The sequence below is a fragment of the Mobiluncus mulieris ATCC 35243 genome, assembly GCF_000160615.1.
GTDB lineage: Bacteria > Actinomycetota > Actinomycetes > Actinomycetales > Actinomycetaceae > Mobiluncus > Mobiluncus mulieris.
Map to the genome: position 1 here is coordinate 464,826 of NZ_GG668519.1, position 56,849 is coordinate 521,674.

Here is a 56,849-nt window from a genome sequence, read left to right on the forward strand (position 1 = left end):
CGCAGCACCTAGAGGTCGCGCCTTCGGTGATTTATCACTATTTCGCCAGCCGGGATGCCATTGTCAACGCCATCATCGGGCAACTGGTCGGCGCGGTGCCCCTGCCCGATGAAAACTTGGAGTGGAAAGCCTGGTTTATGGCGCTGGCGCAAAACCTCCGCCCGGTGTTGCTGGAACATCCAGGAGTGACCGAAAGAATGATGTACGGCAATCTGAGTGCCGAAATGCTGCCGATACTCGAAGAATCTTTCCGAAAATTACACGAAGCAGGTTTCCGCCACTACGCCCCCCAGGCCTACACCATGATTCTCAACACGATTCTGTGGATTATCACGGCGCGTAATCTGCGCAGCCCCACGCGGGGTAAACAGCGCCATGACCTGAACCAGATGGTAGCACAAATGCAAGTTTTGGCCGCCAAATCGCCGACACTGGCGGAAATGGTGCAAAACTATTTCGTCCCCCTGGCCGACCCGCAAAACGAAGATCAAATGAGCCAAGAATACTTCGACCTCATGATGGAGAGCATGTTGGCCGGCCTAGAAATCACGGTCTTGCCCCGGGAAACCGATGCCTAATATTTTAGCGTCCTCAGCGTTACTAAATCGTGTACGAACATGAGCGATTTAGGATATCTGAGATATGCAAATAACTATACAGTTTTCACCTTAACATTAAGATATTTTTCGGCTGCTCTTACGGGAGTAAAAGCATCGCGTGCTGAATTATCATAAAGTAAGGCTCTTGAATGTATGCCATAGGCATAAGTGCTTGAAAACCAGGGGCCTCCACTGTCTCCCCGACGAGCCAGTCTCGAATTCATAACTGTCAATCCACAAACTCGAGGTTTCTCTGTGTAATCGCAATACCCGTTAGCAACTACTCTCTGCCCACATTCCTGCCCTGTTGTCATTCCGTTACGACACAGGGCTTGTCCTACAGCAGGATTCCTTGTTGCGGTTACATTCACTAAATGACCTGGCTTACTATAATATTGTGGTGCCGTGTAGGCGGTAGTGGAGTACACGGCGAAATCCCCGCGTTCTCCCACATAATTACCTTCATAAGTAAGCGGAATTGATTGGTAAGATTGAGACGTGTTGCAGTGTCCCGCCGTAAGAAGGGCATTGCCAAAATTGAAATATTCTGATTCAACTGAAAACGCAGAAGTGCATTTGTTCATAAAACCTCCCCCATAGAGAGCGTCGAGAGTAGATTTTGATTTGATAGCGTATTTAATATTTAGTTTCAGCTTGCCGTAATGTTTGTTAGCGATTTCTGCAATACTATTACTCATTCGTTCCTGTGCCTGGCTAGAGTCTAATTCAATCTCGACAGTGCGTTTCTTAAAATCAACAAATGACCCGAATTTTAAATCAGGGTTCTCTTGATGAATCTTATCGGCGATTTCGTGGTGAATATCTTGCGCCTCAAGGTTCGATATTCCAGTATCACCCACTAGCTCTAGATAGGGAAGTCGCGCAGCTTTTTTGGCAATTTCACGGGGAATCTCGGCTTTAAAATAGACCGCACCTTTAACCTTGTCCGTGTCGATGGTGCTAGTGGTGAAGTCCTGGGGATATTGCTCCTCGGCAAGGGTAGCTATACCGGCAATCTCATCTTGCCAATTTTCAGGAACCTCACTACCTGTCGTCTCGGCACGTGCCATAAAACTCGCTCCCAGCGAAAAAATTGCCACCGCTACCATGGGGAACAGTTTCTTCGTCATCTCGCATTCCCCCTGTAAAATAGAGTATTTTAATCCAAATTTACACTATATCTTGCGGTGTGTAAATAGCTCGCTCCACTTTTTTCAAGATAGACCGGAATAGGGTCATGAGGTGCCATCCCGGATGGCACCTCATGAACAATAACGAACTATTAGAAACAGGAAAACGCGACCGGGACGAAAAGCCCAAAGCCGCAAACCCGCGGCTAGAACCCGAGGTCGCGGGCGACCTGGCGCAGGCGCTCGGCCGAAGCAGTCATCCCGTCGCGTTCCTTCAAAGTCAGCGGGGGGCACAACACCTTACCCGCCCCCGTCCGCGAGGTAACCGTCGGCACCGCCAGACACACATCGCTAATCCCGTGCCAATCCTCCAGCAAGGTCGAAATCGACTGGACGCGGTGCTGGTCACGCATAATCGCGCGCAAAATTGAGGTCACCGCCAAGCCAATAGCGTAGTTCGTGGAACCTTTACCCTCAATAATCGTGTAAGCCGAACGCACCACCTTGTGGGCGATTTCATCCATAAGCTCGCTGTCGAAATGCCCCCCGTCAACAGTCTTGTCCCACTGCGTCAAGGGCACGTTACCAATGGTGGCCGACGACCACAAGGGAATCTCGGAATCCCCGTGCTCCCCGGCGATATAAGCATGAATGGACTGCGGGGCAACCCCGGTAGCCTGGCTGACCAGCAAGCGCAACCGGGAGGTGTCCAGAACCGTGCCGGAACCGAACATTTGGGAACGCCCCAACCCAGAAATCTTCAAAGAACAATACGTCACCACGTCCACCGGATTAGTCACCATAATATAAATCGCGTCCGGGGCGACCTTGAGCAGGCTCGGCACCAGGTTTTTCATTAAATTCACAGTGGATTCCGCCAATTCCAGGCGAGTTTGCCCGGGCTTCTGAGCCGCACCGGCGGTAACCACCACTACATCGGCGTTACGACAGATTTCAATATCATCCGAACCACTAACGGCCTTAGTGGGGGTGAACTGGATGCCCTGGGCGATATCCAAGGCCTCGGCCTCTACCCGCTCCTTGTTGATGTCGTAAAGCACGATATCGGCGGCAATTCCTTCGACGGTAGCGGCATAAGCCAAGGTGGAACCCACCGCTCCGGCACCAATCACGGCAAGTTTCGTGGTCGGGGCGGCCCAGGCGGGATACGAACTGTTAACATTTACGGCACTCAACTTTATCTCCCTTTTAATCGTCTCGAGCATGTTGACGGCTTAATTTTAGGCAGGTCAACCGGCACTTGGCAATGATTTTCCGAAAAAATCCCGGCTGCGGCACCGTTGCGCCGCATCCCGGGTTCAAAAAAGCTAAATTGGAAGCTATGAGTAAACGCATTGAAAAGGACTCGATGGGTACCATCGAGGTTCCATCCGAACACTACTGGGGGGCGCAAACGGAGCGCTCCGTGCATAATTTCCCGATTGGACGCGATACCTTCGTGTGGAATCGCCCCATGATTCACGCCCTGGGCGTGCTAAAGAAATCCGCAGCTTTGGCTAACAAGGAACTGGGTGAACTGCCCGGCGACGTGGCCGACCTGATTACCGCCGCCGCTGACGAGGTAATCGCCGGAAAACGCGATACCGAATTCCCGCTGGTGGTTTTCCAAACCGGTTCCGGCACCCAGTCAAATATGAATGCCAACGAGGTCATCGCCAATCTAGCCATCGAAAAGGCCGGCGGTGAGCTCGGGTCTAAAACCCCGGTTCATCCCAATGACCATGTCAACCGTGGCCAGTCCTCTAACGACACCTTCCCCACCGCCATGCACATCGCGGTGGTCAGCGAACTGAACCAGATTCTGTTCCCGGCGGTCGAGGAACTGCGCGACGTCCTAAAGGAAAAGGCGGCGGCCTTTATGGACGTGGTAAAGGTCGGGCGCACCCACCTGCAAGACGCCACCCCGATTACCGTGGGTCAGGAAATGTCCGGTTGGGCCGCGCAACTCGACTTCGCCCTGGAGGGTATCCATTTCGCCGACCAGCAGGCTCGTGGCCTGGCTATCGGTGGTACTGCGGTGGGCACCGGTTTGAACGCCCACCCCGAATTCGGCAAACTGTGTGCTAAGAAGATTTCGGAAGAAACCGGCTTGGAGTTCAAGCAGGCCGACAACTTGTTTGCCTCGCTGTCCGCCCACGATGCCCTGGTGCAAGTTTCCGGGTCGTTGCGGGTGTTGGCCGACGCCTTGATGAAGATTGCCAACGACGTGCGCTGGGAGGCTTCCGGGCCGCGCAACGGCATCGGCGAACTCTTGATTCCCGAAAACGAGCCAGGGTCGTCCATCATGCCAGGCAAGGTCAACCCCACCCAGTGCGAGGCCATGACCATGGTGTGTGTCAAGGTCTTTGGCAACGACGCAACTGTCGGCTTCGCCGGTTCCCAGGGCAACTTCCAGTTGAACGTGTTCAAACCAGTGATGGCCTGGTGCGTTTTGGAATCCATCCGGCTGCTTTCTGACACCTGCCGAGCCTTCACCGAGCATTGCGCTCGCGGCTTGGAGCCGAATTACCAAAAGATTGAGGCCAATTTGAACTCGAATCTGATGCAGGTCACCGCTTTGAACCGCCACATTGGCTATGACAAGGCCGCCAAGATTGCCAAGAACGCGCATCACCAGGGCATTTCCCTGCGCGAATCTGCCTTGGAATCCGGTTTCCTGACTGCCGAAGAATTCGACAAGTGGGTCGTGCCCCTCGACATGACCCATCCGTCGGCCGGCTAATCTGTTACTTCCACCCGCCAGCTATTCACCACAGGTGCGTAGCTGGCGGGTTTCTTTTTGCCGGGCGGCCAGTTCATGAGGCGCTTGCGGATAATCCACCCGCACCAAGGTCAGCCCCTGGGCTGGAGCCAAGGGGATTTCCGGAATCCGCACCGCACTGTGTAATGCTTGTTCCAGCCAATCCGCATCCCGTTTTCCGCGCCCCACTTCGGTTAGCGCCCCCACCAGGGATCGCACCATCGAGTGGCAAAACGCGTCAGCTGCCACGTCAAACCGAATCTCTCCCGGTGCCAACCGGCTTACACCGAGCTGCTTGAGCGTGCGAATCGTGGTGGCGCCTTCCCGGGGTTTACAAAAAGCCGCGAAATCGTGTGTGCCCAGTAATCCGGCACTCGCCTCATGCATCCGTGCCACATTGAGGGGCGCACCGTACCACCAACAGGTGTTTCGCGTCAGTGGATTACGCGCCGTGGGCTCGTCGATGACCAGGTACTCGTAGTGCCTGGCGAGGGCTGAAAACCGGGCGTCGAAAGCGTCGGGAACCGGGCGCGCCGCTGTCACTACAATGGCGCCGTTGGCCTCGGGCGGGTATATCGGTTGGTCGTCCAGGTTTAGTCCGGGGATGGTTGGGGTGTTCCCAGAGGTCACGAGGCGCAAAACGGATTCTAAGCGTCGGTGTAATCCCGTTGACAGTTGGAAGTTCGCGATCCCCGGCGGATTGCTCGCCGCCACGATGGCACCTAATGAAGCCGCGAACTCCGTGTCGTGAGCATCCCGCAACCAGTCGCCAGAAAACTGATCAGGTAAATCAAAATGCGCGACCTGTCCCGTGGCGTGAACCCCCGCATCAGTGCGTCCCGCCACCGTCAGGGTCACGGGCTGGCGAAACAACACCGTCAGCGCGGTTTCCAGGGCACCTTGCACCGTGGGTAAACCGGGTTGTCGCGCCCAACCGTGAAAGGGACGGCCGTCGTAGCGGATGTCGAAGCGAATTCGGGTCATTTAATAATTATAGATTTGCGGGTTGCGGTCGATGTTCATACTCTAAAGCATTGGGCTGGTTGGATAAAATATCCAACCAGCCCAACTCGAAACTAGCTGAGACTACTCAGCCTTCTCTTCTGTAGTCTCTTCTTTGGAGCCTTCAGCCGGAGCTTCTTCGGACTTGGGCTCTTCCTTCTTGGGAGCTTCAGCCTTCGGAGCCGGGGCACTGGCCTTCTTTTTCTTCTCTACGGCCTCGAGCACCAAGGAGATCTCGACCAGCGGGGCATTGTCGCCGCGACGGTTCCCTACTTTAACGAGGCGGGTGTAGCCGCCTTCACGCTGCGAATCAATAGCGGGGGCAATCTCTTCAAACAGCTGTGCGACCACACTCTTGTTGCGCAGCCGAGCCAGCACCTGACGGCGGGCGTGCAAATCACCGCGACGCGCTTTGGTAACCAGGCGCTCTGCTAGGGGCTGGAGGCGCTTAGCGCGAGCCTCGGTGGTAGTAATAGCCTTGTTTTCGAACAGCGCACAGGCTAGGTTCGACAGCATCAGGCGTTCATGAGCCGGGCTGCCACCAAGACGCGGTCCTTTCGTGGGCTTTGGCATTATTCTTTCTCCTTCAATATTTTCTAGTAAAGAATGGATTTAAAATTCATCGCTGAACTGCGGTACGCCGCTGTCAGTTTCGGGGTTTTGGGAATCCTTCAAGCTCATCCCCATAGTGGCCAGTTTTTCCTTGATTTCATCAATGGACTTGTGTCCAAAGTTACGAATATCAAGCAAATCGGCCTGAGAGCGAGCCACCAGGTCACCAACCGTCTTGATACCTTCACGGTTCAAACAGTTCAAGGCGCGGGAAGTCAGCTCAAGATCCTCGACGGACATAGCCAAATCCTCGGCTAAAGCCGAGTCAGTGTTAGACGACCCCAGCTCGATGCCTTCGGCATCTGCATTGAGCGCCCGAGCCAAACCGAACAGCTCCACCAGGGTTTTACCGGCCGAGGCCATCGCGTCGCGTGGGGAAATCGCTTTCTTGGTTTCCACATCCACAATCAGCCGATCGAAGTCGGTGCGCTGTTCGACACGGGTGGCTTCCACATGGTACGAAACCTTGAGCACTGGCGAGTAGATAGAGTCTACCGGAATCCGAGATATTTCAGCTTCCGGATCCTTGTTTTGCGCGGCCGAAACATAGCCTCGACCACGTTCCACAGTCAGTTCAATCTCGAGTTTGCCATCTTTGTTGAGGGTGGCTATGTGATGCTCGGGATTATGAATGACAACCCCGGCAGGAGGCATGATGTCACCTACTGTGACCTCACCTTCACCGGTTTTACGCAGGTACATCACCACAGGTTCGTCATTATCCGAAGATAAGACAATCTCCTTGATATTTAGAACTACCTGAGTGACATCCTCTTTCACTCCAGGCAGAGTGGTGAACTCGTGGAGAGCACCTTCAATCTTTATCGACGTCACCGCCGAACCTGGAATCGAGGACAGCAGCGTACGCCGCAAAGAGTTCCCCAAAGTGTACCCAAACCCGGGTTCTAGGGGTTCAATCGTAAAGCGTGAACGCTGGTTATTGATAACTTCTTCAGTCAGCTGCGGTTGCGCTTGAATAAGCACTGTTTATTTCCTTTCCGGCATCCGCCACCACACCGGTTTAGGCTTCAAATCCGTGGCGAAGGGATTTGAGTTTCCTATTTAGTAAATCTTCAATACAATCCCGAGTATTTCCCTGTATACAAGCGGAATAACCCGGGATGGGAGCCTTAATCAGACGCGACGACGCTTCGGGGGACGGCAGCCGTTGTGTGCCTGGGGGGTAACATCCTGGATGGAACCCACTTCCAGCCCAGCGGCTTGCAGGGAGCGAATCGCGGTTTCCCGACCGGAACCCGGTCCCTTTACATAAACGTCAACCTTCTTCATCCCGTGTTCCTGGGCGCGGCGTGCCGCTGCTTCGGCGGCCAACTGCGCCGCGAAGGGAGTAGACTTACGCGACCCTTTGAAACCAACCTGACCCGAAGATGCCGAAGCGATAACTGCCCCAGTCGGATCCGTGATGGAAACAATGGTGTTGTTGAACGTGGACTTAATATAGGCATTGCCTTCGGCAACGTTCTTGCGTTCCTTACGACGTGGCTTACTAGCTGTTTTTGCTGCCATAACTGTTGATGCCCCCTCTACTTAGCTTTCTTCTTACCGGCAACGGTACGCTTGGGTCCCTTGCGGGTACGGGCGTTGGTCTTGGTGCGCTGGCCATGAACCGGAAGCCCGGCGCGGTGGCGGCGACCTTGGTAGCAGTTAATCTCAATCTTACGGCGAATATCCGCTGCTACCTCACGACGCAAATCACCCTCGACCTTGTAGTTAGCCTGGATGAAGTCACGCAGTTTAATCAGTTCGTCTTCCGTCAAATCCTTGACGCGAGTATCGGGGCTGACCCCGGTTGATTCTAGGGTTTCCTTGGCGCGAGTACGTCCAATCCCATAAATGTATGTTAACGCGATTTCCATGCGCTTCTCGCGCGGTAAATCCACACCGACAAGGCGTGCCATTTATTTTTCTCCTACTGTTTTCGAAGGCCGTCATTCAACCCCCGCTTTCACGGCCCCGGCCTTCGATACCGAGGGTTGCTACCGGTTTTACCCGGCGGCTGGTCGAATGCTTGACCCGGTTTGGGTCACATCCCGAGGCCACAGGCTCGGGCTTTGCGTCTCGCTGCGGGACTAGCCCTGGCGTTGTTTGTGACGCGGGTTCTCGCAAATCACCATCACGCGACCGTGGCGGCGAATCACCTTACACTTGTCGCAGATGGGTTTGACGCTAGGATAAACCTTCATCATTCCTCCGAGTTGTCTCTTACTTGTAACGATAAACAATACGGCCGCGATCCAGGTCGTACGGGCTCAACTCCACAACCACACGATCCTCAGGCAGGATGCGAATGTAATGTTGACGCATTTTCCCAGAGATATGTGCCAAAACGAGGTGTTCATTGGCAAGCTGGACGCGAAACATCGCATTAGGCAAGGCTTCCACTACGGTTCCTTCAACCTCAATGACTCCGTCCTTTTTCCCCATTAGTCCTCGTCTCCAATAAATCTCTACGGCTTAAAACCATCCACTGGCTGTCAGACAGTCCAAGAGTCAATCTTAATGAATTTTCGTTATGATTTCCAATTGAGCCTAATTAGCGCAGCCCCTGGCGGCGCAAACGTTGACGAGTGGTCTCGAGGTTACCGGCCAAAGCTGCCGTCCGCAACCGCGCTGCCCGGGCTTGACGTTGTGGGTCACGAGCATTAATCATCGAAGTACCAATCTGCCAACCGGCATAAATCAACAGCAGCTGTGAAACCATAATCAGCATAAAAGACTTGGCGGCAGACGGCCACAGTCTAAAGGTGGCACCGAAAATCGGAACCTTGTACATTAGCTGGCCACGCATCTCGTCCAAGGTCACCCCTTGGGCAGCCGGCGCATTATCGAAGGCTACGTCAAACTGCATACTTTCGGCGCTACCGGTAATGCTTTCCACACGCCCCACCCGATATACTTCCTTACCACTGTCGGGTTGGAAAGCCACGATATCGCCGGGATTAAGGCTCTGTGCCCCAGTTTGTCGTATCTTTTGGAACACCAGTAAATCACTACCGGCAAAAGTCTTATTCATCGAGTCATCACTACAGGTATAGGTGACATATCCCTGAATCCGAGGTACCACAATTATCACCATCAAGATTGCACCTACAAAAATCAAGAAGAACCAACCAAAGGCAAACAGGATAGAGTTACGCACCGGATGTTCGGACTGCTTGGATAGCAGTGAAATAATCCTATCTGGCTGCGTTGTCATCTGCAGGTTCACCTCCTCGGGCTACTCTATTGGTATTCTAGCGGTTCTCAATGCAATTTCACTATTCAGTGGTTTAGCGCCCGAAAAGCCGGCGGAAAAATCCCTTCTTGGCGGGAGGCTCTACGGCTTCGACTTCTGCCAGGGTTTCGTCGTCTTCAGCGTTTTCCTCGAATAACTCCGTGTCGGCTCCACCGGTATCGTCTAGGTCTCCCCCGGTTTCGTCGCTTGCGTAGTCTTCCGACGGGTCTGTGGCGGCGTCGCCGCTGTCTGGCGTGCTCTCGAAAGGTATCTCGTCGCTGGTGGTTTCCGGTGCGTCGTCGGTTTGTTCTCCCATCGCGTCGTTAGTTATGTTTTCTTCGAGGCTTTCGTTGTCTTCGACTTCATGAGGTGCCAGCTCGAACTCTGTCGCCTCTTCGCTGGTGTCCTCGTCTTCGCCCGTAACGGTGTCAAACTCAAATTCCCCTAGGTCAACCTCAGTCGGTTCAAAGCCTGAATCCGTGTCCACCGGTTCCGAGGCTTCCAGCCCGATTGCCGCGCTACCCGGCAGTTCATTGACAACTGAAGTGTCCAGTGTTGACTCGATATTATCCTCGGGTTCTATGGCCAAAACCTCTGCGTCAGCATCTGATTCTACAGTCCCAGTTTCTGTGGCTTGTCCGTCGGGGGGCAGTGCTTCGTCCAAAGCGGTGATTTCCTCGTTGAGGCTGTCCTCCAATGGGGTTTCGTCTAGCTCGTCCAAGTCCAAACCGTCAAGGTCGAAATCTGCCAGTTCTGTTTCTGCTTCAGGGGTGAGCATCTCTTCTGGTCTGATTTCTTCGCTCGGCGCGGCCAAATCTTCTTCCGGCTCGACTATCGCAACGTCGTCTCCGGCTTCGGTTTCTTCCGCCTGTCCAGGGATCGCAGTCGGAAGGTCGTCCCACAACGTGGGGGTCGGAGTCTCGCCGGATTCCTCTGCCAAAGCGTCAACATCGGGTTCTTCGGTTGGCAGTGTCGGTGGCAAATCCTCTGCCAAAGCGTCGACATCGGGTTCTTCGGTTGGCAGTGTCGGTGGCAAATCCTCAGCCATAATGTCAGCCGGAATCTCTCCCGGCAGTTCTTCCAGCGAATCGCCATCATCTAGCTGTGCCTCGTCCACAGAATCCGCAGTTTCTGTGGACGTCTCTTCGGTGGCGTCTGGCAAAGGCGCTTCCGCTAGTTGCGAAATTTCCTCGGGCAAAGCATCTTCTGCCTCCGGAGCCTCCTCGGGCAAAGCATCTTCTGCCTCCGGAGCCTCCTCGGGCAGGCCTTCTTCCACCGCCGAAATTTCCTCGGGCAAGACTTCTTCCACCGCCAAGGCCTCCTCGGGCTCGGCCGGTTGGGGCGAAATTTCTTCAGGTAATTCGTCTACCTGGTTTGGCTCTATCTCTGGCTGGGGCTCAATGTCACCCACAAAAAGCTCATCATCATTACCAGCCGGCTCCAAAACCTCGCCATCATAAACCCGGGCAGCCGTCAAATCTTCCGACCTCGACTCGCTCGCCACTGTCGCCTCGGTTTCCATTTCATGAGGCGCCTCGTGAACCCCAGCCATATCCTCGAAAGCCGCGCCGCTCACCTCGGCCGGGGTTTCCGCCAAAGGCATTTCCTCGACTAAAGCACTCTCAACCGGGGTCTCTTCATCTAAGTCGGCGGTGAGGCTCTCCGCAGCTAGAGTCTGTGCAGCCGGGATTGGCTCTATCTCTGGCTGGGGCTCAATGTCACCCACAAAAAGCTCATCATCATTACCAGCCGGCTCCAAAACCTCGCCATCATAAACTCGAGCTGCCGTCAAATCTTCCGACATTGACTCGCTCGCCACTGTCGCCTCGGTTTCCATTTCATGAGGCGCCTCGTGAACCCCAGCCGTATCCTCGAAAGCCGCGCCGTTCCCTTCCCCAGGAACCTGAACCGCCGCAGTTTCCATCAAGTCTGGAGCCGCGAGCGTGTCTACTACCGGTTCCTCGGGCAATACTACAGATTCCTCCGGCGTGTCGGATTCTCCCGGTTCCAAGGGTTGCACGAATGCTTCCACCTCGGGGGTGGCTGTTGGTTCAGGCTCCACAATCGCCCCGGTGTCTATCGACGCGTCCACCGGTTCTTCGGGCAAGACTTCCGTAGCCGGTGGAACTACCTCGGGTTGCGCGGTTACCGCTACCGGTTCTTCTGACTCCACGGAAACGTTGCCCGCAGCCGGAGTTGGTTCAGTCGACTCCGAGGGACTGGGTTCCGGTGTTGTCCCCCTAGCCGCAGCAATCACGCTTAAACCTGGAATAGCGGCAGCCTCTGGGTCATTAGCCAACGGCAAAGGTCGGTGCGACCCTTGTTCCAACGCGACTATTGCCCGATCCGCGATGGCTCGCCAATCAAAACCCGCTTTAGCGAGCTCCGAAGGCTCCACCTCCGGCAGCGGACGGGCAGGCAACTCGCTGCGCCCTTTCGCTCCGGCCACATTCCGAGCCAGTTCGTCGAGCAGTTCCGGCACGCTGGGCAGTTGGGAAGGCAAGGAAACCCCGTTGGCATAGATATACCCGGGGTTATGGGCACGCACTTTCGCGCGAAGCCTCTCCACATCCTCGCGACCCTGTGCCGTCAGCACCGGGGGACGAACTGGCGAAGCGTCGGCGAAACCCTCCACATAGCGGCCAGACGCACGATAACGGGACGGAAAAGAAGGGTTGCTGCTTTGAGCCACTTTTACTTTCTCCTTGCCTAAACCTGTGCCGGTTGGCACACCTCTAAACATTCTATATTAGTGAAGCACACTCCCGTCACGAAAACCACAAAATTTCATCCTCTTGGTGCGATTGCTCGGGGTGAAAGCCCGAAAGGAGCCAGTCCACTGCGGCCACCATCGGGTTCGGTCAAAACCCACACTCCCCCTGGTAGTACCGCCACGGTGTGTTCAAAATGTGCCGCGCGAGAACCATCCACGGTTACCACCGTCCAACCATCCGCCAGTTCCTTGGTAACAGCTCCGCCCCGAGTCAGCATCGGTTCTATAGCCAGTACCATTCCAGTTTTGATTTTCGGTCCCCTGGAACGGGTGGAAAAATTGAGCACATCGGGAGCTTGATGCAGACTGGTACCGATACCGTGGCCTACGTATTCCTCGACGATTCCAGCCTCCCAACCGAAACGTAAGGAATCCTCATAGACGACTTCCTCGACAGCATCCCCGATTTCCCCCAGATGCTGCGCTTTGGCCAGTGCCGCGATACCAGACCACAGGGCACGTTGGGTCGTGGTCATGAGTTGCAGGTCTTCGGGGCGAGCGTGTTCTTCTCCGCCGCAAACCATAGTGAAGGCCGCATCTGCGTGCCACTGGCGGTTATTACAATCCAGAACATAAGCCCCGCAATCAAAACTGACCAAATCGCCGAACTGTAACACCCGGTTCCCGGGAATCCCGTGTATGACTTCCTCATTAACCGAAATGCAAACTGTGGCGGGGAAACCATCGTAGCCCAAGAAATTGGATTTAGCTCCCATTCGGGCTATTACCGCTGCGCTAACCTGGTCTAGCTCCCCGGTAGTAGTCCCGGGTTCACAAGCCGTTTTAAGCGCTTGGTGAATCTGGGCGACCACCATTCCGGCACGGCGCATCCGCAGAATCTGATCTGTGTTTTTAATTTCGATGCGCCGATCCTCGCTAGCCACGCTACCGCTTACTTTCGATCTCGTCGAGAACAGCGCTTATGCGCGCCGCTATTTCGGGAATCTCTCCAACGCCGTCTATTTGACGTAAAGAACCTTCCTGGGCGTAGAAATCAAGTAAAGGCTTGGTGGAGTTAAAGAACACCTCGAGCCGATGGGTAATAACTTCCTCGGTGTCATCGGCACGCCCCTGTACTACGGCGCGATGCAAAAGCCGCTGTTTGACTTCTTCGGGTGGCACCTCGAGATAGAGCGCTGCGTCCAAGCAAGTGCTTTTATCCGACAGGAACTTACGCAACACCTCGGCTTGAGATAAATTTCGGGGATAACCGTCGAGCAGGAATCCTTGCCTCGCATCAGCTTGTTCCAAGCGGTCGCATACGATGCGGTCGGTTACCTCGTCGGGAACAAACTCGCCTTTGTCGATATAGGAGGCGATTAGTTTACCGAAGTCGGTCTGGGCGGCTTTGTGGTGGCGAAAAATATCGCCGGTAGATATCCACGGCACCCCCAAACGCTGAGAGATATTGGTGGCGTGGGTACCTTTTCCTGCCCCGGGGGGGCCCATGATAATCAGCTTCATGCCATAAACCCTTCATAGTGATGCTGATGCAGTTGCGCATTAATGTCCTTAACAGTTTGCAACCCCACACCGACGATAATTAGGATCGTAGTACCACCGAAGGGCAGCTGCGGCACATTCATCGCCGCCATCGCAATCTGTGGTACCAAAGCCACGATGGTCAAGTAAATCGCCCCAGCAGTGGTGATGCGGTTCATCACGTAACGCAGGTAGTCAGCGGTGGGTCTGCCGGCACGCAACCCCGGCACAAAACCGCCGTATTTCTTCATATTATCCGCTACTTCTTCGGGATTGAAAGTAACCGAGGTATAGAAGAAGGTAAAGCCGAGAGTCAACAGGGCATAGAGCGTTAGGTGGAAGGGATGCGTGGAATGAAAGTACGTAGACATCCACCGTACCCACGGCGCTGTCTGGTCGCCAAACTGGATAATCATCATGGGCAAAGCCAAGAGAGAGGAAGCGAAAATGACCGGAATAACATTGGCCATGTTAATCTTCAAAGGAATATAGGTGGTGGTACCACCGTACATGCGCCGCCCCACCATGCGTTTGGCGTACTGTACCGGGATGCGGCGCATAGCCTGTTCCACATAAACAACTACCAGGGTAACCAACAGAATCAAGCCAACAATGGCAAAGAACTTTTGAACCCCACCGTTACCACCGGCAATAGAGACTAGCTTATTAGGCAGATTCGCAATGATAGACGTGAAAATCAGGATAGACATCCCGTTGCCTACGCCCTTTTCGGTTACTAACTCGCCCATCCACATAATCAGACCAGTTGCGGCGGTCATCACCAGGATTTGTAACACAAAAAGCCACACCGAGTTGGAGGGGATAATCTTTTTGTCAGAGACATTTCCAAACAATGCCCCGGTGCGAGCCGCCGTAATAATCGAGGTGGATTGCAACACCCCCAAGGCAATCGTCAGATAACGCGTGTACTGGGTCAGTTTGGCTTGCCCCGTCTGGCCTTCCTTGTGTAAGTCCTCGAAACGAGGAATCACCACCCGCAACAGCTGGACAATGATGGAAGCCGTGATGTAGGGCATGATACCCAAGGCAAAAATCGAAAGCTGTAACAGTGCCCCGCCGGAAAACATATTTACCAAATCCAACAGGGAACCATTGTTTTGGACGTCAGCCATAATGGCTTTAAGGGATCCATAGTCAACCCCAGGCAACGGTATAAAAGAACCCCAACGGAACAAAGCCATGATGAACAGGGTAAACAACAGCTTCTTGCGAAGATCCGGCGTCTTGAAGGCCTGGATGAAAGCGGTAAACAAGTGTCCTCCAATGTGTTTCTTGCATTATTCTGTCGGTAAACACGTTACACCATGTTTATCCCAGAATTAAAGCGAGGGGCGGGGTACAAGCGTGCTGTACCCCGCCAAATCCTCTAACGTGCTGTCAGGCTCCCGCCTTTAGCCTCTACCTTGGTCTTAGCGGACTGTGACCAGGCATCTACTGTCAAATCGAACTTGGCACCGGCTTCGCCACTGCCAAGCACCTTAACGAGTTCTCCCTTACGAACCAGACCTTTCGCAACCAAGTCCGCTACGGTCAAGGTGCCACCTTCCGGGAAAGTCTCGCTGAGGCGATCCAGGTTTACCACCTGATACTCCACATGGAAGGGGTTCTTGAAACCGCGTAGCTTCGGAAGGCGCATATGCAAAGGCATCTGGCCACCTTCGAAGCGAGCCGGCACCTGGTAACGAGCCTTGGTGCCCTTGGTGCCACGCCCCGAGGTTTTACCTTTGGAACCTTCGCCACGACCCACGCGCATTTTAGGCTTGTTGGAACCCGGGGCAGGACGCAAATCGTGCAGGTAGGTAACCCGCGCCGCTGAATCCTGTGCAGCCACGGATTTCTTCGCGGCGGGTTTCTTTGCCGCCGGGGTCTTCTTTTCTGAAGTTTCTGCTGCAGCCATGATTAGTCAATCTCCTCTACGGTGACCAGGTGGCGCACCTTGTGAACCTGGCCGCGCACAGCCGGGTTGTCCGGGTGCACCACGGACTGACGGATTTTCTTCAGGCCCAAAGAACTCATGGTGTCCCGCTGAGTTTGCGGGCTGCCAATCACGCTCTTGACCTGGGTGATTTTCAAATTCTTTGCCATTACGCACTCACTCCAGACGCCGCAGCCTCGGCTTCGGCCTTCTCTACATCCTTACGTACCTCGGCTTCACCCTCAGCGCGCGCCCGCAGCATCCCGGCCGGAGCCACCTTTTCCAGAGGCAAACCGCGACGTGCCGCCACCGCTTCGGGTTGTTCAAGCTGCCTGAGAGCAGCCACGGCTCCGCGCACAATGTTGATAGCGTTCGAGGATCCCAGGGACTTCGACAAGACATCGTGAACCCCAGCGCACTCCATCAAAGCACGAACCGGGCCACCGGCGATTACCCCAGTACCAGGGGAAGCCGGGCGAAGCAACACGACCCCGGCCGCATCTTCGCCTAGCACCTCGTGAACGATGGTACGACGAATCATCGGCACCTTGAAGAAGCTCTTCTTGGCTTCCTCAACGCCCTTAGCAATAGCAGCGGGAACTTCCTTAGCCTTACCGTAGCCGACACCGACCGTGCCTTCACCATCGCCAACAACCACCAGAGCGCAGAAGGAGAAGTTACGACCACCCTTCACTACCTTGGCGACACGGTTGATAGCCACTACGCGCTCTATGTACTTGTCATCAGTATTGCCGCGACGGTTGTCACGACGATCTTCACGCTCACGGCGATTCCCGCGACGCTCCCGACGCTCTTCGCCGGAGTCGTCTGCAGCGGTTTCGCCTGTAACTTGCTGTTCTTGTTCAGCCATTCTCTCTACTTTCTCTACAGACTCAGTCCGCCCTCGCGGGCGCCTTCAGCAACGGCCGCGACACGACCATGATACTTGTTACCACCACGGTCAAAAACAACCGCTGCAATACCCGCCGCTTTAGCGCGTTGAGCAATTAGCTTGCCAACCTCGCGAGCCTTGTCAACCTTTTTATCCGAAGATGCCCGCAAAGTGTCTTCCATAGTGGAGGCACTGACCAGGGTCTTACCGACATAGTCGTCGACCAGCTGAGCAATCATGTGGCGGTTGGAACGGGTGACTACCAAACGGGGTTTCTCGGCGGAACCGAAGATATGCTTGCGCACCCGCTGGTGACGGCGCATCCGAGAGATACGCTTACCTTTGCCTTTAACGGAATAAGCCATAACTACTTACCTGCCTTTCCGACCTTACGGCGAACATTCTCGCCGAGGTAACGCACGCCTTTGCCCTTATACGGCTCGGGAGGACGAATCTTGCGGATATTTGCCGCTACCTCTCCAACTTGTTCCTTAGAGATACCTTCGACGGTGACACGGTTACCTTCTACCTTGAATGTGATACCCTCCGGGGGTTCCACATTCACCGGATGCGAGAATCCGAGGGCGAATTCCAGGGCGGCACCCTTTTGAGTAACGCGGTAACCAGTACCTTGGATTTCCAGTACCTTGGCATACCCCTTAGTGACACCCTCAATCATGTTGGCCACCAGGGTACGGGTCAAGCCGTGCAAGGAACGGGATTCCCGTTCGTCATTAGCACGGGTTACCACGACCTCGTTGCCTTCCACCTTCGCGGTGATGGGAGTGGCGATAGCCAGGCTCAGTGTCCCCTTGGGGCCTTTCACCGAGATATCTTGGCCATTGACGTTTACTTCCACACCCGAGGGAATCTCCACTGGTATCTTACCGATACGTGACATAGTCATTCCCTCCTTACCAGATGTAGGCGATTACTTCTCCGCCTACACCCTTGTCAGCTGCCTCGCGATCGGTGAGTAACCCGGAAGACGAAGAAATAATCGCCACCCCGAGTCCGCCCATAACCTTAGGCAGTTTGTTGGACTTTGCATATACCCGCAAACCGGGCTTAGAAACGCGCTTCACACCGGAAATCGCGCGTTCACGTTTGGTACCGTACTTCAAATTCAGTACCAAGGTCTTGCCGACCCGCGCCTCCTCGACCTGATAGTCCTTGATGTAACCTTCGGTCTGGAGGATATTCGCAATGGCGGCCTTCATTTTCGAGTACGGCATACTTACCGACTCGTGATACGCCGATGAGGCGTTGCGCAGACGTGTCAGCATGTCTGCGATGGGATCAGTCATTGTCATTGGGCTTTGGCCCTTTCTGAGGCGGTTTCGCTATCGACCTGCCCCGATTGTGTTTACCAGGAAGACTTCTTTACGCCAGGGAGTTCACCCGCATGGGCCATCTCGCGCAGGCAGATACGGCACAGGCCGAACTTGCGATACACCGAGTGAGGGCGTCCGCAACGCTGGCACCGAGTGTAAGCGCGCACCTTAAACTTAGGTTTACGTGCGGCCTTGTTCTTCAAAGCGGTTTTTGCCATTCTTTAATCCTCCTTGAACGGGAAACCGAGGTACTTGAGCAGCGCACGGCCTTCGTCATCAGTAGCCGCCGTAGTCACAACCGTGATGTCCATACCACGCACGTGGTCGATGGTATCTTGGTCGATTTCGTGGAACACGGACTGTTCGGTCAAACCGAAGGTGTAATTGCCGTGCCCGTCGAACTGCTTGGCAGAGAGACCACGGAAGTCACGGATTCGCGGCAAAGCGGTAGCGAGCAAGCGGTCAAGGAATTCCCACATCCGGTCACCACGCAGAGTCACGTGAGCCCCAATCGGGTTCCCTTCACGCAGCTTGAACTGGGCGATAGACTTGCGCGCCTTGTCGATAACTGGTTTCTGGCCGGTGATGGTCGCCAGGTCTCGCACCGCACCTTCAATGAGCTTATGGTCGTGTGCTGCGGCACCGACGCCCATGTTGACGACGATTTTTTCCAATCCGCCAACCTGGTGAACATTTTGGTGTTTGAACTCGGCCAGTAGCTTGGGTTTAATCTCGTCGCGGTACTTGGTCTTCAAGCGGGGAACATATGTTGTTGTCTCAGCCATTACAGATCCTTCCCGGTTGCCTTGGACACGCGCACGCGCACGGTTTTTTCCTTACCGTCGCGGTCAACGACCTCTTCACGAATCCCCACGCGAGTGCCGGGTATCTTTTTGGTCGTGTTACCCAATTTGGCCTTAGCCGCTGCGGGTTCATAGTACATGACATTGGAAATGTGAATGGCGGCTTCCTTGCTTTCGATACCGCCGGTGGGGCCGCCCTGCTGGGAGCGCCCCGCCTTGTTGTGGTGCTTCATCATCATGACGCCTTCAACCACCACACGCTCACGCTTCCGGTCGATGCTCAAGATGCGGCCATGCTGACCCTTGTCACGGCCAGAAATGACGACGACCTCATCGCCGACTTTCAGTTTGGCTGCCATTAAATCACCTCCGGTGCGAGCGAAATAATCCGCATGAACTTCTTTTCCCGAAGTTCACGTCCGACGGGTCCAAAAATACGGGTGCCGCGTGGCTCCTCATCATTCTTGAGGATGACAGCGGCATTTTCGTCGAAACGAATATAGGATCCGTCTTTGCGGCGGGTTTCCTTCTTAGCGCGAACTACCACGGCCTTGACGACCTCACCTTTTTTGACGTTACCGCCGGGGATTGCATCCTTGACAGTAGCGACAATGGTGTCGCCGATGCCGGCATAGCGTCGCTTCGAACCGCCCATCACGCGGATGCACAAGATTTCCTTGGCTCCGGTGTTGTCGGCGACTTTGAGTCGCGACTCCTGCTGAATCATCTTTTCTCCTTCGTCTGGCTGGTTCTCTCGCGAGCCTAGCCGAACGCTCTTTACTTTACGGTTGCAGGGTGCACAAATTTCACCTAGGTTCTAGACAAATACTGAGACCCCTGGCAGACACAGACACATTTGTGAAAGGTCTCTGCCAAAAGCAACCCTCCAAGTCTAGTTGAATCAAGCGGCTCATGCAAAATATTGGGTTTCATGAGTCGCTGCGTGTTATTACCCTGCACGCCACTCATGGTCAGCGCGTAGGTGACTTTACCCTCCCCAAATAAATTTTTCCACGCCTAGGGCGTGGAAAAATCCTTGAAATTATTGATGAATCGCTAGAAAACCGTTATTCCCCGAGAGCGGAAAATGGCACGCACGGCTTCAACAGCTTCTTTAGAGGGTGGTTCGACATCTTCCAAAAGGTACTCCATCCCCAAATCCTCCCATTTGTCCCGTGCCATCTGGTGGAAAGGCAGCACTTCGAGGCGTTGCACATTTTTCCACGGCGCCACGATATCGGCTACTCGCGACACATTGTCCGGGTCGTCGGTCCAACCGGGCACCGCCACGAAACGAATCCACACTGGGATACCCGCCTCAAACAGGCGTTGCCCAAAATCGATGGTGGGTTGCAGGGGGCGGGAGGTGATTTTCCGGTAAGTGTCGGGATTGCCGGATTTCACATCCAACATCACCATATCCAACAGCTCTAAATCCTGGTCAGAAAAATTCGCGCCCAAGAAACCAGAGGTGTCAATATTGGTGTGAACCCCGTTGGCTTTAGCCCCGCGCAGCAACCGCTTCAAAAACATCGGTTGCATCATCGGCTCGCCTCCGGAAAAGGTCACCCCCCCTCCGGTGGCCTGATAGACCGCCTTGTAACGCAAAATTTTGTCCAGCAAATCATCGGCCAAAACCGGGGTGCCTTCACGCATCTGGAGGGTGTCGGGGTTGTGGCAATAGACACAACGCAGCGGGCATCCCGCCAAGAACACCGTCAATCGGGTACCCGGTCCATCTACGGCAGTGACCAGTTCCCAGGAATGGACTGAGCCTAGCTTCCCTTCTCGTACCAGTTGGAAGTGGGTTTTGCGATCCATCTCGGGGGCATCGGCGATGCCGTCCAAACCCGCGCCTTGAACGCGAGGTACTTCAATTTCTAAGGGTTCGGGTCGATACTCTCCCGTTGAACCTTCGGTTCCGAAGATGGTATCGACCCGAGCCCTTTCTAAAGTTGGAGTCACTCGAACCGAGCTACTTCTGGTTGTGGAAGGTACGAGAAATCACGTCCAGTTGCTGCTCACGAGTCAAACGCACGAAGTTCACGGCGTAGCCGGAAACACGCACGGTCAACTGGGGGTACTTCTCGGGGTGTTCCATTGCGTCTTCCAGGGTGTCGCGGTTCAACACGTTGATATTCGCGTGGTACAGCCCCTTAATCCCACCAGCAGAGTTGCGATTCGCTTTCATAGATTTCAAGCGCTCGTCATAGGTTAGTACTGTCATTTTCGTTTCCTTTCGTAGTGATTTGTTGTTATATAAAAGTTTGTGATTAGCCTTTGGCGATGAACCCAGCATCCATGATGCCAACTAGGCTCTTGATTTGTTCGTCTAGGTTACGTCCCAAAGACGAAGGCACAATCGTGTTGGTCAGCGAGATTCCATCCAAAGCATCATCGTAGTCCAGTTTCCCAACCGAAAGCATGGAAGCGAGCATCCCGTGAGTGTCAATCCCGTTTTCGGGGTTAGCACCTGGAGCAAAAGGAGTTCCAGCCACGTGACCCGAAGGGAACGCCCCCGTATTCTTGCCATAAACCACATTGGAAGTAATGGTCAGAACCGACTGGGTGGGAATAGCGTCACGGTACATCGGAATGGCTTTAATCTTGGACATGATGGTGTGAACCACCGTGGCGGCAATATCGTCAGCACGGTCATCGTCATTACCGTAAGTCGGGAATTCACCTTCGGTACGGTAGTCGATTACCAAGCCAGTTTCGTCGCGTACCGGGTAAACCTTGGCGTAACGAATTGCTGACAAAGAGTCCGCCACGATGGACAAGCCCGCGATACCACAGCCCATGGTGCGTATAATATCGGAGTCGTGCAAGGCCATCTCAATGGCTTCGTAAGCATAACGATCGTGGCAGTAGTGAATAATATTCAAGGCCTCGACGTAGGTTTCGATAACCCAGTCGAGCATGGATTCGTACTTGGCCCACACTTCGTCAAAGTCCAACGGCCCGTCATCGGCAATGCCTTCGTGGTCAGGCACAATCTGTTTGCCAGACATTTCATCGCGGCCGCCGTTAATCGCGTAGAGCAAGGCCTTGGCCGCGTTGACGCGAGCCCCAAAGAACTGCATCTGCTTGCCGATACGCATCGGGGAAACACAGCAGGCAATCGCCGCGTCGTCGCCCCAGTGGTCGCGAATCTGGGAGTCAGCTTCGTATTGGATAGAGGAGGTTTCGATGGATACCTTCGCGCAGAATTCCTTGTATCCGGTCGGCAACTTTTCGTTCCAGAAAATGGTGATATTCGGTTCCGGAGCCGGTCCTAGGTTCACTAGAGTCTGGAGTAGACGGAAGGAAGTCTTGGTCACCAAGGTACGCCCGTCATTACCGAAACCAGCGTCTGACCAGGTTGCCCAGTAGGGATCGCCAGAGAAAATCTGGTCATAGGCTTCGGTGCGCAAGAAACGCACGATACGCAGCTTAATCACCAGAGCATCGATAATCTCTTGAGCATCAGATTCGTTGAGAATCCCGCGCTTGAAATCACGCTCAAAGTAGATATCGAAGAAACCTGAGAGACGCCCGATGGACATGGCAGCTCCGTCTTGAGACTTGATAGAAGCCAAGTACCCGAAGTAAGTCCACTGCACAGCTTCCTTGGCGGTTTTGGCTGGACCAGAAATGTCGAAACCATAAGCCGCCGCCATGGCCTTGAGCTTCTTCAAGGCCTTAATCTGTTCGGAGTGCTCCTCGCGGTAGCGCGCCCAGTGTTCCGAGAAATTCTCGTCGGCCACCTTGTCTTTGGCGGCAGTTTTTTCCTCGATGAGCTTATCCACTCCGTAGAGCGCCACCCGGCGGTAATCGCCAATAATCCGGCCACGTCCGTAAGCATCAGGTAAACCAGTGATGATGTGGCTGGAACGTGCCGCGCGAATCCGGGGGGTGTAAATATCGAATACCGCGTCATTGTGAGTCTTACGGTAGTGGGTGAAAATGTGTTTAATCTCGGGGTTTACTTCCTTGCCAGCTTCCTTGATGGCGGTTTCCACCATACGCCACCCACCGTTGGGCATCATGGCGCGCTTCAAGGGCACATCAGTTTGCAGCCCCACAATAACATTGTCATCATCGCTGATGTATCCCGGGCCGAAAGCATCCACATCCGCCGGGGTGTCAGTATCCACGTCGTAGACACGCTTTTGGCGTTCCACGGACAGATACTTTTTATCCAAATGGTCATACAAACGCTTGGTCTTCTCCGTGGGACCAGCCAGGAAAGAAGCATCGCCCTCGTAGGGCTGGTAGTTCTTTTGGATGAAATCACGAACATCAATGGTTTCGCACCAGTTTCCTGGGGTGAAACCTTCCCAGGCCGAAGTGTCGGTTTGATTGTCAGTACATGAACAGGTTTGCGACATTGAAAACAGGACTCCTTTTTATTCACTCGTTCCTTCAGGCCTTCAGTCTACAACTTGTCAGACAAATTTTCCAGGTCTGTTGCCAATTATTGTAGCTCGAATTCCTCCAAGGTTCAACGCATTGGCAGCTGTTGCAATAAGGTTAGACTTGCAACATTGACTGGCTACAATTAAGGGTCTTTACCCCGGGCGCATCCCGGAACTACGCCCCCGCCAGAACTAGCACCTCATGAAAGGAAAATCCGGTGGAACTCCTGACCAATTCCCCCCTGCTAACCCTGTTTTTAGTGGTAGCACTCGGGGCCGTCCTCGGCGCCATCCCCTTCGGCCCGCTGCGCCTAGGAGCGGCCGGCGCCCTGTTTGTGGGCATAATCGTCGGCTTTTACGTCCCCAAACACGGTTCACAGATGGCCTTAGTCCAACAGCTCGGCCTAGCACTCTTCGTCTACGGCGTAGGGCTGAGCGCGGGGCAAACTTTCTTCCGTGACCTGCGCAAACAGTACAAGCTAATCCTTGCAGCCGCCCTGTCTTTGGTGGCGGCAGTGGCGGTTACGGTGCTTGGCGGACTCGGCTTAGGTATGAAAACCGAGTTGAGTGTCGGTGTCTTCGCCGGAGCCCTCACCACCACCCCCGCCCTAGCGGCTGCCACCGACCTGACTGGTTCACAAAACCCAGCGGTGGGCTATTCCTTGGCCTATCCGGCCGGGGTAATTATCGGGATTATCATGGTCGGTTTTTTCGTCACACGCCGCTGGCCAGGCCAGCGCGACACCCCCGCCTTGGCAGGCCAGAAACTGCAAGCCGTTACTGCCGTGGTATCCAAGGAAATCAGTATGCGCGATGTTCCCGGTTGGCTCGACCAAAGCATTCGCATGTCCTATCTCCGCAGCGGGGATTCCATCCGGGTGATTGCCCCCGGCCAGATTTTGAACAAATCCGACCAGGTAGTCGTGGTGGGGCTGCCCGCCGATGTGGACAAGGCGGTGGCAGCCATTGGCTACGCTCTGCCCGAGCACCTGGCCAATGACCGTTCCGTGGTGGAATTCCAGTCTTTTATTGTCTCGCGCTCGCGGATTGCGGGTTCCACCGTGGCGGATTTGAACCTGGCGGCACGCTTCGGGGCGGTAGTGACGCGCATCAAGCGCGGCGATATCGAAACTTTGGCGGCCGACGATAAAACCGTGGAGCTTGGCGACCGGTTATTTGTGGCTTATCCACGCGAGGAAGAGCGCAATCTAGCGGCTTTCTTTGGGGATTCACGCAACAGCGTAGCTCAGGTGGACGCGATTGCTCTGGGACTTGGGATTGCTTGCGGGGTTTTGCTGGGCATGGTCAAGATTTCCTTGCCGGGTGGGAGTTCTTTCCAGTTGGGTTCCGCCGCAGGACCCTTGGTGGTGGGTTTGATTCTGGGGTATTTGCAACGTACCGGCCCGATTGTCTGGCAGCTGCCGCAGGGCGCGAATCTGACGGTGCGTCAACTCGGTTTAATGCTGTTCTTGGCGGCGGTGGGGATTAGTTCCGGGCCGGCCTTCGTCAAGATGGCGTTCACCGAGTTGGGGGTGCGCGCGGGATTCCTCGGGGTGCTGGTGGCAACGGTAACTTTGGTGGTAATGGGCTTGGCGGGGCGCGTTTTGGGGCTCTCGGCGGCGCGCACGGCCGGCTCGATGGCGGGGAGTCTGGGTCAGCCGGCGTTGTTGGCCTATGCCCAGTCGCGTACGAATGATGAGCGCATCGAGGCTGGTTACGCCACGATTTTTGCTTTTGGGATTGTGCTGAAAATTATTTTGGTTTCGGTGGTTTTACTGTTTTAGTTACGGGTTCATGAGGCGCTAGCGGGGTTCGGGCGTAGATTTTCTATCTGATAGCTCAAGCTAACTTGCTGTTGAGAATCGTTCTTATTATCATAGAAGGTGGGTAGCCTCGTGGGGCTTCTGGTTCATGAGGTGCCACCCCGATTCCCCGTCAAGCTAGAAAAGAGACGCCAATGTCAACCCCCAATCCGCGCCGAAGCATTTCCCTGCGACGGTTGAAAACCGGTGTTATAGCCATTGCCACCGCCCTGCCCCTCACGATTTTAGGGATTCCCGCCGCTTCAGCCGCTAGCAATTCCCACGAAATGGCACCTAATGAACACACCCACGTAAACTGGCTGTTCACCAAGGCCGGTAACTACCAAGCCACTTTCGCCATCACCGTGCCCTACCAGAACCCCACTGGGAAAACCAGCAGCAGTGTCACCACCGAGGCCACCCTAAACTTCCAAGTGGGAGCCGAGGGCACCGTCAGTTCCGGACACTATGATTTCGGACCGCACCTCGAGGGCGACAACCAGGTCAGCGCGAAAGTAAAGAACCCCAGTGGACAATGGCAAGACCCCGGCGAAATTTGGTTCGGACTGACCGAGGCCGCCCATCGCGATTTACCCGCAGAGATTTGTACCGGCCTGAATCTGAGTGCAGGCTGCGCGGGCTGGGTAATTCCACAAAGCCAGGAAAGCGCCATCCCCTGGTTGGGATTCAATACCCAAGACGACGGGGTGGCAAAACTGCTGCAAGGTAAGGCGACTTTCACCCTGACCAGCCTCTCTGGGCCAGGAGACCTCCACGTGTGGCAAAGCGGTTTCGACACGGCCATCTCGCAAGTCTGGTTCGCGGCTGGGGGCGACTCCACCGGAGCCTTCGAACCATCTGCCACAGACTCCGACACCCCAAACCGGGACACAAAAGACGCGAAGCTCCCGGCTGGCGCGAAAGCCCCTCGTGAAAAGGAAAACACCCCCACCGCAAGCCCCACACCCACCCCTAACACCCCCGGCAAAACCCCCGAAGGAGGCCAAAAACCCTCCCCGCAGCCCGACCCGGCCAAAACCACCGCCCCACCCGAAACCGCCGGGATTCCCGCCGCTATCGGCTCACAGCTCCCCGCCGGCAATCACCCTGGGAGCGAGCCGTGCTATCCGATTCCCAGCTCCCAAAAATTCACCCTGCCCCTGCAAACCCACGTCCACCCCAACTGGATTTTCACCCAACCCGGCAACTACCAGGTAGGAATCCGCCAAAACGCGCGGATTAACGGCACCTGGCAAAGCGCGGACACGATTTTGAACTTCACCGTAGGCGGCGCCGGTAACGCCAACGAAGGCCACTTCGACCTGGGAGCCAAAGTGGAAAACGGTCGGCTCGTGGCCGCCCTGAAGGACGACCGCACTCCGGGCGGCACCTGGGTCGACCCCCGCAGTCTTACCTTCGGGCTGGGCACTGGTTCACAGGCCAAACTGCCGGCCGGGCTGGAGTTTCTGGCTCCCGCCGGAACCCCAGTGTGGATGATTGGCTCCACCCAAACCTCTGGCGTACCGTGGCTGGGCGCGAACACGCAGCATCCCAGCTTGGTAGAAGCGACTAATGAACCCGTCACCTGGGAGCTGCTGAGTTTCCGCGGCCCGGTGGGGGGACGTCTGGCCGCGTTTACCTCCGGTAACTTCGGGAAAATCGTGGGACAAAAGTGGTTTACCGCGCCCACGTCTGCAGCCAATGTGGGGCGTACCGCCAGCGGCAAGTACTGTCGTTTGGGAGTGGGGAGCCAAGCACAAAACGCCAATATTTCGCGAGTAACCGGCGGTTTGGCTGCCACGGGAATCGGGAATCTGACCCTGGCGCTGGCCGTGTTAGCCGGAGGAATTATCCTGCTGGGATTGGGGATGTTTTTCCAGGCCGCCGACCGGAAGAACGCGGTTGCCGACTAGCAACTCATGAAACTAGAAAGACTAACTATGCCAAAATTCTTGCTAAAAACTGCGATTATTGCGGGAATCACGCTGGGGTTGCTCAGCTACGGAGTACCGCTGGGGGCTACGGCACCTGCGGCGGCACTGCCCGTTGGGGCGGGTGCCTCACCCGATTCATTAGATGCCAACCGGGATTTAACCGATGTTTCCGAGGACACGACGTTGCACCTAGAAGTAGGTAACCAAACCGACGACCCGGTATTGACTAGCGACCCGGTATTGACTAGCAACTCGCAAACGACACCGATTTCCGCAGCCGCTTTAAGCTTCCGAGCTATTAATCAGGACACCGGTGTGGTTCCCCAAGCGAAGCTAAAAGCCGAATTTGCAGCTAAGCATCCGGAATTAGAGTACGAAAAATTGCCCCAGTGGGGTTTTGCTAATCTGCGGATAAGTGTTAAAGCTAGCGGGAATCAAGCCTATAATCTTCCAGCTCGGTTCTCGATTCATCAAACCGGGGGCAACGCATATCTAGCCGCCTACCGTTTACGCGATAACACTGCCGAACCAATTTTGGATAACGGCAGTGGTATTGCGAAATACTTCGTCACCAGTCAAAACGCTAACTATAACTTCAGTGGGAAAGACGGGGACATCATTCAGCTGCTGGCCATAGGCAAAGGGTTAGTCACCTGTGAAGTTGACCCCATATATAACCCCACCGACGAGAATAACGCCAGTTTCGGCAAAACATTCACTCTTACTGTCAACGCTACCGGCAAGTCTTTTGCTGATTTACAGCCCGAAGATTTGGTGCCACCCGGGGAACAACCGCAAACCGTACCCAATAAACCCGGGGTGACGCAACTGCGCCACGGACATATGGATGTTTTCCACGTCGAACCCGACGAAAACAACAATCTGCGCCTGCTGATTAAAGAAGACATTACCGGCTCCGGGGTGCGACGCGCGGCGGAATCCGCCGAAATGATAATGGGCACGAACTGGTATGAAACCGGACTGAATTGGAACCTGCCGGGATGCGAAAACGCCGGTTTTACTACTGCTAGCCTGCATTCGGGGGATATGCTTTTCCCTGGGTTGTCTTCTTCCGATTTGGGTAGCGCGGGTTTTAGTGATGTCAAGGTCGAGTTTACTTCCGTGAATGCCCCGACAGGGGGACGGATTGCCCTAGTGTTGACCTCTAGCCTGCAGGGAGGCCCCCAGCCAATACTGGAAGACAACCACTACTATATTGAACCGGGCACCCGACTGAGAATTACCACGCACCAGCATTTCCACTGGTTGTTCACCAAACCGGGCACCTACCAGTTCCGAGCTAAGGCTATTGGCCAACTCCACGGTCAAACGGTGGAATCCCCCGAAGTAACCTATACCTGGAAAACCGAAGGTCAGCCCGACAATTACGACCCGGTGGGAATCGATGAAAACTGCACGCCGCACATTCCAAACAGCGGTGCCACTCCCGGAGCGCCTCATGAAAGCCCCCAGAAACCTCACGCGGACGAAACGCCAGGCTCCCGCCCGGTTTTCGACCACGGACATATGGATGTGTTCAATGTCAGCGCGCGCAACGGCAAACTGGTACTAGAAACTAAAGAGGATATCAGCGGTTCAGGGGTAATCCGCACCCCCGAAAGCTACTTACTGCGACTGCGCGATAACACCAAATACGATATTCCTGCGGATATGCAAGGTGATTTGGTGCCCAGTGGCTACCTGTTGCAAGAAAATGGCTCCAACCAAGCCGAGGCGCTGTTTCCCGGTTGGGACACTTTCGGGGTAGCGCCCGACTTCACTTCGATTGACTTGACTTTCCAGGAAGTCAGCGGACCGGGTACGGCCTTCCTGTTTGTTCCAGGACAGTTCAATGTGGGTATCAACTCGACGCTGGTTTCTGGTGGCTATGAACTGCGTGCCGGTGAAGTAATCAAACAGTCTTATCCTGCCCACAAGCACGTATACTGGCTGTTTGCCAAGCCCGGGGTGTATACCATGAAGGTGCAAGCCTCGGGTGAAAACCAGTCCGGGGAACTGGTGAAATCGAATATCGGTACCTACACCTGGGTGGTGGGCAGCGAAACTTCCGTACCTGCCGTACCGCCAAAACCAGGTAATCCTAAAACGGACAAGCCCGAGAAGACTGCGGAGCCAGACAAACCAGGTCGCGACCAAAAACCCCAGAAACCCGAAAAACCTGAAAAACCCGAAAACCAGACTCCGCCAGTGACGCTGGAAGGGAAATCGGGGCAAAGTGCGGTTCCCGCCCCGACGGTTCCCAATTCGAAGCGAAAAACCCCCGCTAATAACCAGCGGCACGGCGCGTGGAAGAGCGCAAAGAAATCTTCTGCGGTTCCCGCCCCGAGTTCGCTTCGAAATCCCCAGCCGCCCCGGGACGGCAGTAACGCCCCCCAGGTCACCGCTAAAGGGAATAATTCCGGGGGAAGCCCCGCCGCGTCCGCTGGATCCGCTGGGTTTAATTTAGGTACTGGATTCCTCAGCCCTGAGGATTCCCTCGGCACCGGGGTAACGGGGTTCACGAGTTTCAGCCCCAGTTCCCCCGACACGAACCAGACTGCGGGAATCCTGGGTTGGCCTGGGGGTACTGTCCCAGATGCGGCTTCGAGCCTCCCGGCGTTTCCTGGGGCTAATCCCTCCGGCTTTCCCGCTGGCCTCGGGCTCCCCACCGCCCCCGTGCCACTCCCAGACCAGCCCCCCACCCAAAGTCCTCGCTTGGAATCCCCGGTGGCACCTCATGAACAGTTAAGCGCCACCGGCGAAAGCCCCTACGGTTCAGCAGTGGTGCGCAACCAGGCTGGCCTCGACCCCACCGCTACTTTCCTGGTTGGCACGGGCATCGCCTCCGGCTTGCTCGGCTTCGCGCTGCTTGCCTCGCGAATTCCGCGACGCTTCCCCGTTCTACGCCGCCATTAGTCCCGCTTGCTATATACCCCTAGACATTTAGCAAGCGACTCGCACCGCCGAGGCTTTGGGTTCTTGGAAGTCAAAGCCTCGGCGATACTTGGCACTACCCATAGCGGCCTGGGCGTTATCAAAGTCAATTTCACCCAGTTTCTTGACAATTTGTCCGCAGGTATTGGTGCCTCGCGCCAATCCTTCGGGCCCCCCTTCCACCCGTGACAATCGTCATGTAAAAGTCGTGACGGGGCGGACTGTTGCCAAAACCGGCCGCACGTGATACTAGAAACATGACACAAACATTTGCGCTGCAGGTAAGCGACCTGCACAAACATTTTGGTTCTGTTCATGCGGTTGACGGGGTGAACCTCACGGTGCCAACCGGCTGCGTCATGGCATTGCTTGGCCCCAACGGGGCGGGAAAAACCACCACCTTGGATATGGCGTTAAATCTGTCGCGCCCCACCTCTGGCACGGTACGGGTTTTGGGCACCACGCCCGGAGAAGCGATTAATGCGGGGCGAATTTCGGCGGTGCTGCAAACCGGCGGATTGCTGGGCGACATGCGGGTTCATGAGGCGCTAGCCTGGATTGCGGCCACCTACGGAGGTGACGTGGACAGCCGGGAAAATCTGGAGCGCGTCATGGAGCAAGCGGGGATTACCGAAATCGCTAAACGCAAAATCCGCAAATGCTCCGGCGGGGAACAACAGCGCGTGAAATTCGCGCTCGCCCTGCTGCCGAACCCGGATTTGTTGATTCTAGACGAACCGACCGCCGGAATGGATGCCCAAGCCCGCCACGAGTTTTGGCAGACCATGCACGCCCAGGCCGCCTCCGGTAAAACCATTATTTTCGCCACCCACTACCTGCAGGAAGCCCAGGATTACGCCGAACGCATAGTGTTGATGAACCACGGAAAAATTGTGGCCGACGGCAGCCCCGCCGAGATTACTTCCCGCCAGCAGCGCGTGGTGTCTTTTGCGGCCAGCGACGCGGCGGTGGCGCGTATTCGCGACCACTACCCCGAGGTTGGCCTGGTGGCGACCGCTGGACGCTTCCAGGTGTCGCTGGTGCAAACCGATGATTTTGTCCGCTTCGCCCTCGCGGTTCCGGGAGTGGAGAACCTCGAAGTCACCCAGCCTTCCCTGGAGCAAGTCTTCTTTGATTTGACCGAGCCTGATAGCAGCCCCAACGCGGATGCCCGGCTGGCACCTCATGAAATCGAAACCACAACCACGCAAACGGCTCAACCGTCCCAACCGGCTCACACCACCAACCAAGCACCCACCAGCAAGGAGAACTAGCCATGAAAACAACCATTATTGCCCTGGAACTCAAACGCACCCTGCGCACCCCGGAAGTCCCACTGTTCATTGTGGGGCTGCCGACCCTGATGTTCGTGATTTTCGGAGTGGCCTCGCCCTGGGGGAAATTCGACCTGGGAAATAACGGTGCGAACTGGGCATTTGCGATTATGGTGAATCTTGCGGCCTACGGAGCCATCATCGCCAATACCTCGATGTCCGCCTCGGCCGCCTTGGAACGCCTGCAGGGCTGGGGGCGCCAAATCGCGATCACCCCACTGCGTGACACCAGCTATGTCGCGATGAAAGCCCTGGTGGGAATGGCGGTGACGGTGCTGCCGGTGGCGGTTATTTTCGCTATCGGGGCTGCCACCAAGGCAGTGGCGAAACCGGAAGCCTGGGTGGCAGCGGTCGTGGTGCTGCTGTTAGGCTCGCTGACCTTTACCTTTTACGGCATGGGGTTGGCGCTGCTGTTGCGCTCAGACATGGCGGTTTCGATTGCCTCGAGTTCCACCGTGCTGTTTGGTTTTGGTGCCACCATGTTTATGCAGCTAAGCGGCTGGATGCTAAAGGTGGCGCCCTTTGTGCCCGGTTATGGTTACGTCGTGTTGGCCAGGTATGCGGCCACCGGGGGCGCCTACATGGATGCCAACGGCCGGGATTACACTGATAGTCTGGGGGTAGCAGTGGCGAACCTGGTGGGATGGGCGGTACTGTTTGCCGTGTTCGCGCTGCTGGTACTGCGAACCTCTAGGGGAAGACGATGAAAACACAACTGGCCATGGCGACCCACTCCCAGCGACGCGGGGTTGTCGTCGGGATGCTGTTTAGCTCGGTATGGCTGTTGTTCCTGGCTTTCCCGGTGCTGGCAGCATTAGCGTTGCCGTGGCGGGCACGAGCGGTTTCTCTGCTTTTGACCTTGGCGTTTGCGGTCAGCTACACGGCGGGGATTTGGCGGTCCTTTTTCCCGGCTCCCACCCAAACCCGCCAGTGGCGCTACTTCGATGGCAGGTATGGTTTCCGGTGGGATACTTTCCTGATTTTTGTCCTGAATTTTTGCCTGGCCTTGTCACAAATTCCCTGGCTGGGGGTGGATTCACCCCTCATGTTCGCGCCTTTCTTGGTGGCGATAAGCAGTTTCACCATGCCGCTACTGTGGGGTCAGGTTTTCGGGGCGGCTGTTTGTATGACTGGTATTGTCGGGTCTTTCACCCTGGCACGTCCCCAAGACTATATTGGAATTACCATTGCGACTTGTGCGGTGTTTTTTGGGATGCTGGGCATGACGTTTTTCATCAATAATTCGATTGCCCAGGGCAAGGAAGCCACTATCCAAGCCATTGCGCAGGAACGCGAGCGCGTGGCTCGTGATGTCCACGATGTTTTGGGGCACAGCCTGACGGTAATCGCTTTGAAATCCGAGTTGGCTGGGAAACTGGTGGATCGCGACCCCACTCGCGCCCAAGCGGAGATTGCCGCCATCACCAAGTTGGCGCGTGATTCCATCGGGGAACTGCGTTCCACCGTGGGTGGCTTGCGGGTACAGGATTTGGCCACCGAGTTGGCCAATGCCCGCCAGGCTTGCCTGGCCGCCGAGATTGACCTGCGGGTCACGGGTGAGGTGGCTGACATTCCGCCCCAAGCGCAGGCGGTTTTTGCTTGGGGTTCACGAGAGGCCATCACCAATGTGATTCGCCACTCGGGGGCGAGCCGGGTCGAAATCACCATGACCCCGCACAGTTTGGTTGTTACGGACAACGGCCGGGGTATCCCGGATGGTGCCTGCGGTAACGGGCTGCGGGGGTTGCGCGAGCGCGTCGCCAATCTTGGCGGTAGCCTAAAGCTTACTAATTTGGCCGAATCCAATTCCCCGGCTGCGGGTACCAAACTGGAGGTGTTATTGTGATTAGCGTGGTATTGGCCGATGACCAAGCCCTGGTGCGCGGGGCTTTGAAGGCTTTGCTAGAGCTGGAAGGCGACCTCGAGGTGGCGGGCGAGGCTGGCACCGGCGAGGAGCTGCTGGCGACAGTGGCGAAGGTAACACCTGCGGTCGCCGTGGTGGATATTGAAATGCCGGATTTGGACGGGATTGGTGCCACCGCCAAGATTCGCGCCGCACACCCACAAACCCGCGTGTTGATTTTGACAACTTTCGGGCGTCCGGGTTACTTGCGTCGCGCCCTAGAGGCCGGAGCCAGCGGTTTCATGGTCAAAGACACGCCTTCACAGGAACTCGCCCGGGCAGTACGCGAAATTGCGGCGGGCGGTCGGGTCGTAGATCCGAAACTGGCCGCCGAATCCCTCTTTGAGGGGGAAAATCCGCTGACCCCTCGTGAACAAGAAGTCCTGCGCGAAGTGGAGGCCGGCCACCACACCGCCACAATCGCTAAAACCATCTATCTCTCCCCCGGTACGGTACGCAACTACCTGTCCTCGGCCATCAGCAAAACCCACGCGGATACCTCCGCTGGGGCGGCTCGCTACGCTCGCGACCAGGGCTGGCTGTAACCTGAAGCCGTCTGGGTTTGCTTCCGGGGCGGGTACCTTGTTTTCTGTTATTTCGTGCTTTCTGACGCGTTGCCAGTATTGGTCTTTGATTTCTTGGGGTGTTTGGTAGCCCAGGTTTTCGCGTAGCTGACAGTAGCAAATCCGGGGCAAGAGTAGCCCCTGCCGCCGTAATCAGCAGCCAGAACAGTTTCGGGCGCGAGTCAAAATGCACTTCATCTCGCAAGCCTAGGCTTAGAGGGGTTGGCTCAAAGACCAGCTCAGTTTCGCTGGAACCCCATTTGGGCTCTCTTTTTCGCCGGCCTTGTGGGAAAATATTCTGCGTGACTTTCTTCAGGGACTTCTGGGGACAGATTAATTTGCTCGATCCCCCAGCTTTCTATTTAGCTTGGGGGTTGCTTATCCTTACTTTCGTTCTGGGACTCGTTGCAGCGTTGCGACGTAAACGAATCCGCACTTTTTTGGCGCTATTAGCAGCACTGATTGTCGATGCTTGCGTTGCTTTTGCCCTGTTGATATGGCCAAATCCCTACCCCGGTGAAATTCCCCCGCACCTTTTTTTGGCGGCCTTTCCGGTGCTGTTTTTGGCAACCGGAACGGTAATCATCAGTAAACGTCGCTTATTACTAGCTGGGCTGTTGGTGCTTTCACTGCCAGGAGCTGCTTTAGTGGTTAATCTAAACTACCGACAGTACTCCACTCTGGCTTCGATACTGCCCGCCACTAATGTCAAAAAAATGAGCTATGACCAGTTCCGTCACCAAAAAACCGCCCCTCAGATAAACAGACGCCCGATAGGTGCCCTGGTGACAGTGCCTTTAACGGGAACATCCTCGGGCTTCCAGGCTCGCGATGCCCTGGCCTACGTACCCCCCGCGTACTGGAGCCAACCAAAGCGACAACTGCCAGTTATGGTGCTGCTGGCGGGCAGTCCCGGCAAGCCGAGCGCGTGGTTTGACTCCGGGAAAGCCAATGATGTGGCTGATGACTATCAACGCCGCCACAACGGGAGGGCACCACTGGTGATTTCGGTGGATGCGACCGGTTCGCTGTGGGGACAACCGGGCTGCGTGGACGGACCGAAACTAAAGATACAAAGCTATCTGGCTAAAGACGTACCCGAACTCATCAAGCAACGCTTCCGCGTCAACCCTAACCAAAAGAAATGGACTATCGGGGGCTTAAGTTACGGGGGAACCTGTGCCCTGCAGATTATAGCTAACTCGCCGTCTTCCTACGGGACTTTCTTGGATTTTTCCGGCGAACCCCATCCCACCGTCAAAGATTTAGAAACTACGGTAAAGGAACTATTCAACGGGGATATCAAGGCTTTTCACCAGGTCAACGCCGCCGATGTGCTCCGGCGTGCCGCCACCGATAAATCCCGTCAATACCGAGGGGTTACCGGTAAATTCATCTGCGGACAGCGCGACGCTCCCGCCCGCCGGGCACAAAATATGCTGGCACCCCTAGCGCGGCGTGCCGGCATGAAGGTCAACGCCACCACCATTCCCGGGGGACACAACTACGATGTGTGGCGCAAGGCATTAAGACAAACTTTTGATTATGCTGCCGCCCGAGGGGGGCTAACATGAAACGCTTTTTCACCAGGATTTACGTTTGTTGGCAGCGCGTCCCCATCACGAGCATTTTGGTGGCCATGATTTGGCTAGCCTTCCTTGCCGGGGGTGCCAATCGCGCGTCTTTGCACCGCATTTTTGGTCTCTCTACCAGGGGGGATGCGAATTTTCTGCACCTGTTTTCCAGTGGTATCACCAGCCCCACCCTGATGGGCGCCTTGGGATCTAGTTTGTTTATCGCGGTTTTGGGCGTGGTCACAGAGCGTTCTTTGGGCTGGGCGCGGTATCTGTTGATTGTTTTAGCTTCCCAGGCGGTGACGGTTCCGGTGGGTTTGGGGCTGTGCCATGCTTTCTTGGGTGGCTCGCCTTTGTGGCATCACGAGTTGACAGCGGGAAATTACCTCTCCCCTTCAGCCTGGATTTTCACCGCTTCTATGGTGGCGTCCGCCCGGATGCCAACCTTGTGGCGGCGCCGGGTACGACTAATTGCTTTTGGTTATGTCACTACGGCGCTGTTGTTCACCGGCACTATTGCCACCCTGGTGGCTTTCACCGGGTGTGTGCTCGGCTTCATTGCCGGAGAGTTGGCTTTTCAGGGGGGCAACCGCCTGTTTAGATTCAGGGCAACAATTTCTTTGCGTGAACAGCGGTTTTTGGTGGCTTTCCTGATTGCTTGCGTAACTTTCGTACCTTTAATCGTATCTTTTCATGCTGAAACCCAAGATCCTTTCTTGCGTACCAGCCAACTGCTGTGGGAGTCAACCGAGGTAAGAATCACTAACTATCAGGCCTGTCAAACCCCCGATTCGCTGCGGTGTTTCGAGGCGGTGAAACTCGCCAATCAACATGGTGTGGGCAGTGCGATTGCCAGTTTACTGCCGGGGCTTTTGCAGCTGCTGTTCACTTATGGGCTGTTGCGCGGGCGGCGCGGCGCCTGGGTGGCTTCACTCCTGGCGCAGTTGGCCAACCTTGTCCTGGTGGCCACACAGTTTATCAGTGTTGACATTAGCCAGGCTCGTTTGGAATTCAATATCCTTTCCACCACTTTTGCGGCTATTCCCTGGCTGATTTGTTTCTTTAGTTTACTTTTCACGAGGCGCTTGTTCCGGGTGCGAGCTAAACGCAAAAATGCTCGCCTGTGCCTGCTGGTGATTCTGATGGGTTTGGTGAGTGCCTGCCTGTTTTGGTTTATTGGCACCTTGGCCATGCCCAACGCTTTCACACCCCGCGCCACTTTAGCGCTGGCTTTGCAACAGTTGCCTTCACAATTACTGCCACCGGTCTTGTCGATATTGTTGCCTTTCTATCTGGTGCCGGTGTCTGCGGCGGGCTGGTTTATCTCCAGTTGGACGGTGGTGATTATGTGGGTCGCCTTGACGCTGGCTTTTAGTTTCCTGCTTTTCGGGACGGATTCCAGCGTTTCCGATGCGGATTGGCAGCGGGCTCGAGAGATTCTCGTTTCCGGCAGCGGCGATCACTTGTCTTTTATGACCCTATGGGAGGGAAATTCCTATTTCTTTAGTGATGATGGCTATGTGGCCTATCGGCATCACGGCGGTGTCGCGGTTACTCTGGGCGAGCCGGTGGTGGCCTCCGGGGGTGATAAACAGCGTTTAGCCAGTACTTTTGAAGCCTTTGTGCTTAAGCAGGGTTGGCACTGTGCCTGGTATTCCGTGTCCGCCGAATTTGAGCGCCCCGAATTTCACAAGTTGCACGTGGCAGAGGAGTCGATTTTGCATGCCACGCAGGTGGGTTTCACTGGCAAAAAATTCCAAAATATCCGCACTGCCCGCAATAACGCGGCCAAAGAGGGCATCACCGCACTGTGGACCACCTGGGAAGAACTGGATCTCGAGATGCGCGAAAAAATCGCGGCACTCTCTGAAGAATGGGTGGCGCAAAAAGCGCTGCCAGAGATGGGTTTCACCTTGGGTACCCTGGAAGAACTGCAGGTTCCCGGCACAAAGCTGTTATTGGCGGTGGATCAGCAGGAAAATCTACACGGGGTCACCTCCTGGCTGCCGGTCTACCAACAAGGGCAACTCGCGGGCTACACCTTGGACTTCATGCGGCGTGACCGCGAGGGTTTCCGCGCGGTGATAGAATTCCTCTTGGCGCAAGCCTTGGTGCAGGCCGTCTCCGAGGGGCTGGAGTGGATTTCTCTCTCGGGGGCTCCCCTAGCCAAGGGCAGCACCATCCAAAACCCCGGTTTGCTCGATGCCGTGTTGAATAAAGCCGGGCAAAGCATTGAACCGCTCTACGGGTTTCAGTCTTTGGCGAATTCCAAATACAAATTCCACCCGGAACACCGGGGCTGGTATTTGGCCTATAACGATGAACTTGCCCTGGGCTCAATCGCCCTGGCAGTTGTCTCGTGCTACCTGCCCTCGCTGCGCGCCACTGATACCCTTAACACCGTAAGACTGTGGCTAGAAGCCCAACGCGAAAAACGGCTCCCCGCTAAGCCAATATCTCAGCGGTAGCCCAGTTTCTCAGCGGTGCTGCCCAATCGCGTCGCAATCCGGTCTTGTTCCGCTGCTGTGGCGTGGTAAGCCACCCACGAGACATAGGTGGGAGTGTCTCCGTAAACTTCCATGGTGGCGGGGTTACGCTTCGTCCGAACAATCTTGGATACGTGATATACGACCAAAATCGCATTGGCGACTAATGAAGCCAAAGACACTAAAAACAAAGCCACCGGATTGTGCGCGGAGCGGTGCTCGAAAATCCCGCTGGCCACGAAGCCGGGCACAGTCAACATGAAACCCGACCAAAGCGTCAAAGTATAGGCGCGGTAATGAATCCACGCGCCGCGCCCCCATTTGAAACAGGCCGGGATTGTGCACGAGGCCAGCAGGGCAAAACCGGCGTACCATGACCGGTCGGACAGGCAGTTATAGCAATAGGCAAAATTCCACAAGTCATAACCGACAATCCACAAAACCGTCAGGTCGCCCCAGATAATCGCGTGATCGCGACGTTTGGACACGAAAATTCCCACCCAACCCGAGATTGCTAAAATATTCAAAATCCCAGCAACGGCGTTCATAATGTTCCACGGTCCGCCCCACAGTACCGACCCGTTGGTATCCGACCCATGAATGTAATAACATTGCAGGTCACGCGCTACCGCCTCGACAATATTCACAGCCAGCAGAATCGGCGGAATCAACAGATACCAGCGGTTGCGCCGCAGTTTCGGGAATATCTGCAGCGCCGCCAGCGATAGTGAACCAATCAAGGCGGAATACTGTTTCACTATCAAAAACCATCCCGACACCGTAGTTCCCTCGGTAGAATGTGGCCACCAAAAGATCGTCAGCCCCACCGGTGCCGCGATAAAGCACACCGCTACTGCCCAGCGGTAGCGGATTGTCAGCCACGCTGTCCCGGCCAGCGTCACAATCACCACCAGCAGCATCGCATAGTCCCACCATTCGCCCACTTCGAAGAAAAACAGCGTGGGATAGTCTGCCAGGGATTGGCTCGAGACCAGATTTAGCCAGGTGCTAGGCATCGTCAGTCCTCCTTTTGCTTGGGTTGGGCGGGTTGCTTGGGTTGGGCGGGTTCACGAGGTGCCAGCCCGGAATCCGACGGAAGCGGAGCCGGCGCCACCTCCCATTTCGGATCGGACACAATTCCTTTGGCGGCCAAAACCGGGTCGGCGCCTAGTGGAGTCCGTAATTTGGGGTATCGATGATCGCGGCGCCACCACGGCATCCACGCCACCCAACCAACGGCGGGCGGCTCCGGGGTATCCGGTTCAAACCCCAGTTCTGTCGGGGTTTCTTTCATCCGGTCACAGATATAGTATTTGTCTTTGTTATCCAAGTGAGTCTGGGCAATCCGGCGGAATTCGGCCAGTTCGGGATAGAGCACCCCGGTAATCGGATTGCGCCGATGCTTGATAATCTGGTACAACCAGTAGCCAAACAAGGCCAGGTTCCCCGCCACAGCCGCCCCGGAGCAAAGCATGTTCGCCACCGGGTTCATGGTTGCAAAGTTGAACATCTTCGAGGGTTTCACCAAAACATATGGCAGCAGGTTATTCGCTGCTATCCAAAACATCAGGGTATAGCACCTAAACCAAATCCACTGTCCCTTCGCCCAGGTGAAGGCGGGAATCGTACATGCCAGCAACAGCGCAAAAGAACAATACCAGGTGTAGTCCGCCAAAGCATTGTACAAAAACGCGTGATTCCACAGGTCATAGCCAATTACCCACGGCCAGACTTGGTCAATCCAAATCAAGCCACGCACCCGACGCTTCGGATTGGAAGTCACCACAATTTTCCCAATACCGGTGATACAGATAATGTTTAGCATCCCCGCCGCTGCACTCCACAGGTTCCACACCCCACCGATGGTGCGAAAACCGGTTTCCGGGTCGATACCCACATGCGCCGCCGCAAAGTTAGCGGCGAGCGCCTGATAGAATTGAGGGGTGTCAGCAGCGGCGGTAATGCCACGCGCCTCGGGTAGCCCCACCAGCATATCGGCTCCGTGAGTAGCATTGATGTTTTGCAGACATTGCCAGTTTGCGGCGCATTGATAATAACCATCGGCATTAAAATAAATCGCCACGTCACGAATATTAGCCTCCATAATGTTAGAGGCCAACAATAACCAGCAAATCACCCCAATCCAAATGGCATAGCGACGCGCCAGCAGCGGGCGACGTTTCATAAATACGATTAGCACGCCATTGAGAGTCGCAGCGGTTATCATCAACACGAATTTGCCAAAGGGAAACCATCCCACGACAGGGATAGCGTTTTCAATTGCCCACGGCATCACCGCTAGACCTCCTACCGTCCAGATTGCGAAAATCGTCCAGTTCCAACGCCGGTGGATTTCCGCCACCGCCATTTGCATCGCAAAAATCACGAACCACATCAAATACACAAATGGAGTGCCGAGCTCCCACATGAATAAATCTTTCATTTACTCACCCCTCGAGTAGGGAAACCACTTTGTTTCCATCCAAGCATCTTTGCATTTCAGTTTATCGCGCTTTGACTGTTTATATCGCGATTTCATGAGGGGATATTTCTGAAAATAAGCTGAAACTGGAACTAGCGCCTCATGAATTAAACTAAATCTAACCAGGCAAACCCTTACGATAAAAGAAAAACCCAGCGGCATTAACCCAAAACCCGCGCCCGGAACAACTATCCCCTAACGTCGCAAAACCCCGCGAGAAACCGGAATTTACGGTATCCTGAAACCAAGTGTTAAATTAGTCTTTCCAAGGAGGAAATTATGGTGTCAAAGAAGACATTGTTGAAACTAGCCGGGGGTGCGGGCGTGGCAACGCTTGGTGGCCTGTTTGCGTTTTCGCAGTTTACCGGCAAGGCCACCCCGGAAGAACGTGCCTTTAAGTATCCCGGCGATGACCTGGTTGATGCGGAATATGATAATGCTTATTCCTCAACCTATGCGATAACTATCGACGCCCCAGCCTACGCGGTGTGGCGACATCTCAAGCAGATTGGTTGCAACAAGGCAGGTTCGTATTCTTCGGAGTTCTTAGAGCGGGTCTTTGCCCGGCTACCGTTTTTCAACCAATACGAAATCCAAGAGGAATACCAGCAGCCTGATTCGCTGGTGGCTGGCGATGCGGGGCCTTTCGATTTCCACGGCATGACTATGGAATGGGTTGATGTGGTGCCCGGCAAATACCTGGTGCACTGGGTGGATACGAAACATCCACCGGCCGCCCCCGGTTCCTATGCTTTCCGTTTCCCCGGAATGAAACATTTTGCGGCGGCGTGGTGTTTCTACATGGTGCCGCTCAAGGGCGGGCAAACCCGCCTGATTAACCACTGGCGCCTGGGATACGAGCCGGACACGACTTTCCAAAAAGTCCTGAACTGGGTCAATATCGAGATGATTGGCGGCTGTATGACAAACCTGCAAAATCTCTATGTGAAGCGAGTGTTAGAGTTCCGCAAGAAACAGCATCTCACCGGGCGTTTCATGCGCGGTGCCCTGGGCGGGAGATTCTTTAACACCGGTACTCCCGCTGGCCGTTGGGACGGCACGCCTTTCTTCGAGGAAACCTATACCCAGTGGATTCGCTACGGACGACAGTGCCCCGCCAGCGCCGAGATTCGCCCCCCGGTCACCGATGACCCCTCCTGGCCGCCGACCGGGCCGGAGTCGCCGTGGGCAGCGGACGTGGATGCGGATTACTTCGTGGACTGGTCCGAGCCCGAGTTTTCTTGGGAGGAGCAAATGCGCCAAAAACGCGAGAAAACTTACCTGCCGGATTGGGGCAAGCCCCGCCAGTAGCCGCCCGTCGCTGCAAGATATCCCCTTCCTCATCTGCGGACGGGTTCATGAGGTGCCATCGCAAAACGAGGCGTAAACCGCCAGCCGGGCAAATTTAATTGGTGGTGGGGCGATACAATCGCCCCACCACCAATTAAAACCCTAAACACGGAAGCCGCTAAGGTGCTCATCCAAGCCTTGCGAGAGTTCTTCCATTTCGCGAGTGGCTGCTTGCAGCTCCAGGACTGCCTGCGCGATTTCTCCGCCGCCTTGTGCCACGGAAGAAATCATGGTGTTGATTTCTCCTACCACCGTGGCCGCATCCTGGGTGGAGCGCGACATCTCGTTGGTGGTGGCGGTTTGTTCCTCTACAGCAGAGGCAATAGTGGTTTGGAAATCCGAGATTTGGGACACAATCTGCGAGATTTCAGCAATGGCTTCTACCGCGCCGCTGGTATCGTGTTGAATCTGTTCAATACGCTGGGAAATCTCTTCGGTAGCCGTGCCGGTTTCGGCCGCCAAGTCTTTGACTTCCCCGGCGACTACTGCGAATCCTTTCCCGGCGTCTCCAGCGCGCGCCGCCTCAATGGTGGCGTTCAAGGCCAACAGGTTTGTTTGCTCGGCAATCTTGGTGATAGTCTTCACCACCTCCCCAATCTCTTGCGAAGATTCACCCAGCTTAGCCACCACTTCGTTGGTACGGGCGGCCACCTCGGTAGCATTTTGCGCTACCCTAGCGGCCTCGGTGGCGTTAGAAGAGATTTCTCGAATCGAGGCTCCCATTTCTTCCGCGCCTGCCGCCACCGTGGAAACATTGGAAGAGACTTGCGCGGAACTCTGATCCACTTGGTCGATAAGTTCATTGGCTTGGGTAGCACTTTGAGAGACTCCTTCAAGAGTGGCATTCACGTTGCGTGAAGCCTGTTTTACCTTGGCGGAAACTTCGGAAGTTCCGGCAATAAGCTCTCGGAGGCTTTCATTAGCTTTATTCATGCTGCGTGCCATATCGCCGGTTTCATCATTGCTCTTCACATCCATATGCACGGTCAAATCCCCGGATGCCATGTTTTCCAAGCCGCGACTGACCTGGCGTATCGGACCTACGATGCGTTTGGACATCGCCACACTAAGCACCACTGCGATTACAACGCCAAGTAATGCCATCACTCCGACACCCACTATCATTCCTATTTGGGCTCGCTCCGCCTCGGCCTTACATTTTGAAATATAGTTATCTAATTCGGTTCCGACCTTGGTGAGATTCCCTTCAAAGGCAGCAATCAGAGTCATATTGTCCTGTGGGCCGTTTTTAAAGGTTTCCAGCCCGTATGTCCAAAAATCTTTGGCATAGTTGGGGCCGTCTTTAACCGCATAAGCCATAGGAACCAAATGTTGGGTACGCAAGTTCTTCCAAGCTTCATAGCTTTTTACCAGGTTGGGAAAACTAGGTAATTGATTAATCATAGCCGAAGATTGTATTCGATCAATATTTTTTTGAATAATGTCATCATGAGCTTCAACTTTAGCCTTATCGCCGTCCTTGGCTTTATCTTCCAGTTCCAAAGCCACCCAGTCACCCATCATGCGCACATAGACTTCAGCGTGCCAAATTCTTTGTATCGGCTCTTTGAGGGCGTTAGCCTTCATAGTGTTGTCATTAGCCACATTGATGGCATGCAATCCGGAAAAACCGACCACAGCAACCAGAACAAGAGCTATCACCATCACCGATGTGACGAGCGCTAACTTCATGGAAATACTGAAGCGATGCCTCTGTTTAACGACATTGTCAGACATTACTACCTCCTTGCAGTACGAAAACAACCAGGGACAGCAAAAGCTACCTTGAATCGCCGTCCCTTTCCACAGGATACATCATTTAACTAGTAAAAGGAAGGCAATTGTTGTCATATTTTGGGCAAAATGCCAGCTAGATTCCTCTGTTTGACTTCGCTACAACAGCAGAAGCCAACGAAAACACGGGAAAGCGGCTCGGAACTGATGTTCCGAGCCGCTTTCCCTTACCCAAAAGAAAGGTTTGCTTAACCGGCGCAAAAGCGAAAGCCTGCGAACCTTCGATAGCTTACTTAGCCTTTTCGGCAATTTCTACTAAGCGCCAGTGTTTGGTGGCACTCAGTGGGCGGGTCTCCATGATGACAACCAAGTCGCCAATACCGGCGGCGTTGTGCTCGTCATGAACTTTGACCTTCTTGGTTTTACGCATAACCTTGCCGTAAAGCGGGTGCTTCTTGCGGTCTTCCAAACGAACTACAATGGTTTTTTCCATCTTGTCGGAGACCACGTAACCACGGCGCATCTTGCGATGGTTGCGTTCAGTTTGTTCCATAACATCCTCAGCCATTGCTTACTCCTTCACGCTTGGTTCGGTGCGAATTCCCAGCTCGCGTTCCCGATAGATGGTGTAGATACGAGCCACATCGCGGCGTACCGCTTTAATGCGACCATGGTCTTCGAGCTGGCCAGTAGCCTGGGCGAAACGAAGATTAAACAACTCCTGCTTCGCGTCTTTCAACTTCACCGCCAACTGTTCGTTGTCCATAGCATCCAAGTCATTGGGCGCAAGACCTTTAGAACCAATCATCGATTACTCACCACCTTCACGGGTAACGAAACGGGTCTTGATGGGCAGCTTGTGCTGGGCACGAGACAGTGCTTCGCGAGCAAGCTCCTCAGAGACACCGCTGATTTCCAACAGGATACGACCCGGTTTAACCGGGGCTACCCACCATTCAACGGAACCTTTACCGGAACCCATACGGGTTTCCGCCGGCTTCTTGGTCAAAGGACGGTCGGGGAAAATATTAATCCAAATTTTTCCACCACGCTTGACGTGACGAGTCACGGCAATACGTGCCGCCTCGATTTGACGGTTGGTCAGATAGGCACCTTCCAGGGCCTGAATCCCAAACTCACCGAAAGCGATTTCGGTGCCTCCCTTAGCGTAGCCGCTACGCCCAGGGCGGTGCTGGCGACGCCACTTGGTACGACGAGGAATCAGCATTGCTTATGCCTCCGTTTCTGTTGCTGCCGCAGCGGGTACCTCGGAGGCAACCTGAGTGGCAGTTTCGGTTTTGTTGTTTTCCACAGCCTGATCGGCGCTGCGCTCGCCGCGGGGACGACGGTTCCCGTGACGTTCACCGCGACGGGACTGACGTCCGGCTTGTTCGGCTTGCATCCGAGCAAACTCCCGTTCGGTGGTGTCGCCCTTGTAAATCCATACCTTGACACCGATACGACCGAACGTGGTACGAGCCTCGAAGAAGCCATAGTCAATATTGGCTCGCAGGGTGTGCAGCGGCACGCGTCCTTCACGATAGAACTCGGAACGAGACATCTCAGCCCCACCCAAACGACCCGAGCACTGTACCCGGATACCTTTGGCTCCACCGCGCAGCGCGGACTGCATGCCCTTACGCATAGCCCGGCGGAAAGAGACCCGAGCAGAGAGCTGTTCGGCAATGGATTGGGCTACTAGCTGGGCGTCAATATCAGGGTTCTTGACCTCGCGAATATTGAGCTGCACCTGTTTGCCCGTCAGTTTCTCGAGCTGGGCGCGCAGGCGATCGGCTTCTGCCCCGCGGCGTCCAATGACAATCCCCGGTCGCGCCGTGTACAAATCCACAGACACCCGGTCGCGAGTGCGCTCGATTCCTACTTTAGAAATACCGGCACGTTCCAGTTTCTCCTCCATGAGACGACGAATCTCTACGTCTTCTTTCACGAAGTCACGGTAACGCTGCCCCGGCTTGGTGGAATCAGCGAACCAGCGGGAACGATGTTCCGTGGTGATTCCAAGACGGAACCCGGTGGGGTTAACCTTTTGACCCATACTTACTTCGCTCCCTTCTCGGTGTCAACAGATTTCGCGGCGGGCTTGGCCGCAGCCTTCTTAGTCGGGCTCTTAGTCGCGGCTTCCTTATCCTTCGCCGCCGATTTTTCTTTCGGAGCCGACTTGGATTCCGTCGCCTTCTTAGTACTAGCAGCAGGTTTGCTCGACTTAGCAGCCGTAGACTTGGCGGCCGGTTTGCTTTCAGACTTGGCACCCGATGTGCGTGGCTTACTCGCTGGTTGATCCTCCGTCTTCGCCGCCTTCACCTTGGCCTTAGAGACTTCACCAGCAGCTCGCCCGGTTTTAGGGGGTACTACCGGTTTTTGTGCCGACTCGAGCTCACGCTTGTCCGCAGCGTCTCCCACCACAACCGTCAGATGAGAGGTACGCTTCAAGATTCGAGCACCCCGGCCTTGAGCCCGGGCACGGAAGCGTTTCATGGTCGGGCCTTCGTTCACATAGGCCTCTATCACGAACATAGTGTCGGCATCAAAAGATTTTCCCTCCCGGCGGGCTGCCTGCTCGGCGTTAGCCAGGGCGGAAACCAAGGTCTTACGAATCGGTACGGCTGGTTTTTGCGGCGCGAACTTCAACACGTCGAGGGCTCGGTTAGCGGGTAAACCACGAACCTCTCGAATCACGCGACGGGCTTTTTGCGGTGTAACACGCACATAACGGGAATGGGCTGTTGCTTTCATGTTTTCCTCCTCCCGCTTTAGCGGCGACCTTTCTTGTCGTCTTTGGCGTGTCCCCGATAGGTACGAGTCGGAGCGAACTCTCCGAGCTTGTGACCCACCATGGCTTCGGTGATGAACACTGGCACATGCTTACGACCATCATGAACCGCGATGGTATGACCCAGGAAATCCGGGGTAATCATAGAACGGCGTGACCAGGTTTTAATCACGTTCTTGGTATTAGCCTCGTTTTGCGCGTCCACCTTCTTTTGCAGGTGGTCGTCAACAAAGGGGCCTTTCTTCAAACTGCGTGGCATATTCGAACTCCCCTATCAGCGTTTCTTGCCAGTCTTACGGCGACGGACTATGTACTGATTCGACGCCTTCTTCTTACTACGGGTACGACCCTCAGGCTTGCCCCAGGGGCTCACCGGGTGACGACCACCGGAGGTGCGACCTTCGCCACCACCATGCGGGTGATCAACGGGGTTCATGACAACACCACGAACCTTCGGACGGCGCCCCAACCAACGAGAGCGACCGGCCTTGCCTAAATCAATGTTGCCGTGGTCGGCATTCCCAACTTCACCGATAGTGGCGCGGCAACGAGCGTCAACATTACGGATTTCCCCAGAAGGCATCCGCAGTTGTGCCATCTTGCCTTCCTTAGCGACCAGTTGGACGGAAACCCCAGCGCTGCGAGCAATTTTAGCTCCCCCGCCGGGACGCATCTCGACCGCATGAACGGTGGTACCCAGCGGAATATTCTTCAACGGCAAGCAGTTGCCGGGTTTGATATCTGCACCTGACCCTTGCTCAATCAAGTCTCCTTGCTTGAGTTTTTCAGGAGCCAAAATGTAACGCTTCTCGCCGTCAGCATAGTGCAGCAAAGCAATCCGCGCGGTACGGTTAGGATCGTATTCGATATGCGCCACTTTAGCGGGGATACCGTCCTTGTCGTGGCGACGGAAATCTATCAAGCGATATTGGCGTTTGTGCCCACCACCGCGACGTCGTGAAGTCACACGCCCCAGATTGTTACGTCCCCCAGTCTTGTGCAAAGGACGCAACAGGGACTTTTCCGGGTGGTCGCGGGTGATTTCATTGAAATCAGCCACCGACGCGCCACGACGACCCGGGGTTGTCGGTTTATATTTACGAATTCCCATTAGTTATCTCCCCTTAGGCCTGTTGTCCGAAAACGTCAATGGAGCCTTCCTTCAAGGTCACGATGGCTCGCTTGGTGTCTTTACGCTTGCCCCAACCAGTACGGGTACGCACGCGCTTCCCCTCGCGGTTTTGGGTATTTACCGAGGCTACCTTGACCTTGAAAATGGCTTCAATAGCCCGCTTAATTTCGGTCTTGTTCGATCGGGAATCCACCAGGAAGGTGTACTGCCCGTGGTCAATCAAGTTGTACGATTTCTCGCTTACAACGGGTTTCAAAATAATGTCGCGAGGATCTTTTTCTGACAGTAAGCTCACTTGTCTTCCCCTTTCTGCAAGAAGGAATCGAGGGCAGAAGCGGAAAACACCACATCGTCATTAGCCAACACATCGTAGGTATTGAGTTCCCCCACGAACAGGACATGATGTTCCGCCAGATTATTTACACTCAGCGCCACTACGTCGTCAACCTGCGGGGTCAACACAATCAGCGCGCGACGATCAGCCACTGCGTTTTGCAAAGCGGCTTTCGCTGCCTTCGTAGAAGGCGCGTCCTTGACCCCGAAATCGCTCAGGACATGGACTCGATTCGCCCGAGCTCGATCCGAAAGCGCCTGGCGCAAGGCGGCGGCCTTCATTTTCTTCGGAGTTTTCTGAGTGTAGTCACGAGGCTGTGGGCCGTGAACGATACCACCACCAGTGAACTGGGGGGCGCGAATCGAACCCTGACGAGCCCGACCGGTGCCTTTTTGCCGGTACGGCTTCTTACCACCACCGGACACATCCCCACGGGTCTTAGTCGCGTGAGTACCCTGACGAGCCGCCGCCAACTGTGCATTTACCACCTGGTGCAGCAAGGGCACGTTCAGCTCCAGGTCGAAAACCTCGCCGGGAAGCTCCACAGTGCCAGTTTTCTTGCCGGCTCCGTCCAAAACATCAATACTGCGGGTTTCAGTCATTGTTAGTCTCCCTTCACAGCCGAGCGAATCATCACAATACCGCCCTTGGGACCGGGGATAGCGCCAGCAATGACGACCAATCCTTTATCCGCGTCGATGGCCTGAACTTTAAGGTTCATGATGGTGCGGCGCTCCCCGCCCATCCGACCGGCCATATTCAAACCACGGAAAACCCGACCCGGCGTAGCGCAAGCCCCAATTGAACCAGGCTTACGGTGGTTGCGGTGGGCACCATGTGAAGAGGAAACCCCCTGGAAGCCGTGGCGCTTCATAACCCCGGCAAAACCCTTACCTTTAGTATTGCCGGTAACGTCCACCAAAGCACCCGTCTCGAATAAATCGGCACCGAGTTCTTGGCCAAGTTCATAGCTACCCGCATCGGTGGTGCGCACTTCCGCGAGATGACGACGCGGAGTCACCCCAGACTTGGCGAAGTGTCCGGCCATAGGCTTGGTGACCTTGCGTTCATCCAATTGGCCAAACCCCAACTGCAAAGCCGTGTAACCATCGCGTTCCGGGGTGCGAATGTCCGTTACTACGTTCTTTTCAACTTCGACCACAGTTACGGGGACAAGCTTACCTTCCTCGTCCCAAACCTGGGTCATTCCTAGCTTACGCCCGAGTAAAGCCTTTACCGGGGCCTGTGTTCCAGTAGTCATCGCGGCCCTCCCTACAGCTTAATCTCGATTTTCACGTCCGCCGGCAGCTCGAGATGCATCAACGAGTCCACCGCATTGGGCGTGGGGTCAATAATGTCAATCAGCCGTTTGTGCGTACGCACCTCGAATTGCTCGCGGCTGTCCTTGTACTTGTGCGGCGACCGAACTACAACGTAAACGTTCTTTTCGGTCGGCAGAGGCACGGGTCCGACTACGGTAGCGCCAGCACTGGTTACCGTTTCGACGATTTTCTTCGCCGAAGAGTCGATGACATCGTGATCATACGACTTCAGCCGGATGCGGATTTTTTGTCCCGCCATTGGCTTCCAACCTTTCCTTTACCTGGTTCTTCACCGATACACGCTTCCGGGCGTGTCGCATGGATTCTCACGCTCCAGCCGGTGCTTGCATCGTTGGATTTCCATTCCCGAAGGGGATTCCCTTGGGAGTTCGGTGCTCTCGGGAGGCCGAAATAGCCTCAAGACGCACCGAGGATTCAGCTTACGCTAGAAAACCCAGGTTTAGCAAATTCACTCTGCGGCACTACGCCGAAGAAATAAGCCGTCACATCCACAGATAAAAAAACCAGCACAGATTTCAAACCGTGGGCGCTGCAAGCTGGCACCTCATGAAACGGAAACCAACGCAACCAGCGGCTAAACCGGCCCTGAAAAACGATCTTGAAGACGGCGCCACGCAAGTTTAAAACCCTGCACCCACACCGTATCCGTTACGTTATGCGCCAACCACGAATTAATCCCCATCACCGAGAAAGTCAAACGTTCCGTCCAGTTACCCGAACGCCAATCCTGAGACACCCAAGAAATCCGTTTTAGCCGCACCGCCGAAAACACCCGAGTATATTGCAACATCGCCTCGACCCCATGACGAATCCCTTGCCCGGTTTCCTCACGACCCTGAATCGGAGCTCGCCATGCCCCCCACAAAGACATGTAAGAATCATTAACCGAAACCGTGGAAACTGCGGAATTCTCAATGAAATTCGAGACAAACTCCATGTCTTGGGTAAACAGATATGCGGCGTTAACCAGCCGAGAACTCTCCATGTAACGAACCACGTCAGTGACATCCTCAAAAGACACAATCGCAACCAGCGGACCGTAAAACTCTTCGGTGAGCAATTCGGGAACCGCCTTGACATCCGTAACAATGGTGGGCTCGAAAAAGGTTTCGGAAACCTCCGGGCGAGCATGTGAACCCACCAAGATACGTCCCCCGTGTTCCGTCAAGAACCTCACAGCCCTTTGGCTGCGCTCCACACGCTGCGGATTGAGCATAGCTCCCACCGTGGCATTCCTATCGGCGTAAGTACCCACCCGCAGCTGGTCACGGGTGTATTGGGTAACCAGCTCCTCGAAGGACTCTTTGACCTGTTCCTGGACGAAAATTACTTCTAACCCCGAAAGAGATTGACCAGCATTACGGAACGCCGAACGAGCACAGGCTTTGGCGGCCTCCCACAAGCGAGCATCCTCTAAAATAATGGCGATATTCTTGAAAGAACCGAAAGAAGACATCGGCACCGAAAAGTAACCGCATTGACGCGCGACCTGGCTGCAAGTATCACTGGAAGCCGCAATAGAAACATAGTCCAGACCAGGAATAATCTTTATCCCCAAATCCACGGTGGGGGAAACCACAATACGCCAAGCATCAGCGGGTAAACCAGAGCTAACCAAGATGCCCTTCATCATCAGGGCTCCCAAGGCGGCTTGCGGGGTGACAAAGTTAACCACGGGGTTTCCCGTCATCAGCGCGTTTAATATGTCCCCCACCATTGAAAGCTGGAAATCGGAAGAAGAAAAGAAGCCCACCACCCCCAAGGGGCGGTGCATCACCCGATAGAACGAGAACGGAACTTGCCCACGTCCCCGACGCGGAGCAGCCACGTGCTTCAAAGCGCGTTTCATAGAACGCACCTGGGTAAGGATATCGAGGTACTCTTCGCCGGCATCAATCCAGGACTTGCCGCTGAGCAGCTGCGACAACGCCACAATGGGATTACGATAGCGCACCATCTGACGCAAAAAACGATACAAAATCCGGGAGCGGGAAAATCCTCCGACTCTAGACCAGGATTCCGCCATCACTCGGGCGTGAACCAGCGAATTTACCGCGTCGTCCAGGGTGGAAACCCGAATCTCGCCAATCTTTTCCCACTTCTGGATATTCCTGACCACAGCGATTTCACCGTGTTCAGAGGCAGCGGCAGCGAACAGTGAATCCAGGAACTTTTTGTCCAGTCCCATTGGCAAGTCCATTATGCCTCCTTTCTACGGTTGGCGGGCATTGCGGTTGGTTTTATCCTATGTTGGCTGAGATATCGTCTGAGTTATCAAGTCTAATGGTGGCGAGCACGGAGCAATCCAAGATTTGCGTCACAGTTTTCACGCTGGTTTTTATATCGGCCCGTGTATCCACGACCCGATGGATCTTCGCAAGCTGCGGAACAGATAAGCCAGAGGGGTGTCGGAAAATAACACCGAAATCCGCACCGAAAATTTGGTGCTAAACTCGGCGAATCTTTCAATAGGATTCCCCGGTTTGAGGTCATCAGGAATCCAAGTTCGCCCCCGCTGACGGGTAGCCGACTGGAGCCGTGAATACTGCGTAATTGACTCGACCCCGTGGCGGATACCACTTCCAGTGTCTTTCACGCCCTGGATGGGAGCCCGCCACGCAGAGTACAAAGACATATAGGCGTCGTTCACCACCAAAGCCGCTGAATCCACCGCATCCATGAAATTGCGCATTGTCTCTTGAGAGCGAGTAAACAGGTAGGCGAGATAGGCATGTCGAGACTTACCAATGTGTCGGGACACTTCGCTGAGCTCCGAGAAGGGCACCAAACATATGACCGGACCGTTAAGCTCCTTGCCGTACATTTTCGCTTCCCGGGGTACATCGGCAAGAATAGTCGGCTCAAAAAAGCCTTCTCCCAAGTCCTGACGACGTTTGCCCCCACAGATTAGCTGCGCTCCCATAGCCACGGCATCATCGATGTATTCCTGGAGGGTTTCGGCGCGTTTGGCATTCAGCAAGGAACCCACAGTGGTGTCATTAGAAGACAGCGAACCGACAACTACTTGTTTCTCGACATATTCTTTGAGGCCTTTTTGGAAGTCATCATAGATAGTATCTTGGACGAAAACTACCTCTAGAGCGGTTACTGCCTGACCGGCCGATTGGAATCCCGCCCTAGCAATTCCTCGGATAGCTCGGTTGAAATTCGCATCTTCGCAGACAACTCCGGTATTCAGTAACTGCAAGAAACCTTTAAACGGCACCCCCGCCTCCTGAGCGCTACGCGCCACGCGCCGCCCTAAACGTTGCGAACCCAACACCACCACCATGTCCAGACCCGGAACGATCGAGCGGCCTGGCCCAGAAGTAGTGGCAGGAATAATCTTCCACAAGCCGTAAGGCATTCCGGCATCCACCAGCATGGCATGAAGCAAAACCGCTCCGAGAGCCGCCTGGGGGGTGACAAAGTTGATTACCGCGTTGCCAGCCACCAGGGCTTGTAGAACGTCGCACAGGGAAGACATCGGCCATTCCGGCGAAGTGTACATGCCGATAGCACCGACCGGACGATAGTTAACCCGCCATTTAGAGAAAGGCAGCGAGCCGCGTCCCCGCCGTCTTTTACTAAGCCTTTGGGACAGGGTCTTGGCGCTGCGGGTGGTAGCGAGTAAATCCAAGAACTCTTCATTGGCATCGTTTTTGGATTTTCCGCTGAGCATCTGGCTCATGGCCACAATTTCTTCCTGGAATCTCCACAGGGAATGACGGAACCGTGACATTACTTGGGTGCGACCGTATCCCTGCAATTCTTGCCACACCACTTGCGCGGCCTGAACCGAAAGCAAAGAATCTTTCACATCATCTTCGGTGGCGGTAGCGACGCGAGTCAACAGCCGACTGGACTCTACGTCCACCACGTCTTTACGGGGGCCGTGCATCCAGGATAAAAATTCCGACAGAGTAGCGAAAAATTGGTCGTCCAATACTTCGGATTGCATAATCCCCCCCCTTCGGTAAATGCTCAGCTGTACCATACTACTCTGTAATTACTTCGTCTCCATCATTTGAAAAGTTAACATCCGGAAAGAATTCTCAGACTATTTTCAGCAATAAAAAATAAATAACGCTCCCACCTGTAAAAACGGTGAGAGCCAAGGCATATAGAGGGGGCGGATGCAAACGCACCCGCCCCCTCTATAGCATCGAAAATTACTCGATAATCTTGGTTACCTTACCGGAACCAACGGTACGGCCACCTTCGCGAATAGCGAAGCCGAGGCCTTCTTCCATAGCGATAGGCTGAATCAGCTCCACGCTGATTTCAGTGGTATCGCCAGGCATAACCATCTCGGTGCCTTCCGGCAACTTGATAACGCCGGTAACGTCGGTGGTGCGGAAGAAGAACTGCGGGCGGTAGCCATCGTAGAAGGACTTGTGGCGTCCACCTTCTTCCTTCTTCAAGATGTAGACCTTGCCCTCGAACTTGGTGTGCGGGGTCACGGAACCGGGAACACACACAACCTGGCCACGCTCTACGTCTTCACGCTTGGTACCACGCAGCAACAGACCACAGTTCTCGCCGGCGTAGGCTTCGTCCATGGACTTGTGGAACATTTCAATACCGGTAACGGTGGTCTTCTGGGTATCGCGGATACCCACGATTTCCACTTCAGAGTTCAACGGCAGCTTGCCGCGCTCCACACGACCGGTAACCACGGTACCACGACCGGTGATGGTGAATACGTCTTCGATAGGCATCAAGAACGGCTTGTCCAAGTCACGCTCGGGGGTGGGAATGTAAGTGTCCACCGCGTCCATGAGCTCTTCAATCTTTTTGGTCCACTCGGGGTCGCCTTCCAGCGCCTTCAAAGCGGAAACGTGAACAATCGGGCAATCGCGATCAAAGCCCTGCTTTTCGAGGTCGTCACGAATCTCGTCCTCGACGATTTCCAGCATATCCTCGTCAACATCGGGGGAATCGCACTTGTTCAACGCTACCAAGATAGAGGGTACCCCAACCTGCTTCGCCAACAGGATGTGCTCCTTCGTCTGAGCCATCGGGCCGTCGGTGGCAGCTACCACGAGGATAGCACCGTCCATCTGCGCTGCGCCGGTAATCATGTTCTTGATGTAGTCGGCGTGCCCGGGAGCGTCCACGTGAGCGTAGTGACGGCTGGGGGTTTCGTATTCAACGTGAGATACGTTGATGGTGATGCCGCGCTGACGTTCCTCCGGAGCGTTATCCACCTGATCGAAGGGGGTGAACTTGTTTGCGGGCAAATCGGGGTACTTTTCCGCCAGTACCTTAGTGATAGCAGCGGTCAAAGTAGTCTTGCCGTGGTCAACGTGACCGATGGTGCCGACGTTTACGTGCGGCTTGTCGTGAGTATAAGTGCCTTGTGCCACTTCTTTTCTTCCTCCTGGATTTTAGGTAGTTTGCTCCAACTAATAAGCAACAAAAGATTACCACTTACTAGCGGAATTTCCTACTTGGGTTGGGTTATTTCTGCGTACTATGGGGTGTCACCTGGGCTCTCAAGGACTTGAGAGCCCCCGGTTTCAACCCGTTGTTACCTAGGCGCCGCGATTTTCAGAAACGATTTTCTCGGAAATCGACTTTGGAACCTCAGCATAGGAATCGAACTGCATGGTGAACATCGCGCGTCCCTGCGTCTTGGAACGCAAGTCGCCAATGTAACCAAACATCTCCGATAGGGGCACCTTGGCGCGAACAACCTTCACGCCTTGTGCGTCGGTCATAGAAGCAATATTACCGCGCCTCGAGTTCAGGTCGCCAATGACGTCGCCCATGTACTCTTCGGGGGTACGCACCTCTACATCCATAATCGGTTCCAAAATCACCGGACCGGCTTTCTTGGCACCTTCTTTGAAGACCATGTTCCCGGCAATCTTGAAGGCCATTTCCGAGGAGTCCACGTCGTGATAGGCGCCGTCCTCAAGGGTGGCTTTCAAATCCACCAAGGGGAACCCGGCTAGCACCCCAGAAGCCATAGCCTCTTGGATACCCGCGTCCACACTCGGAATGTACTCGCGCGGAATGCGACCACCGGTAACTTTGTCTTCGAAGAGATAGGTTTTGCCTTCGGCCTTTTCCTCTTCGGACAAGGGCTCGAAGGTAACCTGAACCTTGGCGAACTGACCCGAACCACCGGTCTGCTTCTTGTGAGTGTATTCGACCTTTTCTACCTTCTTGGTGATGGTTTCGCGGTAGGCCACCATCGGGGCACCCACATTAGCCTCGACCTTGAACTCGCGGCGCATCCGGTCGACCAGCACGTCGAGGTGCAGTTCGCCCATCCCGCCGATAACAGTCTGGCCAGTTTCATCGTCAAGTTTAACGGTAAAGGTCGGATCCTCTTCCGCCAGTTTCTGGATAGCAATACCCAGTTTCTCTTGATCAGCCTTAGACTTCGGCTCGATAGCCACGTGAATCACCGGATCAGGGAAGGTCATGGATTCCAAAACCACCGGCTTATCAATTGCGCACAGCGTGTCACCTGTAGTGGTCTCCTTCAATCCCACAAAAGCGTAAATATGACCGGCGTGAGCCACGTCCACAGCATTTTCGTGGTTAGAGTGCATCTGGAACAGTTTACCCACGCGTTCCTTCTTGCCCTTGGTAGAGTTCAACACCTGGGTTCCCTGTTCGGCTTTACCGGAGTAGACCCGAACATAGGTTAGCTTGCCATAGAAAGGATGCACCGCAATCTTGAAGGCCAAGGCGGCAAAAGGTTCATTCTCGTCAGGTTTACGAGTCTCAGTTTCGCCATCTTCCTCGTGACCGGGACGGAACCCATTAACCGCACCAATATCCAAAGGTGTGGGCAAGAAATCGATGACCCCATCCAGAACCGGTTGAATCCCTTTATTCTTGAAGGCCGAACCGGCATAGACCGGGTAAATCTCGGAATTGATAGTGCGCTGACGAATCCCCGCCTTAATCTGGTCGAGGGTCAACTGGTCGTTTTCGATATAGGCATCCATCAGCTCTTCGCTGGCTTCGGCTGCTTCTTCCGTCGCTTTCACCAGGTATTCAGCGGCCTTAGCTTTGTATTCCTCGGGAATATCCTTGTATTCCAACACAGAACCCTTGGTTTCCTTGCCATCAGCGTCTTTTTCCGGGAAGTAAATCGCCTTTTGCTGCAAGACATCAACCACGCCGATAAAGTCGGATTCCGCCCCCATCGGGAAGGTGATAACAACCGGCTTGGCGCCCAAGCGATCAACGATGGTTTTGACGGAAAAGTCGAAGTCCGCGCCGAGCTTGTCCATCTTATTCACCAGGCAGATACGCGGCACATTGTACTTGTCGGCCTGACGCCACACGGTTTCGGACTGTGGTTCCACGCCTTCCTTGCCGTCAAATACCGCCACGGCACCGTCAAGGACGCGCAAGGAGCGCTCTACCTCGACAGTGAAGTCCACGTGGCCGGGGGTGTCAATAATGTTGATTTGGTTGTCTTTCCAAAAGCAGGTGGTGGCAGCCGAAGTAATCGTGATGCCACGTTCCTGTTCCTGTTCCATCCAGTCCATGGTGGAAGCCCCATCGTGGGTTTCCCCAATCTTGTAGTTGATACCGGTATAGAACAAAATACGTTCCGTACAGGTGGTTTTGCCGGCATCGATGTGAGCCATGATACCGATGTTACGAACCCTATTCAGGTCGGTTAGCACGTCAAGTGCCACTAGCGTTGTCCCTTCGTTAGTCTCTAAATATTCGTTTCGGTTCCGCCGCAAAAAGTTTGCAGCTTACCGTGCTACTACCAGCGGTAGTGGGCAAAAGCCCGGTTGGCTTCGGCCATCTTGTGTACATCTTCACGGCGCTTTACCGCTGCCCCCAGACCGTTGGAGGCATCTAAGATTTCGTTCATGAGTCGCTCGGTCATGGATTTTTCGCGGCGTTGCCGTGAAAAATCCACGAGCCAACGCAAAGCTAGCGTGGTGGCCCGTCCGGCTTTCACTTCCACGGGCACCTGGTAGGTTGCCCCACCCACACGGCGGGAGCGAACCTCAAGGTGGGGGCGAATATTTTCCATGGCGCGCTTCAAAACCTGAATGGGATCTTGCTCGGTTTTCCGAGCCACGCCTTCCAAAGCTCCGTAAACAATTTTTTGGGCAATGGACTTCTTGCCGTCCAAAAGCACGCGGTTAACCAGTTGTGTAACCAACGGGGAATTGTAAACCGGGTCAGCAATCAGCGGGCGCTTGGG

Annotated in this window: 59 protein-coding genes (1 of these 59 only partly in view); 12 read left to right on the plus strand and 47 right to left on the minus strand. The window is 55.0% G+C overall.

Going from position 1 to position 56,849, the window contains the following annotated elements:
* The coding region (locus HMPREF0577_RS07085) for a TetR/AcrR family transcriptional regulator C-terminal domain-containing protein (RefSeq protein ID WP_004013115.1) at positions 1-578 on the plus strand (578 nt) is incomplete at its 5' end.
* Between the two features lie 74 nt (positions 579-652).
* Here the strand turns inward: HMPREF0577_RS07085 and HMPREF0577_RS07090 are convergent.
* Together HMPREF0577_RS07090 and HMPREF0577_RS07095 are read right to left on the minus strand one after the other, a co-directional pair.
* Positions 653-1,729: a S1 family peptidase gene (locus HMPREF0577_RS07090; protein WP_004013116.1), complete on the minus strand. Its 1,077-nt coding sequence runs from the start codon at positions 1,727-1,729 to the stop codon at positions 653-655.
* Positions 1,730-1,935: 206 nt separating this feature from the next.
* A complete protein-coding gene (locus HMPREF0577_RS07095) occupies positions 1,936-2,955 on the minus strand; it encodes an L-lactate dehydrogenase (protein WP_004013117.1) in 1,020 nt (339 codons plus the stop codon).
* Between the two features lie 116 nt (positions 2,956-3,071).
* Here HMPREF0577_RS07095 and fumC point away from each other — a divergent pair, with 116 nt between their 5' ends.
* Entirely contained in the window at positions 3,072-4,472 is a 1,401-nt protein-coding gene (gene fumC, locus HMPREF0577_RS07100) for a class II fumarate hydratase (RefSeq protein WP_036342677.1), read from the plus strand.
* A gap of 21 nt (positions 4,473-4,493) precedes the next feature.
* On the opposite strand, the gene HMPREF0577_RS07105 is transcribed toward fumC, so the two are convergent.
* From HMPREF0577_RS07105 to HMPREF0577_RS07220, 25 genes are all read right to left on the minus strand, one after another.
* Positions 4,494-5,474 (minus strand): tRNA pseudouridine synthase A, encoded by a 981-nt coding sequence (locus tag HMPREF0577_RS07105; RefSeq protein WP_004013119.1) that lies wholly within the window; start codon positions 5,472-5,474, stop codon positions 4,494-4,496.
* A gap of 102 nt (positions 5,475-5,576) precedes the next feature.
* Positions 5,577-6,065: a 50S ribosomal protein L17 gene (gene rplQ / locus HMPREF0577_RS07110; RefSeq protein WP_004013120.1), complete on the minus strand. Its 489-nt coding sequence runs from the start codon at positions 6,063-6,065 to the stop codon at positions 5,577-5,579.
* Positions 6,066-6,104: 39 nt separating this feature from the next.
* Positions 6,105-7,088, minus strand: a complete 984-nt coding sequence (locus tag HMPREF0577_RS07115) for a DNA-directed RNA polymerase subunit alpha (protein WP_004013121.1) — start codon at positions 7,086-7,088, stop codon at positions 6,105-6,107.
* Positions 7,089-7,238: 150 nt separating this feature from the next.
* A complete protein-coding gene (gene rpsK / locus HMPREF0577_RS07120; protein ID WP_004013122.1) occupies positions 7,239-7,631 on the minus strand; it encodes a 30S ribosomal protein S11 in 393 nt (130 codons plus the stop codon).
* Between the two features lie 17 nt (positions 7,632-7,648).
* Positions 7,649-8,023: a 30S ribosomal protein S13 gene (gene rpsM, locus HMPREF0577_RS07125; RefSeq protein WP_004013123.1), complete on the minus strand. Its 375-nt coding sequence runs from the start codon at positions 8,021-8,023 to the stop codon at positions 7,649-7,651.
* A gap of 171 nt (positions 8,024-8,194) precedes the next feature.
* A complete protein-coding gene (gene rpmJ / locus HMPREF0577_RS11090) occupies positions 8,195-8,308 on the minus strand; it encodes a 50S ribosomal protein L36 (protein WP_004013124.1) in 114 nt (37 codons plus the stop codon).
* Between the two features lie 19 nt (positions 8,309-8,327).
* Positions 8,328-8,549, minus strand: coding sequence for a translation initiation factor IF-1 (infA, locus tag HMPREF0577_RS07130; RefSeq protein ID WP_004013125.1), 222 nt, complete (start codon positions 8,547-8,549; stop codon positions 8,328-8,330).
* A 109-nt stretch (positions 8,550-8,658) separates the two neighbouring features.
* The gene (locus HMPREF0577_RS07135) at positions 8,659-9,321 is read right to left on the minus strand and encodes a S26 family signal peptidase (RefSeq protein WP_004013126.1); all 663 of its coding nucleotides are present in this window, start codon (positions 9,319-9,321) and stop codon (positions 8,659-8,661) included.
* Positions 9,322-9,394: 73 nt separating this feature from the next.
* Positions 9,395-12,070 carry an ATPase gene (locus tag HMPREF0577_RS07140; protein ID WP_248613750.1) on the minus strand — a complete coding sequence of 892 codons (2,676 nt, stop codon included), beginning with the start codon at positions 12,068-12,070 and terminating at the stop codon, positions 9,395-9,397.
* Between the two features lie 56 nt (positions 12,071-12,126).
* Positions 12,127-12,996, minus strand: a complete 870-nt coding sequence (map, locus tag HMPREF0577_RS07145) for a type I methionyl aminopeptidase (RefSeq protein WP_004013128.1) — start codon at positions 12,994-12,996, stop codon at positions 12,127-12,129.
* A gap of 1 nt (position 12,997) precedes the next feature.
* Entirely contained in the window at positions 12,998-13,576 is a 579-nt protein-coding gene (locus tag HMPREF0577_RS07150) for an adenylate kinase (RefSeq protein ID WP_004013129.1), read from the minus strand.
* On the minus strand, positions 13,573-14,868 hold the full coding sequence (secY, locus tag HMPREF0577_RS07155; protein WP_004013130.1) for a preprotein translocase subunit SecY: 1,296 nt from the start codon (positions 14,866-14,868) through the stop codon (positions 13,573-13,575). Before secY ends, HMPREF0577_RS07150 begins: the two co-directional genes overlap by 4 nt.
* Positions 14,869-14,981: 113 nt before the next feature.
* Positions 14,982-15,512 carry a 50S ribosomal protein L15 gene (gene rplO / locus HMPREF0577_RS07160; protein ID WP_004013131.1) on the minus strand — a complete coding sequence of 177 codons (531 nt, stop codon included), beginning with the start codon at positions 15,510-15,512 and terminating at the stop codon, positions 14,982-14,984.
* 2 nt (positions 15,513-15,514) lie between these two features.
* Entirely contained in the window at positions 15,515-15,700 is a 186-nt protein-coding gene (gene rpmD, locus HMPREF0577_RS07165; RefSeq protein ID WP_004013132.1) for a 50S ribosomal protein L30, read from the minus strand.
* Positions 15,700-16,401, minus strand: coding sequence for a 30S ribosomal protein S5 (rpsE, locus tag HMPREF0577_RS07170; protein ID WP_004013133.1), 702 nt, complete (start codon positions 16,399-16,401; stop codon positions 15,700-15,702). Before rpsE ends, rpmD begins: the two co-directional genes overlap by 1 nt.
* A 14-nt stretch (positions 16,402-16,415) precedes the next feature.
* Complete coding sequence (gene rplR, locus HMPREF0577_RS07175) at positions 16,416-16,787, minus strand: 50S ribosomal protein L18 (RefSeq protein ID WP_004013134.1); 372 nt, start codon at positions 16,785-16,787, stop codon at positions 16,416-16,418.
* Between the two features lie 2 nt (positions 16,788-16,789).
* Positions 16,790-17,323, minus strand: a complete 534-nt coding sequence (gene rplF, locus HMPREF0577_RS07180) for a 50S ribosomal protein L6 (protein WP_004014659.1) — start codon at positions 17,321-17,323, stop codon at positions 16,790-16,792.
* Positions 17,324-17,336: 13 nt separating this feature from the next.
* Entirely contained in the window at positions 17,337-17,735 is a 399-nt protein-coding gene (gene rpsH, locus HMPREF0577_RS07185) for a 30S ribosomal protein S8 (protein ID WP_004013136.1), read from the minus strand.
* 53 nt (positions 17,736-17,788) lie between these two features.
* The gene (locus tag HMPREF0577_RS07190; RefSeq protein ID WP_004013137.1) at positions 17,789-17,974 is read right to left on the minus strand and encodes a type Z 30S ribosomal protein S14; all 186 of its coding nucleotides are present in this window, start codon (positions 17,972-17,974) and stop codon (positions 17,789-17,791) included.
* 3 nt (positions 17,975-17,977) lie between these two features.
* Complete coding sequence (gene rplE / locus HMPREF0577_RS07195) at positions 17,978-18,541, minus strand: 50S ribosomal protein L5 (protein ID WP_004013138.1); 564 nt, start codon at positions 18,539-18,541, stop codon at positions 17,978-17,980.
* Entirely contained in the window at positions 18,541-18,918 is a 378-nt protein-coding gene (gene rplX / locus HMPREF0577_RS07200) for a 50S ribosomal protein L24 (protein ID WP_004013139.1), read from the minus strand. Before rplX ends, rplE begins: the two co-directional genes overlap by 1 nt.
* A complete protein-coding gene (gene rplN / locus HMPREF0577_RS07205; RefSeq protein ID WP_004013140.1) occupies positions 18,918-19,286 on the minus strand; it encodes a 50S ribosomal protein L14 in 369 nt (122 codons plus the stop codon). The genes rplX and rplN overlap by 1 nt, the downstream gene beginning before the upstream one ends.
* Before the next feature lie 329 nt (positions 19,287-19,615).
* Positions 19,616-20,524 carry a pyruvate formate-lyase-activating protein gene (gene pflA / locus HMPREF0577_RS07210; RefSeq protein WP_004013141.1) on the minus strand — a complete coding sequence of 303 codons (909 nt, stop codon included), beginning with the start codon at positions 20,522-20,524 and terminating at the stop codon, positions 19,616-19,618.
* A 10-nt stretch (positions 20,525-20,534) separates the two neighbouring features.
* Positions 20,535-20,786 carry an autonomous glycyl radical cofactor GrcA2 gene (gene grcA2, locus HMPREF0577_RS07215; RefSeq protein WP_004013142.1) on the minus strand — a complete coding sequence of 84 codons (252 nt, stop codon included), beginning with the start codon at positions 20,784-20,786 and terminating at the stop codon, positions 20,535-20,537.
* Positions 20,787-20,832: 46 nt separating this feature from the next.
* A complete protein-coding gene (locus HMPREF0577_RS07220) occupies positions 20,833-22,932 on the minus strand; it encodes a pyruvate formate lyase family protein (RefSeq protein WP_004013143.1) in 2,100 nt (699 codons plus the stop codon).
* A gap of 245 nt (positions 22,933-23,177) precedes the next feature.
* Here HMPREF0577_RS07220 and HMPREF0577_RS07225 point away from each other — a divergent pair, with 245 nt between their 5' ends.
* From HMPREF0577_RS07225 to HMPREF0577_RS07235, 3 genes are all read left to right on the plus strand, one after another.
* Positions 23,178-24,743, plus strand: coding sequence for an aspartate:alanine exchanger family transporter (locus tag HMPREF0577_RS07225; protein ID WP_004013144.1), 1,566 nt, complete (start codon positions 23,178-23,180; stop codon positions 24,741-24,743).
* 173 nt (positions 24,744-24,916) lie between these two features.
* The gene (locus HMPREF0577_RS07230; protein ID WP_004014655.1) at positions 24,917-26,674 is read left to right on the plus strand and encodes a choice-of-anchor M domain-containing protein; all 1,758 of its coding nucleotides are present in this window, start codon (positions 24,917-24,919) and stop codon (positions 26,672-26,674) included.
* A 27-nt stretch (positions 26,675-26,701) separates the two neighbouring features.
* Positions 26,702-29,611, plus strand: a complete 2,910-nt coding sequence (locus tag HMPREF0577_RS07235) for a choice-of-anchor M domain-containing protein (RefSeq protein ID WP_112664839.1) — start codon at positions 26,702-26,704, stop codon at positions 29,609-29,611.
* A gap of 27 nt (positions 29,612-29,638) precedes the next feature.
* Here the strand turns inward: HMPREF0577_RS07235 and HMPREF0577_RS11455 are convergent, their stop codons facing one another.
* The gene (locus HMPREF0577_RS11455) at positions 29,639-29,812 is read right to left on the minus strand and encodes a hypothetical protein (RefSeq protein WP_004013147.1); all 174 of its coding nucleotides are present in this window, start codon (positions 29,810-29,812) and stop codon (positions 29,639-29,641) included.
* A 74-nt stretch (positions 29,813-29,886) separates the two neighbouring features.
* Between HMPREF0577_RS11455 and HMPREF0577_RS07240 the strand changes: the two genes are divergently transcribed.
* From HMPREF0577_RS07240 to HMPREF0577_RS07265, 6 genes are all read left to right on the plus strand, one after another.
* Positions 29,887-30,903, plus strand: coding sequence for an ABC transporter ATP-binding protein (locus HMPREF0577_RS07240; RefSeq protein WP_004013148.1), 1,017 nt, complete (start codon positions 29,887-29,889; stop codon positions 30,901-30,903).
* Positions 30,904-30,905: 2 nt separating this feature from the next.
* On the plus strand, positions 30,906-31,670 hold the full coding sequence (locus HMPREF0577_RS07245) for an ABC transporter permease (RefSeq protein WP_004013149.1): 765 nt from the start codon (positions 30,906-30,908) through the stop codon (positions 31,668-31,670).
* Complete coding sequence (locus HMPREF0577_RS07250; RefSeq protein WP_004013150.1) at positions 31,667-32,809, plus strand: sensor histidine kinase; 1,143 nt, start codon at positions 31,667-31,669, stop codon at positions 32,807-32,809. The genes HMPREF0577_RS07245 and HMPREF0577_RS07250 overlap by 4 nt, the downstream gene beginning before the upstream one ends.
* Positions 32,806-33,411 carry a response regulator transcription factor gene (locus HMPREF0577_RS07255; RefSeq protein WP_004013151.1) on the plus strand — a complete coding sequence of 202 codons (606 nt, stop codon included), beginning with the start codon at positions 32,806-32,808 and terminating at the stop codon, positions 33,409-33,411. The genes HMPREF0577_RS07250 and HMPREF0577_RS07255 overlap by 4 nt, the downstream gene beginning before the upstream one ends.
* A 320-nt stretch (positions 33,412-33,731) precedes the next feature.
* Positions 33,732-35,003: an alpha/beta hydrolase gene (locus tag HMPREF0577_RS07260; RefSeq protein ID WP_004013152.1), complete on the plus strand. Its 1,272-nt coding sequence runs from the start codon at positions 33,732-33,734 to the stop codon at positions 35,001-35,003.
* The gene (locus HMPREF0577_RS07265) at positions 35,000-37,471 is read left to right on the plus strand and encodes a bifunctional lysylphosphatidylglycerol flippase/synthetase MprF (protein WP_004013153.1); all 2,472 of its coding nucleotides are present in this window, start codon (positions 35,000-35,002) and stop codon (positions 37,469-37,471) included. Before HMPREF0577_RS07260 ends, HMPREF0577_RS07265 begins: the two co-directional genes overlap by 4 nt.
* Here HMPREF0577_RS07265 and HMPREF0577_RS07270 read toward each other — a convergent pair.
* Positions 37,462-38,505 carry a DUF5692 family protein gene (locus HMPREF0577_RS07270; RefSeq protein WP_004013154.1) on the minus strand — a complete coding sequence of 348 codons (1,044 nt, stop codon included), beginning with the start codon at positions 38,503-38,505 and terminating at the stop codon, positions 37,462-37,464. The two genes, HMPREF0577_RS07265 and HMPREF0577_RS07270, sit on opposite strands and share 10 nt — an antisense overlap.
* 2 nt (positions 38,506-38,507) lie before the next feature.
* A complete protein-coding gene (locus HMPREF0577_RS07275; protein ID WP_004013155.1) occupies positions 38,508-39,932 on the minus strand; it encodes a DUF5692 family protein in 1,425 nt (474 codons plus the stop codon).
* A 318-nt stretch (positions 39,933-40,250) separates the two neighbouring features.
* Here HMPREF0577_RS07275 and HMPREF0577_RS07280 point away from each other — a divergent pair, with 318 nt between their 5' ends.
* Positions 40,251-41,282, plus strand: coding sequence for a hypothetical protein (locus tag HMPREF0577_RS07280; RefSeq protein ID WP_004013157.1), 1,032 nt, complete (start codon positions 40,251-40,253; stop codon positions 41,280-41,282).
* Between the two features lie 141 nt (positions 41,283-41,423).
* Here the strand turns inward: HMPREF0577_RS07280 and HMPREF0577_RS07285 are convergent, their stop codons facing one another.
* The 17 genes from HMPREF0577_RS07285 to rpsG all read right to left on the minus strand — a co-directional run.
* A complete protein-coding gene (locus HMPREF0577_RS07285; protein WP_004013159.1) occupies positions 41,424-43,058 on the minus strand; it encodes a methyl-accepting chemotaxis protein in 1,635 nt (544 codons plus the stop codon).
* A 286-nt stretch (positions 43,059-43,344) separates the two neighbouring features.
* Complete coding sequence (rpsQ, locus tag HMPREF0577_RS07290) at positions 43,345-43,623, minus strand: 30S ribosomal protein S17 (protein WP_004013160.1); 279 nt, start codon at positions 43,621-43,623, stop codon at positions 43,345-43,347.
* Positions 43,624-43,626: 3 nt separating this feature from the next.
* The gene (rpmC, locus tag HMPREF0577_RS07295) at positions 43,627-43,863 is read right to left on the minus strand and encodes a 50S ribosomal protein L29 (RefSeq protein WP_004013161.1); all 237 of its coding nucleotides are present in this window, start codon (positions 43,861-43,863) and stop codon (positions 43,627-43,629) included.
* Between the two features lie 3 nt (positions 43,864-43,866).
* On the minus strand, positions 43,867-44,283 hold the full coding sequence (gene rplP / locus HMPREF0577_RS07300) for a 50S ribosomal protein L16 (RefSeq protein WP_004013162.1): 417 nt from the start codon (positions 44,281-44,283) through the stop codon (positions 43,867-43,869).
* Positions 44,284-44,286: 3 nt separating this feature from the next.
* Positions 44,287-45,111 carry a 30S ribosomal protein S3 gene (rpsC, locus tag HMPREF0577_RS07305; RefSeq protein ID WP_004013163.1) on the minus strand — a complete coding sequence of 275 codons (825 nt, stop codon included), beginning with the start codon at positions 45,109-45,111 and terminating at the stop codon, positions 44,287-44,289.
* 2 nt (positions 45,112-45,113) lie between these two features.
* Positions 45,114-45,809, minus strand: coding sequence for a 50S ribosomal protein L22 (rplV, locus tag HMPREF0577_RS07310; protein ID WP_004013164.1), 696 nt, complete (start codon positions 45,807-45,809; stop codon positions 45,114-45,116).
* A gap of 17 nt (positions 45,810-45,826) precedes the next feature.
* Positions 45,827-46,105 (minus strand): 30S ribosomal protein S19, encoded by a 279-nt coding sequence (rpsS, locus tag HMPREF0577_RS07315; protein ID WP_004013165.1) that lies wholly within the window; start codon positions 46,103-46,105, stop codon positions 45,827-45,829.
* A gap of 15 nt (positions 46,106-46,120) precedes the next feature.
* Positions 46,121-46,957 (minus strand): 50S ribosomal protein L2, encoded by an 837-nt coding sequence (rplB, locus tag HMPREF0577_RS07320; RefSeq protein ID WP_004013166.1) that lies wholly within the window; start codon positions 46,955-46,957, stop codon positions 46,121-46,123.
* Between the two features lie 13 nt (positions 46,958-46,970).
* Positions 46,971-47,273, minus strand: a complete 303-nt coding sequence (gene rplW, locus HMPREF0577_RS07325) for a 50S ribosomal protein L23 (RefSeq protein ID WP_004013167.1) — start codon at positions 47,271-47,273, stop codon at positions 46,971-46,973.
* A complete protein-coding gene (gene rplD / locus HMPREF0577_RS07330) occupies positions 47,270-47,914 on the minus strand; it encodes a 50S ribosomal protein L4 (RefSeq protein ID WP_004013169.1) in 645 nt (214 codons plus the stop codon). Before rplD ends, rplW begins: the two co-directional genes overlap by 4 nt.
* Before the next feature lie 2 nt (positions 47,915-47,916).
* Positions 47,917-48,573 carry a 50S ribosomal protein L3 gene (rplC, locus tag HMPREF0577_RS07335; protein ID WP_004013170.1) on the minus strand — a complete coding sequence of 219 codons (657 nt, stop codon included), beginning with the start codon at positions 48,571-48,573 and terminating at the stop codon, positions 47,917-47,919.
* A gap of 11 nt (positions 48,574-48,584) precedes the next feature.
* Entirely contained in the window at positions 48,585-48,893 is a 309-nt protein-coding gene (rpsJ, locus tag HMPREF0577_RS07340; RefSeq protein WP_004013171.1) for a 30S ribosomal protein S10, read from the minus strand.
* Positions 48,894-49,229: 336 nt separating this feature from the next.
* Complete coding sequence (locus tag HMPREF0577_RS07345) at positions 49,230-50,855, minus strand: aldehyde dehydrogenase family protein (RefSeq protein WP_004013173.1); 1,626 nt, start codon at positions 50,853-50,855, stop codon at positions 49,230-49,232.
* Between the two features lie 138 nt (positions 50,856-50,993).
* Positions 50,994-52,616 (minus strand): aldehyde dehydrogenase family protein, encoded by a 1,623-nt coding sequence (locus HMPREF0577_RS07350; protein WP_036342599.1) that lies wholly within the window; start codon positions 52,614-52,616, stop codon positions 50,994-50,996.
* A 211-nt stretch (positions 52,617-52,827) separates the two neighbouring features.
* Positions 52,828-54,024 carry an elongation factor Tu gene (gene tuf / locus HMPREF0577_RS07355; protein WP_004013175.1) on the minus strand — a complete coding sequence of 399 codons (1,197 nt, stop codon included), beginning with the start codon at positions 54,022-54,024 and terminating at the stop codon, positions 52,828-52,830.
* A 168-nt stretch (positions 54,025-54,192) separates the two neighbouring features.
* Positions 54,193-56,325: an elongation factor G gene (gene fusA, locus HMPREF0577_RS07360; RefSeq protein WP_004013177.1), complete on the minus strand. Its 2,133-nt coding sequence runs from the start codon at positions 56,323-56,325 to the stop codon at positions 54,193-54,195.
* Between the two features lie 74 nt (positions 56,326-56,399).
* Positions 56,400-56,849: the 3' portion of a 30S ribosomal protein S7 gene (gene rpsG, locus HMPREF0577_RS07365; protein WP_004013178.1), read on the minus strand. Its footprint extends 21 nt past the window's final position; the window shows 450 of its 471 coding nt (coding positions 22-471); its start codon lies off the right edge, out of view — the gene reads right to left on this strand; the stop codon is at positions 56,400-56,402.

Coding starts and splice junctions, on each gene's coding strand:
- rpmD (WP_004013132.1), bottom strand. CDS start 15,700: ATGGCAAAGAATTTGAAAATCACCCAGGTCAAGAGCGTGATTGGCAGC.
- HMPREF0577_RS07240 (WP_004013148.1), top strand. CDS start 29,887: ATGACACAAACATTTGCGCTGCAGGTAAGCGACCTGCACAAACATTTT.
- rpmJ (WP_004013124.1), bottom strand. CDS start 8,308: ATGAAGGTTTATCCTAGCGTCAAACCCATCTGCGACAAGTGTAAGGTG.
- fumC (WP_036342677.1), top strand. CDS start 3,072: ATGAGTAAACGCATTGAAAAGGACTCGATGGGTACCATCGAGGTTCCA.
- rpsM (WP_004013123.1), bottom strand. CDS start 8,023: ATGGCACGCCTTGTCGGTGTGGATTTACCGCGCGAGAAGCGCATGGAA.
- rplC (WP_004013170.1), bottom strand. CDS start 48,573: ATGACTACTGGAACACAGGCCCCGGTAAAGGCTTTACTCGGGCGTAAG.
- rplN (WP_004013140.1), bottom strand. CDS start 19,286: ATGATTCAGCAGGAGTCGCGACTCAAAGTCGCCGACAACACCGGAGCC.
- HMPREF0577_RS07245 (WP_004013149.1), top strand. CDS start 30,906: ATGAAAACAACCATTATTGCCCTGGAACTCAAACGCACCCTGCGCACC.
- HMPREF0577_RS07250 (WP_004013150.1), top strand. CDS start 31,667: ATGAAAACACAACTGGCCATGGCGACCCACTCCCAGCGACGCGGGGTT.
- HMPREF0577_RS07105 (WP_004013119.1), bottom strand. CDS start 5,474: ATGACCCGAATTCGCTTCGACATCCGCTACGACGGCCGTCCCTTTCAC.
- HMPREF0577_RS07350 (WP_036342599.1), bottom strand. CDS start 52,616: ATGCAATCCGAAGTATTGGACGACCAATTTTTCGCTACTCTGTCGGAA.
- HMPREF0577_RS07345 (WP_004013173.1), bottom strand. CDS start 50,855: ATGGACTTGCCAATGGGACTGGACAAAAAGTTCCTGGATTCACTGTTC.
- HMPREF0577_RS07150 (WP_004013129.1), bottom strand. CDS start 13,576: ATGAAGCTGATTATCATGGGCCCCCCCGGGGCAGGAAAAGGTACCCAC.
- HMPREF0577_RS07095 (WP_004013117.1), bottom strand. CDS start 2,955: ATGCTCGAGACGATTAAAAGGGAGATAAAGTTGAGTGCCGTAAATGTT.
- rplR (WP_004013134.1), bottom strand. CDS start 16,787: ATGGCTTATTCCGTTAAAGGCAAAGGTAAGCGTATCTCTCGGATGCGC.
- rpsK (WP_004013122.1), bottom strand. CDS start 7,631: ATGGCAGCAAAAACAGCTAGTAAGCCACGTCGTAAGGAACGCAAGAAC.
- rpsJ (WP_004013171.1), bottom strand. CDS start 48,893: ATGGCGGGACAAAAAATCCGCATCCGGCTGAAGTCGTATGATCACGAT.
- rplD (WP_004013169.1), bottom strand. CDS start 47,914: ATGACTGAAACCCGCAGTATTGATGTTTTGGACGGAGCCGGCAAGAAA.
- HMPREF0577_RS07235 (WP_112664839.1), top strand. CDS start 26,702: ATGCCAAAATTCTTGCTAAAAACTGCGATTATTGCGGGAATCACGCTG.
- HMPREF0577_RS07135 (WP_004013126.1), bottom strand. CDS start 9,321: ATGACAACGCAGCCAGATAGGATTATTTCACTGCTATCCAAGCAGTCC.
- rplE (WP_004013138.1), bottom strand. CDS start 18,541: ATGGCTGAGACAACAACATATGTTCCCCGCTTGAAGACCAAGTACCGC.
- rplQ (WP_004013120.1), bottom strand. CDS start 6,065: ATGCCAAAGCCCACGAAAGGACCGCGTCTTGGTGGCAGCCCGGCTCAT.
- rplO (WP_004013131.1), bottom strand. CDS start 15,512: ATGGCTGCAGCAGAAACTTCAGAAAAGAAGACCCCGGCGGCAAAGAAA.
- rplF (WP_004014659.1), bottom strand. CDS start 17,323: ATGTCACGTATCGGTAAGATACCAGTGGAGATTCCCTCGGGTGTGGAA.
- rplX (WP_004013139.1), bottom strand. CDS start 18,918: ATGGCAGCCAAACTGAAAGTCGGCGATGAGGTCGTCGTCATTTCTGGC.
- HMPREF0577_RS07230 (WP_004014655.1), top strand. CDS start 24,917: ATGTCAACCCCCAATCCGCGCCGAAGCATTTCCCTGCGACGGTTGAAA.
- rpsH (WP_004013136.1), bottom strand. CDS start 17,735: ATGACAATGACTGATCCCATCGCAGACATGCTGACACGTCTGCGCAAC.
- rplP (WP_004013162.1), bottom strand. CDS start 44,283: ATGCTGATTCCTCGTCGTACCAAGTGGCGTCGCCAGCACCGCCCTGGG.
- HMPREF0577_RS07090 (WP_004013116.1), bottom strand. CDS start 1,729: ATGACGAAGAAACTGTTCCCCATGGTAGCGGTGGCAATTTTTTCGCTG.
- HMPREF0577_RS07285 (WP_004013159.1), bottom strand. CDS start 43,058: ATGTCTGACAATGTCGTTAAACAGAGGCATCGCTTCAGTATTTCCATG.
- HMPREF0577_RS07190 (WP_004013137.1), bottom strand. CDS start 17,974: ATGGCAAAAACCGCTTTGAAGAACAAGGCCGCACGTAAACCTAAGTTT.
- rpsS (WP_004013165.1), bottom strand. CDS start 46,105: ATGCCACGCAGTTTGAAGAAAGGCCCCTTTGTTGACGACCACCTGCAA.
- HMPREF0577_RS07220 (WP_004013143.1), bottom strand. CDS start 22,932: ATGTCGCAAACCTGTTCATGTACTGACAATCAAACCGACACTTCGGCC.
- infA (WP_004013125.1), bottom strand. CDS start 8,549: ATGGGGAAAAAGGACGGAGTCATTGAGGTTGAAGGAACCGTAGTGGAA.
- rpsQ (WP_004013160.1), bottom strand. CDS start 43,623: ATGGCTGAGGATGTTATGGAACAAACTGAACGCAACCATCGCAAGATG.
- HMPREF0577_RS07280 (WP_004013157.1), top strand. CDS start 40,251: ATGGTGTCAAAGAAGACATTGTTGAAACTAGCCGGGGGTGCGGGCGTG.
- HMPREF0577_RS07265 (WP_004013153.1), top strand. CDS start 35,000: ATGAAACGCTTTTTCACCAGGATTTACGTTTGTTGGCAGCGCGTCCCC.
- rpsE (WP_004013133.1), bottom strand. CDS start 16,401: ATGGCTGAACAAGAACAGCAAGTTACAGGCGAAACCGCTGCAGACGAC.
- grcA2 (WP_004013142.1), bottom strand. CDS start 20,786: ATGACAGTACTAACCTATGACGAGCGCTTGAAATCTATGAAAGCGAAT.
- HMPREF0577_RS07275 (WP_004013155.1), bottom strand. CDS start 39,932: ATGAAAGATTTATTCATGTGGGAGCTCGGCACTCCATTTGTGTATTTG.
- rplB (WP_004013166.1), bottom strand. CDS start 46,957: ATGGGAATTCGTAAATATAAACCGACAACCCCGGGTCGTCGTGGCGCG.
- rplV (WP_004013164.1), bottom strand. CDS start 45,809: ATGAAAGCAACAGCCCATTCCCGTTATGTGCGTGTTACACCGCAAAAA.
- rpsC (WP_004013163.1), bottom strand. CDS start 45,111: ATGGGTCAAAAGGTTAACCCCACCGGGTTCCGTCTTGGAATCACCACG.
- HMPREF0577_RS07270 (WP_004013154.1), bottom strand. CDS start 38,505: ATGCCTAGCACCTGGCTAAATCTGGTCTCGAGCCAATCCCTGGCAGAC.
- rpmC (WP_004013161.1), bottom strand. CDS start 43,863: ATGATTGGTTCTAAAGGTCTTGCGCCCAATGACTTGGATGCTATGGAC.